Origin of the sequence: Flavobacterium aquiphilum (assembly GCF_027111335.1) — a bacterium.
Lineage (GTDB): Bacteria > Bacteroidota > Bacteroidia > Flavobacteriales > Flavobacteriaceae > Flavobacterium > Flavobacterium aquiphilum.
In genome coordinates this window covers 4,440,289-4,497,959 of the sequence record NZ_CP114288.1, presented here as the reverse complement: position 1 = coordinate 4,497,959, position 57,671 = coordinate 4,440,289, and the positions used below count along the sequence as shown (strand labels likewise).

Below are 57,671 nucleotides of genomic sequence, written 5' to 3'. Positions count from 1 at the left end.
GTTGGATTTCTTCGGAAAATTTTGCTTTCTTTAATTTGTCTAGAACAAAATGTCTCGCATCAGGATATTTTTCATCTTCCAGGCGGTATTCGTAAGTTAATTTTCCAATATCTAATTTTGCTGGAGGTAAATCCAAAGTAAGAATAACATTGGCTATTTCGACTGAGTCTGAAACCGAAATGGGTTTGCCTACAAATTTGCCTGCATAGTCATGTAAGTTGATAATTTCGCTTACGTTTCTATCGATTAATTGATTGCGGTATAAAACGAGTTCGATTGATTTGTCGTACCATAAATCACTAATGATTTTGATTAATTCTACTCCTGAACGTCTTCTGTCGGCTTGAAATGAAACCTCTTTTTCGTATAAATCTACATTATTCATTTTGAAAAGTTGCGTGTTAAATTAATGTGGTTTTTTATTAATTTTGTGCAAAAGTATTTATTTCAATCGATTTCGTAACTTTTTTTATAACTTTTTTCAAATAAAAAAAGCCGACTTGAATTTTCAAGTCGGCTTTAAATTTATGGTTTTAACTTTTTAGATAATGATTCTCATTATCTCTCCGTTTTTGTTTATCATTTCGATACGGATGCTTTGTTTTTCATCTTTATTATTCAAAATTTTAGAAACGGCTTCAATGTTGGTTGCTTTGACATTATCAATGCTCAAAATGATGTTTCCAACAAGCTCATCGCTATATTGAGCTAAGTTTTCATTATTTATGGATTTGATTTTCACACCATAATCCAATTTGAATTTCTTTTTGTCTGCGGCATTAATATTTTCAAGTTCGATTCCTTTGAATTCGGTATTGAAGTTTTCGTTTTTACTGAGTATTACTGGAACAATCATGTCTTTTCCGTCACGGATAATTGTTACTTGTACTTTGTCATTTGGTCTTTTGGTGTTTACATACCCAGAAAGATCGGCATAATTGTCAATTTCCTTATTGTCTATTCTTACAATAATATCACCTTTTTGCAATTTGGCTCTTTCGGCACCTGAATTTTTCGAAACTTCATCGATGTAAACGCCCTGGGTTTGTTTGATTCCCAATTCTTTGGAAAGGGTGCCGTTAAGTTCCTTAATTCCAACTCCGAGGATTCCTCTTTGTACATTTCCAAATTCCATGATGTCTTCGATAATTTTTCGGGCATTGTTGGAAGGAATTGCAAAAGAATAACCAACGTAGGAACCTGTCATTGATGTAATCATGGTGTTGATTCCGATCAATTCACCACGAGTATTTACAAGGGCACCTCCACTGTTGCCTGGGTTTACGGCTGCATCAGTTTGGATGAAAGACTGAATTCCTTTAGCATCAAGATTTCTGGCTTTGGCAGATACGATACCAGCCGTAACAGTTGATGTCAAGTTGTACGGATTACCTACGGCCAATACCCATTCACCTACTTTAACCGAATCGGAATTGGCAAAGGTAGAATAAGGTAATTTTTCATCGGCATTAATTTTTAGCAAAGCAATGTCCATTTTAGAATCGGTTCCAATAAGTTTTGCTTTGTACGTTTTGTTGTTGTTCAGGGTGATTTCAATGTCACTGGCATCTTTCACTACATGGTTGTTGGTTACAATATAACCGTCTTCAGAAATAATAACCCCAGATCCGGTTCCAACTTGTTCTTGTTGCTGTTGACCTCCATATCCGTAAAAATATTCCAAGATTGGATTTGTGACAGTTCTGACTGACACATTTTTTACGTGTACTACAGTATGTATGGTTTTCTCTGCAGCCACTGTAAAGTCAACATTTTCAGCACCCAAACTAGTTTGTTTTCCGTAGTATTCGGGAGCAAGTGTCGTAATCCCATTTTTATTGGAAGAAAAATAACCATTGTTGTCAAATAATAATTTGTATGCGCCAAGTGTTGTGGCGCCACTCAACAAGGATACCAAGAATAATTTTGAAATTTGTTTCATAATAAAAACATCTTTATTTAGTTATCTGAATACGAATTTAGCAGATTTTTTTTTTCGTTGGATATGGATTAACGCTCTTTAACAATGATTAACAATTCATTAATAGTTTGTACTTTTGTGTGATTAAAATGGAAATAAAAATGCAATTAGAATTTTATAAATACCAAGGTGCTGGAAACGATTTTGTTATGATTGACAATCGTTCCGGTTTTTTTCCAAAAGAGGATATTCAGTTGGTCGCCCGTTTATGTGACAGACGTTTTGGAATAGGAGCAGATGGACTGATTTTGCTAGAAAATGATTCGGATACCGATTTCAAAATGGTGTATTACAACTCAGATGGAAATCAAAGTTCAATGTGTGGTAATGGTGGACGTTGTTTGGTGGCTTTCGCCAAAGATATGCACGTGATTGATGATAAAACTACATTTATTGCAACAGATGGGTTGCATCATGCCTCATTTGAAGATAATGGATTGGTTTCTTTGCAAATGATTGATGTTCCTACGATAACCATTAAAAATGATCATTCATTCTTGAATACTGGTTCTCCTCATCATGTTCAGATGGTGGAAAATTTAGAACATTACAATATAAAAGAAGAAGGTGCAGCTATTCGTTATGGTGAATTGTATGGTGCAGCTGGAAGCAATGTTAATTTTGTAAAAAAAATAGATGATAGCACTTTTAGGCTTCGTACTTATGAGAGAGGTGTAGAAGATGAAACATTGGCCTGCGGTACCGGAGCCACAGCTGTTGCTATTGCAATGAATGCTACTGGTCAAACTGATGCTACTACAATTAATGTTAATGTAGAAGGAGGAAAATTGGTAGTTTCTTTTGACAAAAATGAAAATGGTTTTACAAATGTTTTTCTGAAAGGCCCTGCGGAATTTGTTTTTAAAGGAACGATTATTATTTAATTACGAATTACAAATTGTGAATTACGAATTAACAACTATAAATATTTATGAAGACTGACAATGTGGTTCAAAATAAAAGTTATGAATTTGCTTTAAAGATTGTTAGGGTTTATAAGTTTTTAAGTCAAGAGAAAAATGAGTTTGTTTTGTCTAAACAATTGTTAAGAAGTGGAACGTCTGTAGGAGCTAATATTGAAGAAGCTATCGGAGGTCAATCAAAAGCTGATTTTTTTGCAAAAATAACGATTGCTTATAAAGAAGCCAGAGAATCAAAGTATTGGATTAGACTTTTGAGGGATTCTGATTATCTTACTATAAAGCAATCCGATGATTTATTGATTGACATTGAAGAGCTTTTGAAAATAATTGGTTCTATTCAGAAATCAATTCGTAATTCGTAATTTCAAATTCATAATTGTTTTAAATGATAACACTTAAAGGCGATACTATTTACCTCCGAGCATTAGAACCTAATGATCTGGAGTTTATTTATGCCATAGAAAATGATCAGCTTATTTGGGAAGTCAGTAATACTCATACACCTTACAGCCGTTTTTTGGTGAAACAATATTTGGAAAATGCCCATCAGGATATTTATGAAGCCAAGCAATTACGATTGGCAATTTGTCAGGATAGAGATTTTCCTGCTTTGGGACTAATCGATTTGTTTGATTTTGATCCAAAAAACAATAGAGCGGGTATAGGTATTGTGATCCAAGGGGAAGAGAATAGGAATCAGAATATTGGTTCGGAAGCATTGGACTTGCTTATTCGATATTCCTTTTTTAATCTTAATTTACATCAATTATATGCAAATATTGGAACCGAAAATAAAGCAAGTATCGCTCTTTTTACTAAATTTGGTTTCCAAAAAATCGGCGTAAAGAAAGATTGGACTTTAATAAATGGAGTTTACAAAGACGAGGCGATTTTTCAATTAATTAATAATCAAACGGGTGACAGCGAACTGTTGCAATAATTTAAATTTTTTATTTTGAAGCAAAAAAAAATAATCTCATTAGTTGCTGTTGCATTAATATCGATACTAATCGTTGTCGGCTCATTTTTAATGTATCAGGTTTTTAGTGGCAACACTAAATTTAACGAAAAAGAAGTATATGTGTATGTGCCAACAGGATCCGATTATGAGCAAGTAAAGAAAATAATTGCTCCTTATGTTAAGAATTTAGACCGTTTTGAATTGGTTGCCAATAAAGCTAGCTATCCCGAAAATGTTAAGCCAGGACGTTTTTTGTTCAAAAAAGGAATGAGCAGTTATGATTTGGTAAGAGCAATGAGACATAACGATCCGGTAAGTTTGGCATTTAATAATCAGGAGCGATTGGAAGATTTGGCCGGACGAGTAGGTTCTCAATTAGAGCCGGATAGTTTGGCTTTATTGAATACGTTTAGGGATTCAATTTTTTTGAAAGAAAACGGATTTAACGAAGATAATATACTTGCTATGTTTATTCCTAATACTTATGAAGTTTATTGGAATACTTCGGCTGAGAAGTTTCGCGATAAAATGATAAAAGAATACAATAGATTCTGGAACAAAGAGCGTACAGCAAAAGCAGCAGCACAGAATTTAACTCCGATTCAGGCGACTATTTTGGCTTCGATTGTTCATAAAGAGTCGGTTATGAAAGATGAGCGACCTAGAATTGCGGGCGTTTATTTGAATAGACTAAGACTAGGAATGCCGTTGCAGGCTGATCCAACAGTGATTTTTGCAATGAAAAAGAAATCCAATGATTTTAAACAAGTCATTAAAAGGGTTTTTTATAATGATTTGATTATGAAGTCTCCTTATAATACTTATGTAAATACTGGACTTCCTCCAGGGCCAATTGCGATGCCGGATATTACTGCTTTAGAGGCAGTTTTGAATCCAGAGAAAAACAACTATGTGTATTTTTGCGCTAGTGTGGATCGTTTTGGATACCATGAATTCGCAGCAACTTTGGCTGAACATAATGTGAATGCTAAAAAATATTCGGATTGGATTAATAGTCAAGGGGTTCAACGTTAGAATCCAATGGATCGTTAATAATCTAAAAACTTCAAAATTGTGTAATAGCAGTTTTGAAGTTTTTTTTTATCCTAATTGTTTTTCAAATTTGATTTAGCCTGTAATACCATTTATACATATAAAATAGCCCAATCTACTCGTTCTTTTTCTCCAATACTTCTTCAAAAAATAATTTCGTAGCTAAGGCTATGCAATGATTTTTATCCTTGTCTTGAAGAAAAATAACTTCGCATCTTTAGACTACTTTGTATGTATAAGTGGTATAAATCTTCTACTGAAAGAATGATTGCATGAGGGATGGAAATGGCATCCCCAATTAGAAAAACAAGGCTTTTTTTAGCCATAGTTTTTCTAATTGGGAATATAATGGACAGCCCGACCTCGTTGTTTGAAAATGATGTCTGTAAATTTAAAACTTGTGCAACGAGGGCATGCCCAAAAAAGTATGTAAATAAATTCTATTATTTTCAATTCAATCGTTATCGTAAAATGTTGATTTTGTAATTATTTCACTGTTATTTTGATTTCTTTTAGACTTTTTTGGTTTTTTTAAACAGGAATAAACTTATGTTTAAGGTCCGATAATTTTATGTTTTTGCAATTATTTTAATTTTTTTTGCAAACTTGAACTCCCGCACTACTAGTAACTTAAGGGAAGGAAAATTCAAAAAGTTGATAAGTTTAAAGTGTTGATTTTCAGCTTTGTTTTTAAAGTCGTATCTTTGCGATGTAGAAATTTCAGAATGTGACAGGTTTTGAAGAAAACCCATATATGATAAAAAAATGGTATTATTACACAAGTTTAATTGTCGTAGTTGCTTTTTTAAGCTTAGGTTTTAAACCCTCCAAATTAGAATCTACCCCATGGTTTCTAATTAACGAAACTGATGATACATCCTACTTACTACCATCATTAAATGTGAGCGATTATACCAAATCTGAGATTCCATATACCGGAAACTTTTTTATTGGTTATAAGGAAGCTATCGGCTTCAAAGAGTCACAAGGAAAATACAGGAAAATTAATTCTCTCGGCTATTTAGGAAAATACCAATTTGGTATAGAAACTTTAAAAACTATTGGGATTCACAATAGCGAAGCGTTTTTAAACAGCCCCCGAATGCAGGAAAAAGCTTTTATTGCCCTCTTAGCCAAAAACAAATGGGAGTTAAGGGATGTAATTGAAAGGTATGACGGAACCATTTTGAACGGAATCCGTATTACGGAATCTGGTATTTTGGCTGCTGCTCACCTTGCAGGTGTGGGATCTGTTAAAAAGTTTTTCAGATATAAAGGGAAGCGTTTTATTAAAGACATTTACGGGACTTCATTGCGAAGTTATCTGAAAAAATTTGGAGGTTATGATACTTCCTTTATAGTTGCGGATAGTACCGCGAGAGTGATTTAGATTGTATTATCTAAGATTTTATAATAATTAAAGGTCGGTTTGGAAAGTAGTTTCAAACCGACCTTTAAGTTTTAATCAGCATTGGCAATAATTTCTCCTTTCGGATTAACTTTTAATTTTATTACTTCGTTTTCCTTTTTGAGTTTTAAATTGTATTCTTTTTTCTTAATATCACCATTTTCTTGTGAGTATAAGTATTTGTCATTTACAATTTGCCAACCTGGATAAGCTTTATAAACAGAATAGATTACGGGAATGGGGAGTTGAGTATTATTGTATTTTTCTACAACACTGGTAAGTTTTCCATTTGAGTCATAAGTGGCAGTCAAAATTCCTTTTTCTCCTTCTAAGATTACTAGAAAATTGTCATAACCTTCATAATCTTTGCCCAAATTGTAGGCAATAAAATCACTTTGGAGTTTTTTAACACTTGGGTCTGGATTTTTGTCGGGCAAATAATATGAAAAATCTTTTCCTGCATTTTTAATAACAATCTCAGGCAGTTCTACTGACTTCATTGTTTTTTCATCATTTCCTTCGCTTTGAGAAAACGAGCTAAGATGAATTCCAAAAATTAATACCATAATAAAAACTGTTTTCATAATATCCCATTTTAAATTAATATACTATTTTGAAATGCTGTTTTTGGGACAAATGTTAAGGTTTCTTTGTTGTTGCTTCCCCTTCTTGTTTTTATTTATTTTAAATAACTACAGGTAAAAGTAGGTTTATAGTAATTTGTAGTATGTTAATGATTTGTGTAATATTTGTTAATTTATGAGAAGGTTTTATTCAGATAGAATGTCATAAATTTTGATTAGTAAGTTGTTCAACCTAATTTTTGGTTAACTATAAAAATAGTAGGATTTTAGTTTTAAAATATTTAAGAAAGAAAATCTCTTTTGGAAGATTAAGGGTTTTGTTTTTTATTTTATTGATGAAAAAAGCTAGATTTTCATAGATTTATTTTGTTATAATAATATGTAAATCAGTTTGTTGTTGTTTTATTTACCAATAAAAAATCGGTACTTCAACAATTATTAAAGTACCGATAGTTTTAAAAAATGAATGCTGAAATTAAAATATAGTTTTCAAATTATGTTTGGTTAATCTATTAAAATTTCCAAAATCTGAATAGCAGCATCGCTTATTTTTGTGCCAGGACCAAAAATGGCTACCGCTCCGGCATCAAATAAAAATTGATAATCTTGAGGAGGAATAACTCCGCCAACAATAACCATAATATCTTCTCTACCGTATTTTTTGAGTTCTTCGATTACTTGCGGAACCAAAGTTTTATGACCGGCTGCAAGTGAAGATACTCCAAGAATGTGCACGTCGTTTTCTACAGCTTGTTTTGCTGCCTCTGCAGGAGTTTGAAACAATGGGCCTATATCAACATCAAAACCAACATCAGCGTAGCCTGTGGCAACAACTTTGGCACCACGGTCGTGTCCATCCTGACCCATTTTGGCAATCATGATTCTTGGTCGACGGCCTTCTTGTTTGGCAAAGGTATCTGCCAATTGTTTTGCTTTTTCAAAGCTTTTGTCGTCTTTCATTTCTTTGCTATACACTCCGCTAAAAGATTTAATTTGTGCTTTGTATCTCCCGAAAACTGTTTCTAACGCATCGCTAATTTCTCCTAATGTGCAACGATTTCTGGCTGCTTCAACTGCGAATTCCAATAAATTTCCTTCTCTTGTTTCGGCACAAATCTTTAGTTTTTGTAATGAAGCCTTAACTTCATTCGAATTCCGTGATGCTTTTATTCTGTTTAATTTTTCTAATTGTTGTTGTCGAACTTTTTGATTATCGACATCCAAAATTTGCAACGGATCTTCTTTTTCCAAACGGTATTTGTTAACACCGACAATAATATCTTGTCCGCTGTCAATCCGTGCTTGTTTACGTGCAGCGGCTTCTTCAATCCTAATTTTCGGAATTCCGGTTTCGATAGCTTTGGTCATTCCGCCCAGTTCTTCCACTTCTTCTATTAGTTTCCAAGCTTTTTCGACAATTTCGTTAGTAAGGCTTTCGACATAATAACTGCCTGCCCATGGATCTACTGTTTTGGTAATTTTGGTTTCTTCCTGTAAATAGATTTGGGTATTTCTCGCAATTCGTGCCGAAAAATCGGTAGGTAAGGCTATCGCTTCGTCTAAAGCATTGGTGTGTAAAGATTGTGTTCCTCCAAAAACTGCTGCTGCAGCCTCGATACAGGTACGCGCTACATTGTTGAAAGGGTCTTGCTCGGTTAAACTCCAGCCGGATGTTTGGCAATGGGTTCTTAGTGCCAATGATTTTTCATCTTTTGGGCTGAATTGTTTGATTAATTTGGCCCAAATCATTCGTCCTGCTCTCATTTTGGCAATTTCCATAAAATGGTTCATTCCGATTGCCCAGAAAAAAGAGAGGCGGGGTGCAAAATCATCAATTTTCATTCCGGTTGCTAATCCAGTCCGAATATATTCTAAACCGTCAGCCAAAGTGTATGCCAATTCAATATCGGCAGTAGCACCTGCTTCCTGCATATGATAGCCGGAAATAGAAATAGAGTTGAATTTCGGCATCTTTTTGCTGGTATATTCAAATATATCGGCTATGATTTTCATCGATGAAGCAGGAGGGTAGATATAAGTGTTACGTACCATAAACTCTTTCAGGATGTCATTTTGAATGGTACCTGAAAGTTGTTCAGGTTTTACGCCTTGTTCTTCGGCGGCGACAATATAAAAAGCCATGATTGGTAAAACGGCACCGTTCATAGTCATGGAAACCGACATTTCATTCAGCGGAATCTGGTCAAACAGAACTTTCATATCTTCAACTGAGTCTATTGCGACTCCAGCTTTTCCAACATCACCTACAACTCTTTCATGATCGGAGTCGTAACCTCTGTGTGTTGGCAAATCAAAAGCGATGGAAAGTCCTTTTTGGCCTGCGGCAAGGTTTCTTATGTAAAAAGCATTGCTGTCTTCGGCTGTTGAAAAACCTGCATATTGACGTATTGTCCATGGTTTTTGAACATACATTGTTGAGTAAGGTCCTCTTAAATTTGGCGCAAAACCAGCTCCAAAATCAAGATGCTCAAGAGGTTCAATGTCGTCTTCAGTATATGTTTTGTGCAGTTCAATTCCTTCGGCAGTAAGATAGCTATCTGCTTGATGATTGCCGTTTTCGTCCTGAAAATTATCTTTGAGGGTTATATGTTGAAGATCTTTTCTTTTCATTTTTTAAACCATATAAGGTATGTAAGTTTTTTGTTTTAAAATAAACTCTTAATACTTTTAAATCATCTCCTGTTTTTATTTTCAGCATTTAAGGGTTGTAAGGCCATTTAAGGTTTAATTTTAAACTGTCACCGATTATTCTTTCGAAAGTCGTTCCTGTTCCATTTTTTCTGCCAATCTTTTTTCGATTATTGGAGTAATCAATGTTTTTCTGGGTTTTATTTTTACAAAAGGAAATAATTCTAAATCTTCTTTCATTTTGTCGTTCGGATTGGGATATTTGTTGGTTCCCAAAAGTGTTTCTTTTCCGGAATCAAACAGGTTTTGTTCAGCATCGGCACTTTCTTGTATTTTTCTTTTGATGACACCTTCATTCAGTTGTTTTAGAAAACCTCCATTAGCTTCTATGTTTTTGAATAAAAGTAATGCTTTTTCTGCTAATTGCTGAGTCAAGCTTTCGATATAATAACTGCCGTCAGCAGGATTGTCTACTTTGTCAAAGTAACTTTCATTTTTAAGAACTAACAATTGATTGCGGGCAATTCTGTCTCCAAATTCGTTGTCTTTGTGATACAAGGCATCATAAGGTAAATTGGCTATTGCATCTGCTCCGCCGAGAATAGCTCCCATGCATTCAGTTGTAGTACGCAGCATATTTACATTATAATCGTAGATGGTTTTGTTGCGCTTAGTTGGGGTAACAAGAAAATGACAATCTAAATTGTGATTATATTCTTTAGCTATTGTCTTGAAAAGGATTCGAAAAGCACGCAGTTTTGCGATTTCGAAAAAATAATTGCTTCCTACCGATATCTGAAAAACGATTGGTTGGTTTATATCAGAAATTCGATTGAAATATTCATTGGCATGAGCCAGGCTATAAGCGATTTGCTGTACCATCGAGGCACCAGCATTTTGATATAATCCACTGTTGATGCTGATAAGCGAAAGAGATTGGGTTTCTTTGGTAAGTATATTTAAAGTATCAAAGTTGCTTTTTTCGGGAGTATTGTACCAGTTTCCTTCTTTGGCTAATTGCCCTATCGGATCTAATAGACAATAGATAGTCGCTTTTTTTTCTTTTGCAATAGCGTCAATTTTTTTAACGAAATCGATTGAAATAAAATTGAAATGAAAATAAACAGTAATCTTTTCTAAAGGAAGTTTTTCTAACAACTTTGCAATATCTACTGTTTTTTCAGGAATGTTAAAACGGATGCTTTCGGCACCACGATTAATCGAATCCAAAGCTTTTGTAATTGATTTTTCAAGATCAAAAACAAAGATGTTTTGGCAAATTCTGAATTGTGACGCTTTTGTGGTAACGGAAAGTTTTTTGGATAAATCCTCTTTATCATAAAACGGCTTTACTTTAATATCTTCGGGAGAGTTCCAAATTAAAGTTTCATTATAATCGGCACCTTTGAGTTCAAATTGAATTTTTTGTTTCCAAAGTTTTGCGGAAACCGGGCTGAAATCTTCGAATAAATTCTTGGCCATTTTTAATTGTAATTAGATTTGAAAAGAGAAAGGATTACTCTTCTTTTTTGATGGTATCCCCTTTAAACTCTATGATGTAAATGTCTTCACTATCTTTTTTCATAAAGTATTTTTCCCGGGCATATTTTTCAATTTGTAAAGGATTTTTCAGTTGCTTGATTTTTTCCTCATCCTTTTTTATTTCGTTTTGGTAATAGCTGGCATTTTCTTCAAGTTCGTCGATTTGCTTGTTTAAAAAACGATGTTCAAAATAAGAGTAGTTGTCCAGAAAAATCATCCAAGTCAAGAAAGATAGCGATACCCAAACGTATTTGTTGCTTAGGGTTTTGTACCAAGGTTTTTCTTTAAATGGATTTTTCATCGGGAATATTTTTTAATGCAGATCGATTTTGTTTGTGAATTTTTATTTTGTTCTAAAACAATAAAAATACTGTGATTTGAACAGGATAAAATTACAATAAAATTATAAAATACGCTGATTAATTACGGCTCGAACTACATCAATGGCAACAGTATTAAATTTGTCGTTTGGAATTATAATGTCTGCAAAAGCTTTTGAAGGTTCAATAAATTGCTCATGCATTGGTTTTAGCGTTGTTTGATAGCGATTTAACACTTCATACATGTCTCTTCCACGTTCGGCAATGTCTCTTTTCATGCGACGAATCAATCGTTCATCCGAATCGGCATGTACAAATATTTTGATATCGAAAAGATTTCTCAATTCGGGATTGGTCAGAATCAAAATCCCTTCTACAATCATTACTTTTCTGGGATGTGTGACTATGATATCGTCAGTTCTGTTGTGTTGTACAAACGAATAAACAGGCTGGTTAATAGTATTTCCTGCTTTTAATTCTTTGAGATGCGCTACCAATAATTCGAAATCAATAGCTCTTGGATGGTCAAAATTGATTTTTGACCGGTCTTCATAACTCAAATCGTGTGTTTCTTTGTAATAAGAGTCTTGAGCAATAATGCCAACTTCGGTTTCAGGCAATTCGTTCATGATTTGATGTACCACGGTTGTTTTTCCTGATCCTGTCCCGCCTGCGATTCCTATAATGAGCATAAAATATAGATATTGAGTTTGTGATACAAAAATAGAAATTTAACGATATTGAACTCTGTTTTTTAGATTAAAAATAAAATTATGATCCAATTTTAATTAATTTTTATTGAAATGGCATTTTTTGATAGTTGTAAGAGTGTCAATTTAGAGAAACTTTAAAAATTATTCAGTTTTCATGTCTTTCATTAAACTTGTTGTGAAATAGCCAATGGTAATAGCTCCAAATAGTATACAAATCCACATGAACCAGGCTTGTTGCCAAAAGGATTTGTTTGTTCCTGCATTTACGGGAAGGTTTGTTTTTTTTATTTCGTAAATAGAGGTTTCGGGTAAATTGCCAGAAATGCTATTCTTGAAATTTGAAAGGTCATAGTCAGGAGGATTTAGGTTTGGATTTCCTGTTTTGATAGTGTATTGTTCGTTGGCGTTCAAATCAGCAACAATTGAGAGAGGAACTTGCATGCATTTTACAGCGGTGATAACCAAAGGCTGATTATCCTGATTTTCTATTTTTATGAAAAACTCCTTCACAAATAATTCTGGAATATTGAAAGTGTTTTTTGTTTTCGAGTTTAATTCAAAATTCGCGATAGTAACCGGATAGATTTTTGTTTTATGCTTAATTTTTCGAACTTCGTTTTTGAAAACCGTCGTGTTTCGAGTGTAAAAATTGGGTTTCGAAATTTCAAAAATAAGCTGATTGATGATCTGCGGAGATTCAAAAGAAATGCGAATCATTGTTTCCTTTTTGGAAGGAAGTTGTGATACAGTAAATTCTTTTGGAACAATCTGAAGTAAAGAATTGTTTTGAGTATGACTTTTGAAATTTCCCGCTTTCACTACATTTATTGGTAATGTTTTCTTGTCGTTGAAGTCAATTTTTAAAAATTTATAGGAATTTAGCGGAAGCGAGATTGTCTTTACAACATACGTTTCGGTGTTAGAACTTAAATCATAAAGTTCTTGGTTATTAGAAAGCCCGAACCATTCTTTTTGGTCGTCACTTCCTGAGATAGAATATTGTTTTACGACATTGGAATTGGCTATAAAAAGTGAAATCTGACTGTAATTTTGTTTAGATGGATTTTTAATAATAACAGATGTGTTTTTCTTTGGTACAGTCGTTTTGGAAATTATTTCATATTCGTCAAAATTGTTAGTGATTGTTTCGTTGGCGTTTTGAATCAAAAAATAGGGTACTTCTTTTTCTTTTGAATCAAAAATTCTAAAATCACTCATTTCCTCATTTGAAAATGAACGAATATCTGGTGGCAGAACAATTTTATACAATCCGTTTTGCGCCACTGTTTTAATTTTGGCAGTGGTGTTTTGGGCAAATGAAAGATTTGCAACAAAAAGAAATACTATAAACTTATTGAATTTCATCTGTAGTAGTCGGTTTATTTTCATCTATGACAAGGACTTTAATTTTTTGGTAGACAAATGAGATAATCAAAATAAGAATTCCTAAAAGGATAAAAGATATTATTTTTCCGGTTTCGGAAATGTTACTTATATCGTAAACGAAAAGTTTTACGATAGTTAATCCTAGTAAAGATAACGCGATAACACGAATAGTTTTCATTTGTTTTTTTATTCCGAAAATTAGAAAAACAAACGCCAAAACGCCCCAAAGAATTGGAAAACTGGTTTTTATTATTTTCGTCCTTGCCAATTGGATGTTATCATCTGATATAATTTCTCTAATATAGGCAACTTGATTTTTAAAATCGTGATACAAATGATTTGATTGTATTTCCTCTGTCGTAATGGGAGAGTTAAGAATTTTCAAACCGTGAAGCATCACTTCGGAACTGGCGATGTAAACAATTAAAAAAGCAGTAATCCACGCAATATTTTTCTTGTTGAAAAAGCTGAAAATAATTTTTTCTTTATTTGACAAATACAATTGATATCCAAAATAACCCGTCAATGCCAGTGAAATATAATGTAAATAAAAAGCTATTGGTTTTCCGGTTCCATATCTTAGAATTTCGTGATGTTCTTTGAATGCAAAAGCAGAGAACCAAAAAGCGAACAATAAAATATTGATAATTGCTATAATTGTAACTTTTTTGTAAGCAGCTTCAGTTTTTTGTTTACTTATGAAAGTACTTAACACCGCAAAAAAGAATAAATGATAAATTACTTGAATCGAAAGTGCTGAGTAGGCATTCTGTATGAGGTTGTTGGATTGGTAAATTACTTCGAACAAACCAGTTAAATAGGAAAGGACAATAGCTAAATCAAAAGCATATTTGCCATATTGTTCTGGATTGAAGTCAAAACCGAATATAGGGGTTTCTTCTGTCTCTTTTTTCAACAAATGATTCACTAAAAACAAAGAAGCAATAGCAAAAAGTCCAGTGGTAAAAATTGGATTGATAGCTATATTCAAAACAGCATCTCCCATATAGTATTTGATCCAATCCATAATAAGGCTGACCAACATTAAAAAATGAACGATGATAGAACCAAATTTGTAGCCGGTGACTTGTGATTTTTGAGACAGCCATAATAGCAATACCGCTTCGGCAGCCCAAAATAGGGTGATATAATTACCCTTAAATTGAATCGGAATTGCAAGTGTGATAAATGTTAGGGTTAAGCCAATGAGTAAATACACTGCTTTTTTGTCCAATCCAAATTTTTTGTACAAAAACCAAGCGTAAATTAAATTCAACAATGCGAGTACTGTTGTGAATAATCCTTTGAATTCAGGATGGTAATGATTTAAAATTGCCATTCCGGCACCATAAAATAAAAAGGTGTTGCTCGCCAGGATTGTTAATTGCATTTTTGAGAATTCTCCTTTTGTTCGGACATTGTTGATGATGTTCATCAAAACAAAAATGAAATAAAAGACAAAAGCAAAGACTAAAGCTCCTGAATAATGGGGTTTGTCAGTATTGATGTCTTTAAATAACCATCCGCCATAGAGTGCAATTGTAAACAGATAAGAAAGCAGGTTTACCAAATTCCATTTTTTGTAATAAGCCAAGCTTAAGATTCCTATGTTCAGGATTGTAATATAAGTAAACAAAACTACGTAATTGCCTTCACCTGTGCTTATCATAAAAGGGACTGCAAATCCTCCAATTAAGGTAAGAACAGCGAGTTCTACCCTGTTATAAGATAGCGAAATAACCGCACTAAAAGCGGTAATGATAACCATTATTGCAAATGCAATAGTTTGATTGAATAAATGATAGTCATGGAAAGCGATTGCAATAGTAAAATAGAATATCGAAATGGCTCCGGCAACAAATACCGAACTGAAAGCAGCATAGTTTTTTCGTAATTTATGAGCAACTGTCATAACCAAAGCGCCACATAAGATTCCAATTCCCACGCGGGCTGGTTCGTTTATCCAGTCTTTGTCGATAGCATATTTTACAAAATAACTAATTCCTAAAACGAGAATCAGGATTCCAATTTTATTGATGAGGTTTTCACCAATAAATTTCTCTAAATCCGGATTTTTCTCTTTGAATTTTTCCCAAAAAGTTTTTTCAACTTCAAAAATTGGTGCAGGCTCTTGTTTCTGTTTCGGTTCTATAGGTTTTAGACCTGGATTTGTTTCCATCGCAAAATCTATTTTTTCTGTTTTTTCTTCGATAGTTTTTTCGACCGGAACAGAGGTGATTTCGGGTTTTATTTCCTTTTTAATAGGTATAGGAGGAGTTATTTTCTCAAAGGGTTTCTCGACAAATTTTTCTATTGTTTTCTCAATCGGTTTTTCGATTGGTTTTTGAAGTTCTATTTTTCGATTTAACGCTTGAATGTTGTCTTCAATTTTGTCAAATCGGTTTGTTATTGTGTTTAGAGTGTAGAAAAGTAGTGCTATTAAGCAAACTAAAAGAAATATTTCCATAATGAAAGCTAAAATATCGTGAATGGTAAATATAACAATATTTTTTGATCATTAAGGATTTTTCTGATGATTACAATTGTTGAAGAAATCCCAGATTGTCTTGGAATAACTTTCGAAAATAAAACAAAAAAAGCCGAACATTGCTGTTCGGCTTTTTGTCGGGGTGGCAGGATTCGAACCTGCGGCCTCCTGCTCCCAAAGCAGGCGCGATAACCGGGCTACGCTACACCCCGAAAAGCGAGTGCAAAGATAATGTTTAATTCTACTTTTCAAAACATTTTTGCAAAATAATTAAAATTTATTTCTGCATTAGTTTTTTGGATTTATTTTGGTAGCTCTTATTAGTAATAAAGTTTACATTTGTATTTCAAAAAAATAAAAATATGTCAGATACAATAGAAAAAATTAAATGTCTTATTATAGGTTCAGGACCAGCGGGTTATACAGCCGCAATTTATGCCGCCAGAGCTAACATGAATCCAGTATTGTACCAGGGAATGCAGCCGGGAGGTCAATTGACAACTACAAATGAAGTGGAAAACTTTCCAGGTTATGTTGACGGAGTTACCGGTCCTGAAATGATGGTACAATTGCAACAACAAGCGCAACGTTTTGGTGCTGATATACGTGATGGTTGGGCTACCAAAGTTGATTTTTCAGGTGATGTTCACAAAGTTTGGATCAATGATAAAATTGAATTGCATTGTGATACTGTAATTATTTCTACAGGAGCTTCTGCTAAATATTTAGGATTGGAATCTGAACAACATTATTTGAAAATGGGTGGAGGAGTTTCTGCTTGTGCGGTTTGTGATGGATTCTTCTACAGAAATCAGGAAGTTGTGATTGTAGGAGCTGGAGATTCAGCTTGTGAAGAAGCGCATTATTTGTCTAAATTATGTTCTAAAGTGACCATGTTGGTTCGTAGCGATAAATTCCGAGCTTCAAAAATCATGGAAGCCCGTGTTCGCAAAACAGAAAACATTTCTATTTTGATGAACCACGATACCGTTGAGATTTTAGGAGATGGTCAAGTAGTGAGTGGAGTAAAAGCAAAAAACAAAACAACTGGTGAAATTTTTGAGATACCGGCTACTGGTTTCTTTTCTGCTATCGGTCATAAACCAAATACTGATATTTTCAAAGATTATCTTACTCTTGACGAAACCGGTTATATTATAAATGTTCCCGGAACATCTAAAACGAATGTTGAAGGTGTATTCGTTGCCGGAGATGCTGCTGATCATGTGTACCGTCAGGCGATTACGGCCGCGGGAACAGGTTGTATGGCTGCTTTGGATGCTGAACGTTACTTAGCTGCTAAAGAATCAGAAGTGGAAGAAAAAGTAATCAGCTAATTTTAGGATTATAAATTACTTTTAGATAATAAAAAAAAGTCCCGCTTAGGGACTTTTTTTTATGGATATAAGGTTAGTTTTTACTTCGGCTTTTTGATTAATTGGGCTTCGCCTTGAAATTTTCTTACTTCTATTTTAGGTTTGCCAAGTAAGTAAATTTTTGATGTGTTATCAGCATCGATTATTATTGATGTTTCGGCCATTACGTTACAAATTGCACTTCCTTTTGTTGTAACATCGGCATTTTTTATGGTGAAATTATTTCCAGTAAAAAGAGAATTGTTGTCTTGTTTGATAAAACCATTGATAGCATCTCCTTCTATTGTTGCCTTGGTTTTTTGAGACAAATCTAAAGTTGCGTCAGTTGAAGCAATTAACGCTTTAATCTGGGCTTCTTTATCCAAATGAATTTTAGCTTTTTCGGATTTTAAATTCAACTCAACTTTTGTTTTGTCGTCAGATTTCAAATTGAAATTCTTGGAATTGACATTCAAATACAACCTTGAAAAATCTAATGAAGTAAAAGAAATACTATCTAGTTTTACAGATTCAAGGGCGTTTACTGTTGTCGCATTTTTGGCCACAACTGAATTAAATTCACTAGTGTATTTGATTTTAAGAACTAATTTTTTGAAGTTAATAATTTCTTTTGAAGTGTAAATACGGAGTGATTTGCCTTTGAGGTCAAAAGAAATATTGTCTTGGACATTGTCGTCTGCTTCAATTTTTACTTCATTTTTTTCTCCTTTTTCCAAGAAAACAGTCAGGTTATCTTCAATTTCCAAGGAATTAAATTCTCCAACTTCTTTTGTTTTTTCAACAACGTTTTTGGAACCTTTTATTCGTTCTTTATTTTGACCGATAGCTATTGTTGTAGTAAGAAGTAAAAATACAAACAGGTGTGAATATTTCATTTTATGGTATTTGGGTTGAGGTGCAAATATAAAAAAATCACCCATTTTGTGGGTGATTTTTAAAATTTTAACCCAGAATCCGCATTAGATTTCGTAGCGAAGCTGAATTGTTCAATAAAAGCAAGCACTCACGGACGATTTTTAAAAGAGCAATACTTTTGTATTTTGATTTTAAAAATAGGAGTAAGTACTTGGTTTTGAAGAAAAATACAGATGCAGTAGATTTCTAATGCAGATTCTGGGTTTAAGTTGGCAAACTTAATTTTGGTGAATACTTCCACCAGAACTTTCTTCTTTTTGAACCGTTTTTGGCGATCCGTTATAAGCAACGTTTCCACCGCTGGAAGCTTCTGCTTTTAATTTTACGATTGGATGAACTGTAATCGAACCACCACTGGAAGAACTTGCAACTACTTCATTTGCTAATAGATCAGTAGCATCGATAACACTTGCGCTGGAAGTTGTTGCTTCAATTTGCAATGCTTTTCCTTTTATGTTTTGATTGCTTGCGCTACTGCCATCTAGTTCAACCGTTTCGTATTCTACCGTGGCATGAATGGATGCAGCGCTAGATGATGCCAAAGATAGATTGGTTCCTTTTAGAGTTGTTGCTGAGTTAATTGTTGATGCGGAAGAAGCTTCCAATCCTTCAATAACAGGCATTTTTACTGTTACTTTTTTTGAGGAAACATTGATGAAGTTTCCTTTTTTGCAAGTAATAACCAATACTCCATTTTCAACTTTTGTAATGATTTCTTTTTGCAAATTATCATCGGCTTCTACAATGATCTCTGTTTTGTCCGATTGTTCAACTACAAGGTCGATTGCACTACTTACACTTACACTTTTAAAATCTCCCGAAACTTCTCTTTTTTCGGTTGTAACGTGTCCGCTTCCGGTTATGGAATTGATGTTTCCTATTTGATTACAGGACCCAAAAAGCAGGGCTACCAAAGTAACGACTATAAAATTCATGATTATTGTGATGACTTTTATCATGGCTATTCCGTTTTGATGATTATTCCGTCTTTGTTTATTTTCAATTCTTTAAATTCCTTTTTGGTTTTAACAACCGAATCACTTTCAATCGTAACTCCATTTTTGGTAATAGTTACATTGGTTTCATTGTCATTGTCTTCTATATCGTCGTGATCGTTTTCATCGGCTGGGCAATCCAAACATTTTACCTTAGATTCTTCCACTTTGTAAGTGTATTTGTCTGAGCTAAAGTGTAGGTTGAAAAAGTCGTCATCAGACCAGTCATAATCTTCAACACTGGAATCTGTTCTAAACAAGGTTCCTTCTGGTAAATAAAGGATGATTTCAACTTCTTGATCACGGAATTTGTTTTTTAAATCCGTAAGTAAATAATTATCCAAAATTAATTGGTTTCCGATAATTTTATAGTTGTAACGAATGGCTTCTGATCTTTTTTTGGCTTCTGTTAAATTTTTTCCTTTGGCTTCTTTGTCGATTTGAAGATAAGCATATTTTTCGTCCGATTTTTGGATTTTGATATGAACGTTATTGGAATAAATAATATCGTTGTCCGAAGAATCTTTTGTAATCATAAATTCATTTCGATCATTTATGTCTTTGGCATAATAATCATTGTGTTTGAATTTGATCAAAAGTGTATCAGTTGCTTTTAGCCCAATAGTTTCTTTTTGAATTGTTCTTCCGCTTACCGCAAATGCTGTCATTTGATTTATTCCAACTGAAGCAGCTAATGAAACAGCGATTAACCAAACAGCTAACAAAGTGTATTTTGCAATGTTACCAATCGAATTCATATTAGGAGCCAATAATTTAAATCCTAATAAAGTCAGGAAAAAGAACGGAATTCCAACAGCAAGGAACATTAATAGTCCAAATGCCCAAACAGGATAATCGGTCAAGTTTCCGGCTTCGACAAAACTCTGCCAAGGATAATGCATAGAAACACTGGTGCCTAATGTGAACACTCCGATTAAGAGTAAAACCAGTATGGTCAAGCCTCCCATTATTAAGAGTACACCCAAGAATTTTGCAAAAACTTTAAAAACTGTCATGATGAAATCACCTAAACCGCTGCCTATTTTTCCGGCTCCGGTTTTTACCTGATTACCAAATTTGTCGTAGTCAACATTTTTTAATTTGCCTGAAACATTGTCAAATTCTTCGCGAACTTTTTTTTCGATGTTTGAAATGGTTACCGGTTCTCCGGTCATTTCTAATTTTTCTGAAGTTGTAACTGCTTCAGGTGTTACAATCCAAAGGATGATATATACTAAAACTCCACTTCCGAAACCGGCAATAACAAATACAAGGAACAGAATTTTTAACCATACAGGATCAATTCCAAAATAGTGTCCCAAACCAGTAGCAACTCCACCAATCATTCCGTTTTCTTTGTCACGGTATAATTTTTTGGTAGTTCTAGGTGCTGAAAAATCTCTATTAGTTGTAGTTGGACCATCTTCTTCAATAATGTAGTCCTCAGGTTGTCCCATAACGGCAATAACTTCGTCTACTTCTCTCAGGGTTACAACGTGTTTTTCAGATTTTTGTTTTTCAGTCAATAATTCCGAAACTCTCATTTCAATGTCCTTGATAATTTCGTCTTGTCCTGATGATTTTGACAGTGAACGTTTTATAGCGTCAAAATATCGGGTTAATTTTTGGTATGCATCTTCATCAATATGGAAGAACATTCCACCTAAATTTATATTTACAGTTTTGTTCATGACTTTTATTTTTGGTTGGTTATTAAGTTTACGGCATCAGACAGTTCCGTCCACGTGCCATCCAATTCTTTGAGGAAGGTATGTCCAATTTCGGTTAGGCCATAGTATTTTCTAGGCGGTCCCGATGTGGATTCTTCCCAACGGTAGTTGAGTAATCCATCGTTTTTTAAACGGGTCAAGAGCGGATAAACGGTACCCTCTACGACCAACAATTTAGCGTTTTTCAAGGTGTCTAATATTTCTGAGGTATAAGCGTCTTTCTCTTTTAAAACCGATAAGATACAAAACTCAAGAACACCTTTACGCATCTGGGCTTTAGTGTTTTCAATGTTCATAATGCTGCAATTTGAGTTGATTTGTTGATTAAACTGTTCATTTTTTGATTTTTTCCGCTACGCTCCAAACAGTTCGGCTACGTCTCGGGTGATGATGATTGATTGATTGATTGTATTGATGATTGAAAATTTCTGTTTATTTTAAAAAAGGAATCGTAAACGGATAATTGTATTCTTCGCCATTTGATGCCTTTATTGATGCATAGATTACCAAAAAGAATTCGGCTACTTTGATACAGGCTATTATGAATAGTGCGACAACTGCAACTGTCAAAATCCCGATACTATTACTGAAGTCAAATTTTTGAAAAATAATCTCTTCATCAACGTGGTTTATAAAATCATTAAAAGAGATATTTTTTAAGACTGTGTATAAAAATATTGGAATGGCAATAATGGCCAAGACCAACGAGTAAATCAAAATACTAAGTTGAAAGTTCAACGCTTGTTTGCCGTTATGGTTTACAAATTCCGATTTGTCTTTTTTTGATGTCCAAAATATAATCGGGAAAATATAATTTCCAAAAGGAATAAAGTATTGGGTAAGAGTGCTCAAGTGAGTAAGAGCGGCTATGTTTCTTTCGTTTGAAGTTTCCATTGTTTTGATTTTTTTAATTACGTTTTTTGATTTTTTCCGCTGCGCTTCCAAACAGTTCGGCTACGCCTCGGGTGATGATTGATTACAGAAATTGAAAAAGTAACTTACCTAGTAATTTCTTATGCAAATATATGTTTAAAAGAGGGTATCTTGTATCGCATAGTAGTATATATTAACATTTCATTAACAAATAATGGTCAATTTGAATGAAAAAACCTGTTTAAATATATTGTTTACATAAAAGTAAAATTTTGAATTTAAGAAAGTTATCTGTTGTCTTTGTATGTACGCATAGTAATTTTTGTATTTTAGCAAAAAAAAGTATGGAGATATCAGTGTCCAAATTAAACCGTTTTCTATTTTTCAAATTACCTTCGGCTTTTATATGTGGGGTAAGAGTGAAATCTATTGATAAAGAAAAATGTGTGGTAACGGTAAAGCACCGTTGGATCAATCAGAATCCTTTCAATTCAATGTATTTTGCTGTACAGGCAATGGCCGCTGAATTGACAACTGGTGCTATGGTGATGGGAAAAATAGCGAAAAGCGGAAAAAAAATATCGATGTTGGTGGCAAATAATAAGTCAAATTTTTCTAAAAAGGCAACAGGTCGCATTACTTTTGTCTGTCAAGACGGCAATTTGATTGACGATGCAATTCAAAAGACTATTGCCGATGGCGAAGGACAAACTTTTTGGATGAAATCTATAGGGACTAATGAAGAAGGGCTACAGGTCTCCGAAATGGATTTTGAATGGAGCATTCGGTTGAAATAAACTGACTTTTTGAAATAAAAAAAGCTTCGTTTACTGTTAAACGAAGCTTTTTTTGATATAAGGCAATAGTGAATTAATAATTATATAGAAAACAACCTTATTTTCAATGATTTGAGAGTTGTATTCTTAGGGGATTGAATAAAAATCTGTTTCCAAAAATAGAAAAAACTATAGAATTTCAATCTTAAAAATATATTAAATTTTTTCGATTGACAGAAAGTTAATTGTTTTGATAAAATTTTATTTTTAAAAAAAGATGACAATTTGACATTTTATAAGTTTTGGCAGTACTTTTGCAATCAAAATAAAGGATAAAACTATGTTTAAAAATATTTTTAAAAATAAAAGTAATATGACTACAGAAAATACAGAATTCGATCAAGAATTAGATGACGCGACATTAGAGAATAATGCAAATGGAGAGCAACTTATTATTGAAGAATTAAGTGTTGAAGAGCAATTAACTCAAGACTTGGCTAGAGAAAAAGATAAGTTTTTGAGATTATTCGCTGAATTTGAAAATTACAAAAGACGTACTGCAAAGGAAAGAATAGAATTATTCAAAACTGCCAATCAGGAAGTATTGCTTGCCATGTTGCCAATATTGGACGATTTTGACAGAGCTATAGTTGAAATCAGTAAATCAGAAGATGAATCTTTAGCTAAAGGTGTTGAATTGATTCACGAAAAACTAAAAGGAACATTGGTTGCTAAAGGTTTAGAACAAGTTGACGTTAAAGCGGGAGATGCATTCAATGCTGATTTTGCTGAAGCAATTACCCAAATTCCAGCTCCATCAGAGAAGATGAAAGGAAAAGTTGTGGATGTTCTTGAAAAAGGATATAAACTGGGCGATAAAATTATTCGTTTTCCAAAAGTGGTAATTGGTAACTAAAAAAATAAAATCCTAAAAATAAAAATTACAAATTTCAATTCATAAAACTAAGGGCTTTTTAATGAAAAAGCTCAGTTTTCTAAGTTGGAATTTGCAATTTGAAAATCTTGGAATTTACTTTAAAATATTATGAAAAAAGATTTTTACGAAATATTAGGCATTTCAAAAGGTGCAGATGCAGCCGAAATTAAAAAGGCATACAGAAAAAGTGCATTGAAATACCATCCTGACAAAAATCCTGGCGACAAAGAGGCAGAAGAAAATTTTAAATTGGCTGCCGAAGCTTATGAAGTGTTGAGTGATCCTGCCAAAAAAGCAAAATATGATCAATACGGACATCAGGCATTTGACGGTTCCGGAGGATTTGGCGGAGGTCATGGCGGAATGAACATGGATGATATTTTCAGTCAATTTGGAGATATCTTCGGTGGTGGATTCGGTGGATTTGGCGGTGGAGGCGGTGGCCCTCGTCGTGCAAAAGGAAGCAATTTGCGTATTAAAGTAAAATTGAATCTGGAAGAAATTGCCAATGGTGTTGAGAAAAAAGTAAAAGTAAAACGTAAAGTTCAGGCTCCGGGCGTAACTTACAAAACTTGTTCGACTTGTAATGGTCAAGGTCAGGTGATGCGAGTTACCAATACTATTTTGGGTAGAATGCAATCGGCTTCGACTTGTCCTACTTGTGGAGGTTCTGGTCAAATTTTGGACAAAAAACCAAACAATGCCGATTCTCAAGGAATGATTGTGGAAGACGAGACCGTTTCTATCAAAATTCCAGCAGGTGTTGTGGATGGTATGCAATTGAAAGTTTCCAGTAAAGGAAATGATGCTCCGGGCAACAGTGTTCCGGGAGATTTGATTGTAGTTATTGAAGAAATAGAACACGAATTCCTAAAACGTGAAGGCGAAAACCTGCACTACGATTTATACATCAGTTTTGCCGAAGCAGTTCTTGGAATTTCAAAAGATATTGATGCCGTAAACGGAAAAGTAAGGATTAAACTGGAAGAAGGTATTCAATCTGGTAAGATCTTAAGATTAAAAGGGAAAGGTATTCCTAGTATCAACGGTTATGGAAGCGGGGATTTATTGGTACATGTAAATGTTTGGACGCCAAAAACGTTGAACAAAGAACAAAAACAGTTTTTTGAAAAAGCATTGACGGATGACAACTTTACACCAAATCCTGAAAAATCAGAAAAATCATTTTTTGAAAAAGTTAAAGACATGTTTTCTTAATTTTTTTAAATAAAAAAATACAAACCCATCCTTTATTCGTTTAGGATGGGTTTTTTAATGGATAATTAAGAGAGTTTAGGCTCGAAATTATTTACTTTTACGCCAATTAAAAAAATAGCATGAGTACTATTCTTGAAGTAAATAAAGTAGTTAAGCAATATGGTGATTATGTTGCGCTTAACGAAGTGTCATTGACTGTTCCCAAAGGAAGTATCTACGGGCTTTTGGGTCCAAATGGAGCAGGGAAAACTTCACTAATTCGAATTATCAATCAAATTACGATGCCCGATAGCGGCAAAATCATTCTTGATGGCGAACTGCTTCAGCCAAAACACGTACAATATATTGGATATCTTCCCGAAGAACGTGGCTTATACAGCAGTATGAAAGTGGGTGAGCAGTGTTTGTATTTGGCACAAATGAAAGGACTGTCTAAAGCCGAGGCCAAAAAACAATTGGAATATTGGTTTGATCGTCTGGATATCAAAGGCTGGTGGAACAAAAAAATACAGGAGTTGTCTAAAGGAATGGCACAGAAAATACAATTTGTAGTTTGCGTTTTGCACAAACCTAAATTGTTGATTTTTGACGAACCTTTTTCCGGATTTGACCCTGTAAATGCGAATGTCATCAAAGATGAAATTTTGGCATTGAAAGAAGAGGGCGCCACCATTATTTTTTCTACCCACAGAATGGAAAGCGTGGAGGAGTTGTGTGATGACATTGCACTTATTCATAAATCAAACAAATTGATTGAAGGAAAGTTAATCGATGTAAAAAGAAAACACAAGACGAATCGTTTCGAAGTTGGAATCCTATCGGATAATGTGGAAGGTTTGATGTATGATGTAACACAAAAATTTAAGGTGGGTGAAGCCAATTTTAAATCCTTGAATGATGAAATAAAATTAGAAATTCAATTGGGAAATGCTACTCCGAACGAATTGTTACATGTCTTGTCACAACGCGGTCAGGTGATGCATTTTGTCGAAAAAATCCCGAGTGTGAATGATATTTTTATCCAAACAGTGACATCTCAGGTTTAAGTAAATCCTAAATCTGAAGTCTAAAATCGAAAAATTTAAAATGAGTATAATTTCATTAATCATAAAAAGAGAGTTTGTTGCCAAGGTTCGCAATAAGTCATTTATTGTCATGACCTTTTTAAGTCCGTTGTTGTTTGTCGCCATTGCCGGGTTTGTCGCGTATTTGAGTTCTATGAAACCGGATACTAAGCTTGTAGCTATTCATGACGAATCGGGTTTGTTTGTCAATGAATTTATGGCTTTAAACAATAAAAACAGTGATTATAAATACCTTGATTATTCAAGGGTTAATCTACAGGTTCTCAAAGACAGTATTACAAAGGAAAATTATGAAGCCCTGCTTTATGTTCCTAAAATAACTGCCAATAAAGATTTGGAAACTAAGATACAATTGGTTTCAAATGATAGTCCAAGTATTGTTTTTATCGAAAAAGTGCAAAGAATTATTGCCGATAAATTGACGAAAGACAATTTGGAACATGCGCATTTGGATACTTTGGCAATAAAAAAAGCCCAAGCCAATGTGGTTTTGAATTTAACAAAGGCTTCTGGCGAAGAGAGTATTAAAGGGCTTAACGAAATAAAAATTGGCATAGGAGCCGCCTTTGGCTACCTTATCATGATGTTCATCATCATTTATGGGAATATGGTAATGCGAAGCGTAATCGAAGAAAAAACCAATCGAATTGTAGAGATTATCATTTCTTCGGTGAAACCTTTCCAATTGATGATGGGGAAAATCATCGGAACATCACTGGCAGGTTTGTTGCAATTTTTGATTTGGACTTTTATCGGTTTGTCATTGATGTTTGCTGCTTCGGCCTTTTTTGGAGTGAATATTGGGGCTACCGCCAAAGTTTCTCCTGAAATGATGCATGTGGCACAACAAGAATTTTCAGGGACAGCCCAAATGTATCTTAAAGAAATATGGAATTTGCCAATCGCCGGTATTCTGATTAGTTTTATTGTTTATTTTATTGGAGGTTACTTTTTATACAGTTCTTTTTATGCTGCAATTGGAGCTGCGGTTGATAATCAAACCGACTCGCAACAATTTCTTTTGCCAATCATAATGCCATTGATGCTTAGTGTTTACATAGGCTTTTTTACGGTTATCAATGATCCTCATGGGACAATTGCTGTGGTTTTCTCGATGATACCTTTGACCTCTCCAATTGTTATGTTAATGCGTATTCCTTTCGGTGTTCCATGGTGGCAAATTGCAATTTCCGTATCTTTGTTATTTTCAACGTTTTTGGGTGTCGTTTGGTTTGCTGCCAAAATTTACCGTGTTGGAATTTTGATGTATGGAAAAAAACCGAGTTGGAAAGAATTATATAAGTGGTTGAAATATTAAAAGTCTTTAACGAGCTGAATTGCTAATTTTTATGAGCACTCGGAATTTTATGAACTTAGTTTATCAAAAGCTTAAAAAAAACTCAGAATCTTAGTAACTTAGATTCTCAGACTCTTAAAATATAAATATGAGTAAAATTCTAATTATCGAAGACGAAGAAGCTATCAGAAGAGTGCTAGCCAAAATACTTTGCGAAGAAAATGAATCTTATGAAGTTGATGTTGCCGAAGATGGTGTCGCAGGTCTTGGAAAAATAAAAGAAAACGACTATGATTTGGTCTTATGTGACATAAAGATGCCAAAAATGGATGGCGTTGAATTGTTGGAGGCCGTAAAAAAAATAGATACTGAAATTCCTATTGTCATGATATCTGGTCATGGAGATATGGAAACGGCGATTAATACGATGCGTTTAGGAGCATTTGATTATATTTCAAAACCACCAGATTTGAACCGATTGTTAAATACGGTTCGAAACGCGTTAGACAGAAAAAAACTGGCTGTTGAGAACAAAATCCTTAAAAAGAAAGTCAGTAAAAAATATGATATAGTAGGAGATAGCGAAGCAATCAACCTAGTGAAAGTCATGATTGATAAAGTTGCTACAACCGATGCCAGAGTTTTGATTACCGGACCAAATGGAACCGGAAAAGAATTAGTTGCGCATCAATTACATGACAAAAGCGATCGTTCGAGTGCTCCTATGGTCGAAGTGAATTGTGCTGCCATACCTGGCGAATTGATAGAGAGTGAGTTGTTTGGTCATATAAAAGGCGCTTTTACATCGGCGGTGAAAGACCGTGCCGGAAAATTTGAAGTGGCCAATAAAGGAACCATTTTTCTTGATGAAATTGGGGATATGAGTTTATCGGCGCAAGCCAAAGTTTTGAGAGCTTTACAAGAAGGAATCATTACCAGAGTTGGAGCAGATAATGATATAAAAGTGGACGTTCGTGTGATTGCTGCGACTAATAAAGACTTAAAAAGTGAAATTGAAGCTGGTCGTTTCAGAGAGGATTTATACCATCGTTTGGCAGTTATTTTGATAAAAGTTCCTGCCTTAAATGACAGAAGGGAAGATATTCCTTTATTGATTAAACATTTTGCTTCCAAAATAGCAAGTGAACAGGGGAATGCGGTTAAACATTTTTCTGATGAAGCGATTAATTTATTGAAAGAATACGATTGGACAGGAAATATCAGAGAATTGCGAAATGTAGTGGAACGTTTGATTATCCTTGGAGGAAATGAAATCTCTGAAAGTGATGTCAAAGCTTTTGCTAGTAAATAAAATAAATAGGAATCAAAAGGATATAAAAAAGGAAAGAATCTAAAATATGAATACAAAGTTAAAAAGAGATGATTTTGAACAGATCAGAAGTGTCCTCTTTTTAATTTTTTAGATTTTTTCAAATTTTCTCTTTTTTAAATTAAATAAATGAAGCTTAAAAAAATAAACCAAGTATTGCAGGAAGCCTTAATTGATTGCGGATTGACGGAAGCTAATGAGATGCAAAAAGAAACTTTTTCGACCATAAAAAGTGGAGCAGATGCAATTATCGTTTCCCCAAAGAATTCTGGAAAAACAACAACTATTGTGATTAATGTAATTCAGCAATTGGTTTGCGAAGGTGAGGAATCGCCCCGTGCTTTAATATTTGTGGAAGACAAAACCAAGATTCTTGAAATGGAGGAACTTTTCGAAAAGTTTGGAAAATTCACCAATTTGAGGGTTTATGGGGTTCACGAAAAGGGTGACATGGATTATGATAAAAATTTTATTTCGGCTGGGATTGATGTCCTTATTGGGACGCCAACTAAATTAAATGATATGTTTAGTACGGCTGGATTTAATGTGAATAGATTGCGAATGTTTATTGTTGATGATGCCGATTCGATTTTGAAATTGCGTCATGAGCCAAGAATCATGAGAATTTCAAACAGTATAACCAAAACACAACGTATTATTTTTACGGATCAATTGACAGAACGAATTGAAATCTTGGCTGAAAAAATGCTAGTTGATCCTTATGTTTTTGATTTTGAAGAAGAGTATGAAGACGAGTATGACGAAGATGAGGAAGATTTAGATGAAGAAGAATCAGTAAATCAGGATATAGATGATTTTGAAGAGGAAGAAGAAATTGATGATGAGGAAGAAGAATAGAATTTTGAAATAAATCAGAAGACAGGAAGCTGGATTAGTAACGGAAAAATTTCATGCTTTTTAGTTTTATGATTGGAGATAAACAATAATTTAAAATAAAAAGTATCATGGGATTAATGAAAGTTTTTTCAGGAAGTGAAATTTTGGCATTGGCTTTGCAGGAAAAAATAGAAGCTGCCGGTGTAGAGACTTTAGTGAAAAATAATATCCAATCGGCTAGAATGTCTGGTTTTCCAAATTCAGATTCAGCTGTTGAGGTATTTATTGAAGAAAAGGATTTTGCAAAAGCAAATCCGGTTATTGAAGAATTTAGGTTGAGTATCTAATTAAATTAAATGATTTTAATTTTTGAAAAACCTTGAGGCTTAAAGTATCAAGGTTTTTTTATTGAAAAAAATAGATGAAAGAAGTAGAATACAAAATGATTGTTTTGGATATGGATGATACGTTGTTGACTGACGATCATACGATATCAGATGAGAATAAGGAAATGATTTTTAAAGCCCAGGAAAAAGGGGTTAAGGTAGTTTTGGCTTCTGGAAGGCCAACTTCGGCAATGACTGAATATGCCAAAGAACTGAAAATGGATTTTTATAATTCGTTTATGCTTTCTTATAATGGCGCTGTAATTACCGATTTGAAAGAGGATAAAGTGCTGTTTGAACAAACTTTGAGCAAAGAGCAGATTCATGAATTGTATGATTATAGTCAAAAAAACAACACACATATCATTACCTATGTAAATGAGGAAATCGTTAGTGAAACCGATTCGGAATTTATTGATATTGAAAAAAATATTACTGGTATGGCTCATAATAAGGTAACAAATTTTAAAGAAGCCGTTCAAACAAATGCAGTGAAATGTATTTTGTTAGAAGAGCCATCTTATCTAAAAAAAGTAGAAAGTGATTTGAAAGCGGCCATGCCTCATTTGAGTGTGTCAATGTCGAAACCTTTTTTCCTTGAAGTAGCCCAACAAGGAATTGACAAAGCGTATAGTTTGAAAAAATTAGCAAAGAAATTAGATATTGATCAAAGTGAAATTATTGCTGTCGGAAACGCAGGAAATGATTTGACAATGATTGAGTATGCCGGTCTGGGTGTTTGGGTGGACAATGTAACTCCAGAATTGAGAGACAAAGCCGATTTAATAGTAGCTTCGAATAATGACCACGGTGTTGCCGAAGTAATTAGACGTTTTATTTTGAATTAATAAACCATAAAAAAAACCGTCAAATAGACGGTTTTTTCGTACATCCTGTAGAGACGGACTGCAGTGGGTCTCTACACCGTGCATCTCAAGAATGTTTGTTTTTTATTTTTTTGCAACCGAAATAAAATAATTGTTCCCGTCACCCATTGTTAGTTTTACCCTTTCGTCGCAAACGTCGATTACAAATTTACCATTGTCATAACATGTGCAAGTAGTTTTCTTGTCTTTAGACATTTCGTTGTCGCATTTTCCGGTTTTATAGCCTGCCAATTGTGGAGTATAAAAAGAGACCAAATCGGTTGAAGCGGTAACTAACGAAATAATACTCGCCGTATTGTCAGTTGTGATTCTGTAAACAATTCTGTCAGTATAATTTACGTTGTCAACCAAAACTTTTCGGATGTAAGTGTAAGCTGTTGAAGCGGGTTCAATTGATTTTTCTTCAAATTTGAATCCTAGGGCTCTAATATCCAGATTGAATTTTTCCTGAGAATTGTAACTCGCCCAAGCTGTCAGAGTGCTTATTGTAGGAAAAGGGTTTTTGGTTGCTATCGTTGCTGGAGCCGGGGTTTGGGCCTGAGCAAAAAAAGCGATGAATAGTAGGGAGATTTGGAGGCAGAATGATTTCATTTTTTTGTTATTAATTATTTATTTGACCTACTCTTTATGGTTTTCGGTAATCCCATTTATTGTTGTTAAAGAATGATTTTCGAAAATTATCGAGACATTTCTGAATTAGAATTCCAATGACTTTATCAGTTCATTATACAACTGATAAAATCATTTATTATTTCGTTTGAAAGAAAATTTTTTTGAAATAATTGATTTTCGAAATTTAGACACAGAACAATAGTGCTTTAGCTTGCTAAAAGCTAAAAATAGTACTGTTTTAAGTTGTTTTTGGAGTTGTGAAAGTAATATTTATATGAATAGAAACAAAGCCTAGGCACGAAAAATAAAGTTTTTTTAAAACAGCGTTCAATTATTTTTTTGGAGCAGAAACATTTGGCTTTTTTAGGAAGCATTGTTCCCGCTCTCCGTTGCAATCTTGTAAACTGAACCCCAGTTTACAAGGATTTTCACTGCGATCGGGGCTAAAGAGAATGATTGGGCTTTTTTGCCATCATTTTATTTTTTTTGAATTTGCCATAAACCGTAAACAATTTTATATGGTTTAAATCGTTAAAAAAATCTTCATGTCAAAATAAATTAAGTCTTTGTCTTCATATAAATTAATATCAATTTTACAGTGTAGATTTTTGTTTGTAAATTTGCGCACTTAAATTTTTTGACAACGATTTCATTAATTTAAGGTAATTATGGAAAGAAAAAAAGTTGCCTTTTACACGCTTGGGTGTAAACTGAATTTTTCAGAAACATCGACCATTGCCCGCAATTTGGAAGATGAAGGATTTGATCGTGTCGATTTTGAGGAAGTCGCCGATATGTATGTAATCAATACCTGCTCGGTTACAGAGAATGCCGATAAACAATTCAAACAAGTAGTTCGCAAGGCGATGAAACTGAACGACAAAGCATTTGTTGCTGCTGTTGGTTGTTATGCGCAATTGAAACCTGAAGAATTGGTCAATGTTGACGGAGTGGATCTCGTTCTTGGAGCCACCGAGAAATTCAAACTCAGCGACTATATCAATGATTTATCGAAGAATGATTTTGGCGAAGTGCATTCATGCGAGATAGCTGAAGCCGATTTTTATGTTGGCAGTTATTCGATTGGGGACAGAACCCGTGCTTTCTTGAAAGTGCAGGATGGCTGCGATTATAAATGTACCTATTGTACGATTCCGCTTGCCCGTGGAATTTCCAGAAGCGACGCATTGGAAAATGTGTTGAAAAACGCTTACGAAATTTCGAAGCAAAACATTAAAGAAATCGTTTTGACTGGAGTTAATATTGGGGATTATGGAAAAGGGGAGTTTGGAAATAAAAAACACGAACATACTTTCTTAGAATTGGTTCAGGCCTTAGATGAAGTTGAGAGAATTGAAAGATTGCGTATTTCGTCTATTGAACCTAATTTATTGAAAAACGAAATCATAGATTTTGTTTCAAAAAGCAGAACTTTTGTGCCGCATTTCCATATTCCATTGCAGTCGGGAAGTAATGACATTTTGAAATTAATGAAGCGCCGTTATTTACGTGAAGTATATACAGAACGAGTGAATAAGATTCGGGAAGTGATGCCTGATGCTTGCATTGGTGTCGATGTGATTGTTGGTTTTCCTGGTGAAACAGATGAACATTTCCTTGAAACCTATCATTTCTTAAACGAATTGAACATTTCGTATTTACATGTTTTCACTTATTCGGAACGCGACAATACCGAAGCTGTCGAAATGGGAGCTGTTGTTCCAAATAATGTTCGAGCAAAAAGAAGCAAAATGCTAAGAGGTTTGTCGGTTAAAAAACGTCGTGCTTTTTACGAAAGTCAGTTGGGAACTACAAGAACCGTTCTTTTTGAAGGTGAAAATAAAGAGGGTTATATTCACGGATTTACTGAGAATTATGTAAAAGTAAAAACACCTTGGAATCCAGAATTGGTAAACACTTTGCACGAAATCAATTTGACAAAAATTGATGAAGACGGAAGTGTAAGAATGGAATTTTTAAATGTTGGGGTTTAAAACGCGAAGAGCAAATTCATAGTTCAGTCAGGAACAATTAAAAAATTAAAATGTTTTTTAAACCATTAAGAGATTAAGGAAATTAAGGGAAAATCTTAATAAAACTTAATCTCTTAATGGTTTTGTTTTTTTAAGGATTAGTTGACCAAACATTGCTGTTCTTGATAAATACGCGTCGGTTTAATTTTAGTTGGGCAATGATTAATTCGGCGATATCTTCAGATTGCATTACTTTTTCTGGATTACCATCGGTAAGGTTTAGCTCTTTTGCCATATCGGTTGCAACAGTACTTGGAGTTAAGGCCGTCACACGAATATTGTGTTTGCGAACTTCCTGCATCAAAGAATCCGTTAGTCCCAAAACAGCAAATTTGGAGGCACTGTAAGCGCTAGTTAACGCATTTCCATTTAATCCGGCTGTTGAAGAAATATTGATAATGTCACCTGTTTGTCTTTCAATCATATTTGGCAAAACGGCTCGTGTCACATAATACGTTCCCATTAGGTTCACCTGAATGATACGTTCCCAAGCGGTTGGTTCCAATTCCATGAATTTACCGAAAGCTGCAATTCCGGCGTTATTGATTAAAATGTCAATTGTTTTGAATTCGGTTAAGGCTTTTTCTACGGCCATATTTACCGAGTTGATATCGGCTACATCGGCTGTTATTGCTAGAGCTTTTACTCTTAATGAGCGTGCTTTTGCAGCCACATTGTCGATTTCATCTTGTGTTCGTGCCAATAAAATTACATTTACACCTTCTTTGGCTAATGCAAGGGCTATGGCTTTTCCAATTCCTTTTCCAGCACCCGTAATAAGAGCATTTTTATTTTTTAAGTCGTTCATTTTTTTATTTGCTAATTCCGAAAAATACGGACGTTGTTAATAAAATAAAGATACCCAATTCAAAGTAATTCTTTAATAGATTGGTTTCAAACTAGGCTGCAATGGTCTTTATTTCTCTTTCAATACCATGTCAATACACATAACCGCAGCCATAATTAGTTGTCTATCGGTATTGTTTTCTGTTACGGTTTCTTTAATTTGAAGTACATAATTATCAGCGCTTGTAAAAAATTCTTTGCCTATTCCTGCCCATTTTTTGCTCACTTGTGCCAATTCGGTAGTGTCTTTCGTGAATTTAAAATCCCATCCTGTCCATTCTCCTTGTAGTAAACAAACTGGTTTTAGGTTTTTGTCCACTACTTCAAATTTACCTCCTAAAGACCAAAGTTTCTGTTTAAAAAAACCAATTAATTGTTCTTTTCCGTTGTAAACTTCAACATCCGAACGGAAAAATGTTACCCCACGCCTTACACTCAAAACTTTTTCGCCGGAGGTTGTACTTACCTCTACATTAAAAGGGGTCATAGTTTTGTATTTTGTAAATCGGATTATTTTTGTAAAAAAACCGAGATTATTCTCTCTGCAATTCAGAATTAATTGGTTGTTTTCGGGGTCATAAATGTCATAATTATTGGCGGCTTTGAACATCCCAACATGCTCCTTAATTAGAAAAAGATTTTTGTTTAAAATTGGATTCATTTTTTTATAATTTAATAATGTGTTGATAATTTTAATTTGTAGATATTCGATTTTAATTCTGCAGTGTCATTATCCTCGCAAAGTAAGAATTCAATTGCTTCTGCTGATTTTTTGTAAACAGTCAAGCCTTCAAACTTGTGAGTATCACTGATTTTTTCTGTAAAAGTGATTTTCATTGTTTTCTTGTCGATGCATCCGATAAAGCTTCCCAAGATTTCGCCATCATTATAAGTAGAATCAGTGTCTTCGGCAGTAGCGAGGAAATAAATCTTGTCATCGAGTATAACAGCATCGGTGAAACTGCTCCGTACTCCCTTTATTTTTGGTAATTTGTAATTGTTGGAAAGTATCTTGAATTCGTTAGTCAGGTTTTTTCCTTGAATTGTAAAGAGTATATTTTTGGCCGATTTTCCGTTGCCGCGATTGAGTAAATACCATTCTTCCCCAGTATAAACAGCACCTTCTATATTGAAATCTTCGGGTTTTATTTCGCCAAAACTTTGCATAACCGAATACAAATCTGTGAGATCGTTGGTTCTTATTTCTTTTGCGACTGTGTTGATTTCGATCATTTTATTCCTTTTTTCAGTCGATCCCGAACCAAAAACATAGAGTGTGTCATCATGTTGAGTGATGGCTTCAAAATCGGGTTTGTCAATTTTTGCAATGTTATCGGTGGTGTTTTCTATGATTTCATGGCGTTGGAGGTTTTTGGATTCGATGTTGTATTCGTATAGAAATCCGCTGTTGTCGCCGATGATGAATAAATTGTTGTCCTTGAAGATGAGTCCGGAGGCAGAACCTATTCCGATAATATGAAAAAGCAGTTCAAGAGTGAATTTTTCCATGAAAAGTTGTATTGAAAATAAATGCCCTAGCCCTGATAGAAACGGCATCCTTTTATGGTTTCGTTCCAAAACGAGACCATAAAAGATATAGTGGATAGCAGGATAAAGCTCCCCCAAAAGTAATCTTTTTTGTGGTAAAATGGAATTGAAAGTTTATTTTGAATCAGTTTAAATTTTGTGTTCTTAGGTTTTTTGCGGGTTAGCTAAGTTTTATTGATGTTTTGTTTATGTAGGATACTTTTTATTGAAGTTTTGTTAATATTGATTTTATTTTTAGTTAAAAATATAAAAGTTTCTTTGCGTTGAATTTAAAACAAAAACTACCAACATGAAAAAACTTATTCTATCAATGCTTGCCGTTGCATCTTTAGTGTCGTGTAACGATGATAAAAATGCAGAAGGAAATCCGGTGAATTCAACAGTTTTGTTGAAAGACCAATCAGTAACTCCTGTTTTATTGAAAAAACAAACCGGTTTCGAGAAATTGGAATTGTTTTCAGTTATCAGTTCAGATGATGTTCTGCCAGAGAGCCCAAATTATGTTTTCGGAGGTTCCGCGGATGGCTCAGGATTATTGAAAAATGAAGATGGAACTTTTACATTTTTAGTGAACCAAGAAGATAATTTCTCTGTTTCGAGAATCACATTAGATAAAACTTTCAAACCGGTGAAAGGAGAATATTTATTGAATTCAAAAGGAGGAACTTGGAGATTGTGCGGTGCTACAATGGCTACTCCTGCAGAACACGGTTTTGGTCCAATTTACCTGACTTGTGGTGAATCAGGAGAAGAGTCTCGCACGCATGCTGTGAATCCTTATGGAGATGCAGGGAATGCTGGTGTAACCAAGGAATTGCCAGGTTTTGGACGTTTAAGTGCCGAAAATGCTTTGCCTTTGAGAAAATCGGCCTATGCTGGTAAAACGGTTGTTGTTATTGGTGATGATGATTCAGGAACTTACGGAGGTCAGGTATTTATGTATGTTTCAAATACCGTTGGCGATCTTGCAAATGGTACTTTGTACATGATGAAAAGAAACGATGGTAACCAAAGAGAGAAAGATATGGTAACCGGGAAAGATTATCCTGTTACTTTCGTGAAAATCGACAACCATACTACTTTGACTGGTGCTCAAATTAATGCTGCGGTAAATACTTTGTCGGCTGTTAAATTTGGTAGAGTAGAGGATCTTGATTACAGAAAAGGTGGCGGAGATGCCGATCGCGAAATTTATTTTAACGCTACAGGTCAAAATACAACAGGAACAAATGCTGATGCTTCCAGAACAAAATATGGAAGAGTTTATAAATTGAATTTGGATGCTTCAAATCCTTTGACAGGTAATTTGCAAGTGTTGCTTGACGGAGATGACCGTACTGGAATTGCTGGTAAATTTCAAAATCCTGATAACATTTGTGTGACTAAAAACTACGTTTACGTTCAGGAAGATGCGAATGGATATGGTGATGAAACACACGATGCTTATATTTATCAATACAATATCGCCGCAAAAACACTTAAGCCGGTTGTTGAATTAGACCATCGTCGTACAGCTGCTGATGCTGCAAAGTATAATGTTGGTGGACTTTCTAAATTTGGAGATTGGGAATATGGAGCTTTGATTGACGTATCTGAGCAATTAGGAGTTGATGATACTTTTATGTTAAGCGTTCAACCTCATACTTGGACTGGAGATAAATATAAAAATGTTGATGGTGGAGGTGGCCGTCCAAATGAAAACCAAGCTAGCCAAATTGTGTTAATCAAAGGATTGCCAAGATAATTTGTGCTTTTTTTTCTGAGTGCCACGGTTTCTTTTAGTGACCGTGGTTTCTTTTTTTATTATTAAATACTTTTTATGAAGAAAATTGTTTTCCTTTTTGTTGCTTTTTTGCTGTTTTCCTGCTCAGATTCTAAACCCAAAGCGGAGCAAATTAATGATTTGTATCAATCGGATTTGCTTGTTTTAAAAGATGATGTTACCCAATTACAACATTTGGTCGAAGAAGGAGCGCCCCAAAAACAATTGCAAAAGCAATTTCTAAAAGCACACGAAAGTTATAAAAGAGTCGAGTCTATTTGTGAATATTACTTTCCGTCAGTTTCCAAAGCAATAAACGGTCCTGCAATTGATGAATACGAATACGATGACGGAATTACGGTTCCGCCTGCGGGGCTTCAGGTGATTGAGGAATATATTTTTCCGAATTATGATACCAATTCCAAAAAGGAGCTTCTGAAAGAGATTGGGATTTTGAATGCGAATTTGGTTCGGTTGGAATCGATTTCCAAAACCAATGAACTGACCGATGCGGCTGTTTTTGATGCGATGCGTTTGGAAGTTTTCAGAATCATTACTTTGGGAATTACAGGATTTGATTCTCCAATAGCCTTGAATTCTTTGCCCGAAGCCAAAATTTCATTGGAAACTATCGGAAAACAGTTGGCTGTTTATGGAGAAAGTGAACAGAATGCTTCGACTTTAAAAATAATCAAAGAAGGTGCAACCTATTTGGATATGCATTCGAAGTTCAATGAATTTGATCGGGCATATTTCATTAAAAACTATCTGAATCCGTTGAGTAAAGCGATTTATAAAACACAGTTAGCACTAAAAATCCCTTTGTTTAAGGAAAGCCGTGGATTGAAAGTTGCCACTCAAACTTTATTTGACAAAAATGCTTTTGACACTGAAGCTTTTTCGGGATTCCCGGATTATAAAACCACAAAAGAGAAAATAGAATTGGGGCAACTGTTGTTTAACGATCCTATTTTGTCGGGCAATAATATACGCTCATGTTCGTCATGTCATCATGCGGACAAAGCTTTTACCGATGGTTTGGAAACTGCTGCTACATTGGACGGAAAGAAAATGCTAAAAAGGAATACTCCAACACTTTCCAATATTGCTTATCAAAGAAACTTTTTTTACGATTCGAGAGTGAATTATCTCGAAGACCAAGCAGTTGCCGTAATTACAAATGAAAATGAAATGCACGGTTCTTTGGAAAAATCAGCTTTGGATTTAAAGAAAAACAAAAAGTATGCTGACTATTTTGCGAAAGCATTTCCAGGAAAAGAAATAACTGCTTTCACAATCAAAAATGCTTTGGCTTCCTACATTCGGTCATTGAGTAATTATGATTCCAAATTTGACGGTTTTATGAGGGGTGAAGAAAAATTTAATCGTGATGAAGTTGCCGGTTTTAACCTTTTTGCAGGCAAAGCCAAATGCTCCACTTGTCATTTTATTCCTTTGACCAATGGAACTGTTCCTCCAAATTTTGACCGATCGGAAAGTGAAGTTTTGGGTGTTCCCGGAAAAGATAAAAAGATAGATAAGGATTTGGGTAAATTTGATTTGACGAAAGCAGATGTGAATCGGTATTCATTCAAAACCCCAACGATTCGAAATATTGCTTTAACGGCTCCTTATATGCACAATGGTGTTTTCAAAAGTTTGGAAGAAGTGGTTGATTTTTACAATAACGGAGGAGGAAGTGGTTTGGGGTTTAATTTACCCAATCAAACTTTGCCTGGCGATAAATTAAATTTAAGTCCATTGGAAAAGAAACAATTAATTGCTTTTATGAAGACTTTGACTGATGAAAAGCAATATTAAAAAAGTGTGCTTAAACGATAGCACACTTTTTTATTTTTTATGACTGTCCGCTAAGCGAACCAAAGAGAGTAATATATTTTTCACCATTAAGATATTAAGAAAATTAAGTTTTTAGACTTAATGAAACTTAATATTAATGGTTCTTAAGAGAAAAAACTTTTGTTTTTTAATAAACCGACAAAATTTCGGGTTGGTATTATTAACGGATAGTCATATTATTTTTTATAAATCAAAACCATAGGCAACACGAAGGCCTACTTGGCCAACACCTTTGCTTGTGCTTCCGTCGTTATTCAAATGTTCAAAATCATTATATTGCTCATATCGAATGGAAATATCAATGTATTTTGTGGCATAACCGATACTTGGAGCCAAAAGGAATGACGTTTTGTGATAATGATCGTCGGCTGCAAAAGCGGCTCCGGCTTCACCCATTAAATAAAATTTATCATTCCAAATGAAAGCTTTAAAACCTCCTTTTGCTGGAATAAATCCTAGATCATCTCCGTCTGCTTTGCTTACAAAAAGACGACTATAGCCTGTTGTTAGTGTAAAAGAATATCTTTTGGATAAGTCATATTGCAACCTGGCATCAGCGCCTAAGGCTAGTTTATACGGGTCATTGAGTGTATATCCACCTGTCAAGCCGAATCCAAGGCGAAAGCCCTTGTCGTAATTTGTCACTTCTTGTGCTTTTATGTTATTAGCAAAAAATATAGTGATTCCTAATGCCATAACGAGTTTAATTTTTTTAATAGCTTTCATAATTTTAAAATTTGGGGTTAATAAAAAATATTTAAAGATCTCTATCTGTAAGAGTAAGTAGTCAGTTATAACGGCGGCTTTTTTAGTATTAGTATTGGATTATTTTGATTTTCACAAAACTTTAAGATCTACCATATAGTTTTTTCATAATTGAAATAATAGTGATAGAATCAGTTTGTTCTAATTATCTTTGCCGACTCAATTATTATAAAATGAATTTTTCTCAATACACAAAAGAGTTTACTTACAATGTTAAATTGGCTTACCCCGTAATTCTAGGAATGCTAGGGCATACTTTGATTGGTATTGTGGACAATTATATGGTTGGTAATTTAGGTTCAACAGAGTTGGCTGCGGTTTCTTTAGGGAACAGTTTTATCTTCTTGGCTTTGTCAATTGGGATTGGTTTTTCTACAGCGATAACTCCTTTGACTGCCGAGGCGAATGCAGAGGAAAATCAAAAGAAAATCAGGACAACGTTTCATCATGGTTTGTTGTTATGTACTATTCTTGGGGTGTCGTTATGTTTGGTAACGATGTTGTCCAAGCAATTAATGTATTTTATGGATCAGCCTCAAGAGGTAGTTGTGTTGGCAGCGCCCTATATTGATTGGGTTGCTTTTTCACTGATTCCGGTAGTGATATACCAGGGGTATAAACAGTTTGCAGACGGATTGTCTTTGACTAAATATTCGATGTATGCGATTATTTTGGCCAATGTAGTACACGTGTTTTTTAATTACGTATTAATTTACGGATTTTGGATTTTTCCAAAATTAGGAGTTGTTGGAGCCGCTTTGGGAACGGTTATCTCCAGAATTATGATGGTGGTTTTCATGCATTTTCTGATGAAACATAATGCCATTATGAAAGCTTATTTCAAAAATTTTACTTTCAAGGAAATAAAGAAATCAATTGTAAAAAAAATAGTTGCGTTGGGTATTCCTTCGGCTATGCAAATGCTGTTCGAAGTGACTTTGTTTACGGCAGCGATTTGGCTTTCTGGAACATTAGGGAAAAACAGTCAGGCGGCGAATCAAATTGCGCTGATACTAGCTTCGTCAACATTTATGGTGGCAATGGGTTTGAGTGTAACGGCGATGATTCGAGTGGGTAATTCCAGAGGTTTGGCAGATTATAAGAACCTAATTATTGTAGCTCGCTCCATCTTTTTATTGGCTGTAATGGTTGAAACTTTTTTTGCTTTAGTTTTTCTTTTACTGCATAACTTTTTACCGCATTTGTTCTTGAATATGAACGATCCTGCTCAGGTTTTGGATAATCAGGAAATTATTTTAATTACTTCCAAGTTATTGATTATTGCAGCTATTTTTCAAATTTCGGATGGTGTTCAAGTGGTTGTCTTGGGGGCGCTAAGAGGCCTACAGGACGTGAAAATCCCGATGTATATTACGTTTGTAGCTTATTGGATCGTAGGTTTTCCGATTTCTTTTTATTTGGGAAAATATACCGACTTGAAAGCGGTCGGGGTTTGGATCGGTCTTTTGGCGGGATTGACTGCGGCAGCTTTGTTTTTGTACATTCGTTTTGCACGTTTGACAAGAAAATTGGTTTTGGAGCATTCGGAAAAATAAAACAATTGTATTTTTGTCCAATTAAATAAAGCTTGAGAAAAATAATCAGTTAATCGTTTAGTCGGTTAATCGATTCAACATAGTAACGATTAAACAAACAAACATGGAATTACCAAAATTTTTACTGGGGGACAATACTGATTTTCCAGATGATATTTTTATCATTCACTTGGATTACCCAAGATTTATCATCAACCTGAAAGACGATGAGGTTGAGTTTTTAGAAGAAGCGGAAGATCTTGACGAAGCCGAATTGAACGCCGAAATGGAAGGGCTTATAGTTCTTGCAAATGAGTTTTACGATAGAGAAATAACTCGTTACGAAGAGTAATACCGTTTACACATATAAAATAGTCCAATCTACTCGTTCTTTTTCTCCAATACTTCCTCAAAAAATAATTCCGTAGCTTAGGCTATGCAATGATTTTTATTGTTGTCTTGAAAAAAAATAACTTCGCATCTTTGGACTATTTATATGTACAAATGGTATAAATTATTTCTTCGTAACGATATAATAAATTCGGGTTAGTCGATCGTTGTGTTTTTTAGAATCTGTTGGAACATGATTCAAATCGATATGTGAAACAGGTTTGAAATTATAATTTTGGAATTCTTTTTTTGAAGAAATACTGTCTGTTTCCAAAGCCAATAAACCAAATTTACTTTCAGAGGGTAAGTTTAGTTTGTTGGTTTTTTCATTTAATAAAACAGGTATACTTTTTCCATAATCCCAAACAATTTCAGGTGTAAAGGCATTTAATTCATAAGTTTTGACACCGAAAGTTTTCTCTTCTTTTTGCAAGCCTTTTGCGCTGGCGTAATCCGGATTTTTTAAAATGAGTTCCGTAAATGGTATGCCAAAAGCTACTACAGCAACTTGAACGGCAATTACCGCATAGAATACTTTTTCGAAGTTTTTGTTTCTAAGGTTTTTAAACAAGAAATAGCCAGTTGTAAATAAAGATAATGTTAAGGCAATCAACCAAAATTCAAATCCCGCGATATCATTTTTTGTTTTGATAAAAATCCCGACAGGAATTGCAAAACAAATGATTCCGACAAGTCCAAAGGCGAAATTGACAATGCCATTTTCCTTTTTTAGACTAATATTTTTGAAATTGTTTATCAGATATTCGATGTAGAAACCTGTGTTCAAAGCCATCGGAATTAAAACCGGCAATAGGTATCTTGATTTTTTTTCGGGAACTATCGAAAGCAGGACCACAGAGGCCAACGTCCAGAGTAACGTAAATTGATAGGCTTTTAAATTACTGACTCTGGTTTTTAAATATGGGTAGATTAACGCCACAAAAGCCGGAACTGTCCAAATACCGCTTTGGGTAAAAAAGCTCCAGTAATAATAAAATGGTCGGGTATTGTAATTTCCCCATCGGCTGCTTTCTATTTTGGTCACTTTCAGATAGGTTCCTGGGTCTGCCCATTTTACATATAGTGGCCATGACAAACCAATTATCAAGCCTAAAGCTAGAACCAAAAAGAGGTAGAATTTTTTGTCTTTTAACTGGAACTTATAAGTGAATCCATAAGCAATTAAAAAAGGCAATAATAATGCGTAAACCGAAATTGGACCTTTGCTTAAAAATGAAAAACCGAAAAACAATCCCGCCATTAAGGCATTAAAAAGAGGTTTTTTGGAACCATTCAATAAATCCCATAAAAACAATATACAAATCACCATGAAACTATGGGTGTACATATCCCATTGGTTGTCTCTTCCGGCGAAATAAATATAGAATGAGGTAATTAAAATCAGTCCGTTGTGGAAGCTTTGCTTTTTGGATAAACCTAATTTTTCAGAAAGTCGATAGAATCCAAATACCAGCAATAATGTGATTAAGACAACAGTAACCCGCATTCCGTAAAAGCTGTCAAATCCAAAAATAATTCCGGCAACCGCAGTTATCCAAGTTGGCAACGGTGGTTTTTCATAGCGTGGCAAATCATTCAGGGTGGTCAAAATCCAATGATTGTGGGTTACCATTTCTCTCGCAGTGATGAAATTTCGGGATTCCATGATGTTGGTTTCAATAACATCGAGATGAGGGAATAGCATCAAACAGGCGATTACTAAAAGCCAAAAAGTATAATTATGCGTTAATTTTGACATCTTTTTTTAGAATTATTATGTTTCTGGAGTAAACGACTAAACCGATGACGTGACCAGCCAATAATACCGGGTCTTTTCGGATGATAGCATAAATAAATATGATAAGCGATCCTGTCAAACTAATAATCCAAAAGCCCATAGGTAAAACAGAATCTTTTTTCTTTTCGGAATAAATCCATTGGTAAACAAAACGTAATGTGAACAATACCTGTCCTGTGATTCCTGTCCAAAGCAGCCATTGTGGAATTGCTTCATTTCGTAACAAATTGTCTAAATCATAGATGTTATTGTTGTAACCATACCAAACGATGAAAGCAGGAAATAAAAGGATGAACCATCGGAGTGCCACATGGATTTTCTTCCAGTCATTCTGAAGTTGAATGTTTCTGATATAGATGTAATAGGTAATTGTTTGACCGAGCATGATGGAAAAATCATGTCTGAAATAACCATAAACAAACAATAAAAAAGAAGCAAATAAACTGATCTCCCAAAATAGAACTGGGGTTAGTACTTTTTTGTTTTTTTCAGAAATAATCCATTGTAAAATCATTCTGCTCGAAAACAAAATTTGGGCAATAAACCCAATTGAATAAATGATGATATTATTCATTACCCTTGTTTTGCTACGCTATAGTTGATGTATTTTTTCTTCATCCACAAATAAGCAAAACAATCCTGTAACGGTCCCAATAATCGGTTCCAAAGATTGAATTTTGATACTCCCGCGACTCTAGGAAAATGTCTAACTGGGGTTTGTTTGATTTTACCGTTTTGTAACAAAATCATGGCCGGTAAAAAACGATGCAATCCGTTGAACATTGGGATTTTTTTTGCCATATCAGTACGGATTATTTTTAAGGGACAACCAGTGTCATCCATACCGTCATTTGTAAAAGCTCTTCGGATGCCGTTGGCAATAGTCGAAGACATATTTTTGGTGAAGGAATCTTTTCTGTTGGAACGAACTCCGGTAACCAAATCAAATTCGCCTGTAAATTCCATTAGAATGTTAAAATCTTCGGGTGAAGTTTGTAAATCGGCATCGATATAACCCACCCAAGGAGTATCGGCATAATCGAAACCTGCTTTGATTGCGGCACTTAAACCCGCATTTTTTCCGAAAGAAATAAAAGTGAATTCTTCAGTGTCTTTGCAAATTTTTTCGATTAGCGCCTGACTGTTGTCTTTCGAGCCATCATTGACAAACAGGATTTTTGTCTTCTTTTTTGAAATGGATAAAAATTGTTTCATTTCTTGATGTACACGATCGAGATTATCCTCTTCGTTATATACAGGAATGATGATTGTTAGTTCAAAGTTCATATTTGGGAAAGTTTCGACAAAAGTATTTCATTTTTAGTTAAAATGATTGATTTCTAAGAATGAATTAAACTGAAGATCGAATAATTTTTTGCTTAAAATGGTTAAAATCGATGAGTTTAAATGTACTTGAATATTTTTATTGCAAAAAATTATCCTGATACCATTTTACTTGCGCTTTCAATCCCTCATACAAACTTGTTTTAGGATTGTATCCCAATAATTTTCGGGCTTTGTCAATTACGGCTTTGGTTCTTAGTTGGTCGCCGGTTCTAGCTTCGACAATCTGCAGGTCTATTTTTTTATTTAATATTTGCTCGACGATTTCAATTCCCTGTTGGGTTGTATTTTCTTCTTCAGTTCCTAAATTGATGATTTCATTATTAACGATATCTTCTTTTCCAATGACACTTACTACGCCGTCAACAATATCCTGAACATAGGTAAAACTTCTTAAGTGGCTTTCACTGCCTTTGTACAATGGGAACGGAATGTTGTTGAAAGCATTGGCAATCAATTTGGTGTACAGTTTCTCCGGTCTTTCACGAGGCCCATAAACGGAATACAAGCGCAAAGAGCAAGCTTTCAATTGCCCAAGTCTGCTGCTTGCCAAAACTAATTGCTCTGCGGCCAATTTGGTCACACCATAAAAAGAAGCCGGTTTTGGAGGTTCGGTTTCATCAAATGTGGCTTGGATTCCATAAATCGATGAGGTGGCAATATTTACAAAAAGAGCTAAGTTTTTATTTTTTAAGGCAAAATCCAATAAGTTTTTGGTTCCGATTACATTGTTGTCCAAATAATCCTCAAAACTGGAAGTTGCTGAAATACCTGGCTGTGCCGCATAATGAAAAATATAGTCAAAATCGGTTGGCAATGATTGAAGCTGCTCGGCAAAACGCAAATCAATTTTTTCGATTCCAATTCCTTTTGCAGACAAGGCATTTGCATTAAGCTGTTTCAATGACACATCGTAATAATCTGAGAAGTTATCCAGGCCTACCACTTCGTGTCCCAATGTTTGCAGGTGTTCGGCAGTATGCGAAGCAATATATCCAGCGGCACCCGTAACTAATATTTTCATATGTTGCTATTTATTGTTTTTTATCTGTTATATGTAATTGTTTCACCTGTCTCTTTCGCTCGAGTCGCATATTATTATTGGTGTTTATAACCAAATTTGTAGTCATGCTCATTTCATACCTTGTATTTTAATGATTTTTATTGGTAGTTTTTAAGGCCAATTCCTTAGAGATAAAACCTTGTATGTCCATAAACAGAAGGACAAAAATAAGAAAAATAGACAAATACTATTTATGGTTATTCTTTATTCTTAAAATAATTGTCCAATAAAATTTTCGCTGCCGCAAAAGGGGAGATGGCATTATCCTGAACCTCATTTTTTGTGGATTCTAATAATTCAATAATTTTCGGTTGATTGTAGAAATGCTTTTTTAATTGTTCATCAATGGTTTCCATCATCCAAAAAAGATTTTGTTCTTTTCTTTTTTCTTCGAAATAATGATTAGAATGCACCAATTCGACATAATCCGAAATAGTTTGCCATACAGAATCGATACCTTCTTTATTCAAAGAGCTGCAGGTTGAGGCAGTTGGAATCCATCCCGATTTTTTTTTCGGAAAAAGATGTAAAGCCCGGTCGAATTCCATTTTGGCTAAATTGGCTTTTTTGATGTTATCGCCATCCGCTTTATTGATGACAACGGCATCGGCCATTTCCATAATACCGCGTTTGATGCCTTGGAGTTCATCTCCGGCACCGGCAATTTTTAACAGCAAAAAGAAATCAACCATACTGTGAACGGCTGTTTCGCTTTGCCCGACGCCAACAGTTTCGATTAAGATGATGTCAAATCCGCAAGCTTCACAAAGGGTAATTGTCTCTCTGGTTTTTCTTGCTACACCGCCCAAAGTTTCCCCTGATGCCGATGGCCTAATGAATGCATTTGAATCTTTTACCAATTCTTCCATGCGTGTTTTGTCCCCGAGAATACTTCCGTGCGAAATGGTACTGCTTGGGTCAACGGCAAGAACAGCTACTTTTTTGCCTAAACTCGTCAAATGTTTTCCGAAAGCTTCGATAAAAGTACTTTTGCCAACACCCGGAACTCCTGTGATTCCTATCCGAATCGATTGATTGGCATGAGGTAAACAGCCGTTGATGACTTCGTTTGCTTTTTCCTGATGGTCAGTATTCGTGCTTTCAATTAAAGTGATGGCCCGGCTAAGCGCAATAGTATTTCCATTCAAAATTCCATCAATCAATTCTTTTGCGGAAGGTTGTTTTTTTCTGGATTTCTTAATTTGTTCAATAGCATCAAGATTGGTTATTTCGGGTTGCGAAATACCTGCTTTTTCGTTTAGGCTGCTAGATACGGTTTTTTGGATCGACAAAATGGTTGTTTTTTTCTAAAATGTAAAATTAGTCAAAACAAAAACAGTTTCAAAAGACGAATCTTTGAAACCGTTTTTTTGAAACTTATTTAATGGAAAAAGTTAGTAAGCTGCGGTAAAGCGAACCTGATGGTGTTTTGGATTTTCTACTTCATCGGCGATGACAACTGCTAAATCCTCTCCTGATAAGACGCTCCTTTGTTCTTCATTGAAAACCGGATTTTCTAATCCCAAACGATATTTTCCTGTTCTTCCGGTTGTGATTCCTTGGTGCATTTCGATAGCCGGACTGAAAAATGCCCAATCAAGATCTTTTTCTTGTTTGATAACTTCCAAATACTCTCTTGCTGCGTTTGCTCCGTCAAATATTTCTTTTGGAAATTCTGGAGTGTCAATCAATTGTAGGTTTGGTGCAATATATAAACTTCCTGCACCGCCAATTGTAATGAAACGTTTTACCCCCGATTTTTTTACCGCTTCCTGAATTGATTTTGAACCGGTAACAGAATCATTATAGATGTTTGGATTTGCCCATCCAGGATTGTAGGCGCTTATGACCACATCATGTCCTTTAAGAATTTCAGCCAAAGCATCAATGTCAAAAATATCCGCCGAAACCCAATTGGCAGTTGTTTCATTTTTTGGATTTCTTGCAATGGCAGTAATCTGGTGGTTTCTGTTTGATAATTCATTTAAAATGTTGGACCCAACAAATCCGGTTGCTCCGATGAGTGCGATTTTCATAATGTATATATTTAAAAGTAATAAAAAAAGTTACAGTTTTATTTAAAAAAATAGTTCTAAAATTGATTGGAAAAATCTTCCAAAGTAATTTCGCTTAATTGCATGTTGATTGTTTTATTGATATCACTATATAAGTTATCCAAATTTTTGTTTATTTGTTTGCCAACAGGACAGTTAGGGTTTGGATCGTTTTTTGAAAAGCCTAATGTTGCCGTTTCAAAAGTCATTTTGAATATGTCGTCCAGAGTGATTTTTGAAGATGATTTCAAAAGGCGGGTGCCTCCATTTTTCCCTTCTTTGCTTTCCACAATATGATTTTTTTTCAGGTTTGAAATTTCTTTTCTGACCAAAACAGGATGCACGTTCATACTACCAGCAATAAAATCGGATGACAGATATTCATCCGGAAATTTTGAAAGCAATGTTAGTATATGTATTGTGATGGCAAATTTACCCGAAATCATACTGTAATAAAATTTATTGCAAATATAAAATTTATCGTTGAATTGTATCATTTATTTGTGTTAAATAAAAATAAATTTCAAAGGCTTTAAATTACTTATCTGTTTTGCTTAGCGAATTTTTAGTGGTATTTTTGCACTCAATTTGGCGCTATGTATAACATTATTATAATTTTCGTTTGTTTATTGCTTGGACTCATTTTGCAAAAAGTGAAGCGGTTTCCAACCAATGCTTACAAACTGTTTAATCATATTGTTATTTATTATTGCCTTCCTTCGTTGGCCTTATTTTACATTCCGAAGATTAAGTTAGACACTCATTTATTGTATCCGATAGGTGTGACGTGGATCGGTTTTACAACCTCAATCTTAGTTTTTAGTCTTTTGGGAGCAAAATTAAAATGGTCTAGAAAACTGACAGGTTGCTTGATTATGACTGCTGGTTTTAGCAATACATCTTTTTTGGGTTTTCCCATTGTGCAAGCTTTGTACGGTGAAGAAGGGTTGAAAATGGCAATTTTAGTCGATCAACCTGGTACATTTGTAGTGCTTTCTACTTTAGGAGTTCTTGTTGCCACTGTTTATTCTACAGGTAGGCCGAATGGATTGGAGATTTTAAAGAAAATATTGTTTTTTCCACCGTTTATTGCTTTTCTGTTAGCCTGTTTTATGAATGTGTTTCATTATGATTTTTACCAATATATTCAGTTTGGTTTGCAAAAAGTGGGCAGTGTAATGACTCCATTAGCTATGCTTTCAGTAGGCTTGCAATTGCAATTCGATAAAAAAAGCAAGCATTTTAAATTCCTCAGACTTGGACTTTTTTACAAATTGATTTTTACGCCTGCCTTGATTTATTTGTTGTATGTTGTTATTTTGGGACAACAAGGAAAAATGATTCAGGTTTCGGTTATGGAAGCCGCTATGGCTCCAATGATTTCGTCCAGTATAATTGCTTCTTCTTATGGTTTAAAGCCAAGACTATGCAGTATGATGATTGGTTTTGGAATTCCAATTTCATTCATCACCTTGGTATTTTGGTGGTTTATTATGCGTTTTGTCTAAGGAATACTCTGTACTTCCAAACTTTAAACTTTGTATTCTATTTCTTAGTTGATTTTGTAACTAATTTAATTTTAGGTTCTTGTGTTTGAAAATGAAGTTTTTTATTTAATTTTATTAGGCTAAACTAAATATATAGAACTATGGGAACATTACGTTTGGGAGACACGGCTCCAGATTTTAAGGCAGAAACCTCAATGGGGACTATTCAATTTCATGAATGGCTAGGCGATTCATGGGGAGTGTTGTTTTCGCATCCAGCCGATTTTACGCCAGTTTGTACTACAGAGTTGGGCACTGTGGCAAATTATTATCCTGAATTTGCAAAAAGAAACGTAAAAGTAATTGCCTTAAGCGTTGATGGATTGGAATCGCATTTAGAATGGATAAAAGACATAAATGAAACTCAAAATACAACGGTTAATTTTCCTATTATAGCCGATGAAAACAGGGAGGTGGCGATGCTTTATGACATGATTCACCCAAATGCAAGCGAGAAATTTACGGTGCGTTCGGTATTTGTTATCGGGAGTGACAAGAAAATTAAATTGACGTTGACTTATCCCGCATCCACAGGAAGAAATTTTGAAGAATTGCTAAGAGTTATCGATAGTCTGCAATTAACGGCAAATTACAGTGTGGCAACACCTGCAAATTGGAAGCATGGCGAGGATGTTGTAATCGCTCCTGCTATTCCTGATAGTGAAATTCCAAGCAAATTCCCTAAAGGACATACGCCTATAAAACCGTATTTAAGAATGACTCCTCAACCGAATTTGTAGTTTTCGGATAGTTTTATAAGTTAGTCCTATACAGGTTTTTGAAAACTGTTAGGACTTTTTTATTAAACTAAATTATGGATTTTTGCATATTGCAGTAATATGATGGTTTTGGCATCGCGTATTTCTCCTGATGCAATCATGTCGTAAGCTTGGTCAAAAGGCATTTCGATTACCTCGATTTCTTCTTGTTCGTGCTCCAATCCGCCGCCTGAACCCACTTTCATGTTATCATCATATTCTCCTATGAAGTAATGCAGAATTTCGGTTACTGCTCCCGGAGACATATAGGCTTCAAAAACTTTCTTGACCGAATGAAGACGGTATCCTGTTTCTTCTTCGGACTCGCGGATAATGCAGGCTTCGGGATTGTCTTTGTCTAATAATCCAGCGCAAACTTCTATCAATAATCCACTTTCATTATCATTCAAATAACTTGGAAGTCTGAACTGTCGGGTTAGAATAACGGTTCCTTTGGTTTTGTTGTACAGCAAAATTGCGGCACCGTTACCTCGGTCATAGACTTCCCGAATTTGCGTGTCCCAAGAACCATCCCTTTTTTGATAGTCAACTGTAACTTTATTTAAAAGGTACCAGTTGTCGGACAGTAGTTCTGTTTTTTGAATTTTATATTTAGGATTCGACATAGTATTGGTGGATTTTTGTTAAAAAAAACGTCCCGATTTGCGGGACGTTTAATTGGATTATTTTGTTATAGTTTGTTTTCTGTCTGGTCCAACCGAAACAATTTTGATCGGAACTTCGACTTCTTTTTCTATAAATTCGATATATTCTTTCAATTCAACAGGCAATTGGTCATAAGTGCTCATTCCTGTTAAGTCTTGGTGCCATCCTTTGAATTCCTTGAAAACCGGAGTTACGTTTTCCGGCTCGATGTTGTATGGAAAGTGTGAAATGTTTTTTCCTTTGTAGTTGTACTCAGTACAAACTTTTAAAGTTTCAAAACCTGAAAGAACATCGCCTTTCATCATCATTAATTGCGTTACTCCGTTGATTTGAACAGCATATTTTAATGCCACTAAATCCAACCATCCACAACGTCTTTGTCTTCCTGTAACAGATCCAAATTCGTTTCCAACTCTTGCCATTGTAGCACCGTCTTCGTCAAAAAGTTCAGTTGGGAAAGGTCCGCTTCCTACTCGTGTAGTGTAAGCTTTGAAAATTCCGTAAACTTCTTTGATTTTGTTTGGTGCAATTCCTAAACCTGTACAAGCACCAGCAGCAGTAGTGTTTGATGAGGTTACAAATGGATAAGTTCCGAAATCAACATCAAGCAATGAGCCTTGAGCTCCTTCGCAAAGGATTGATTTTCCTGCTTTTTGAGCTTGCGCTAAATATTCTTCACTGTCAATAAAATCTAATGTTTTTAAAACTTCAATAGATTCGAAGAATTCTTTTTCCATTTCAGCCAAATTGTACTGAATGTTAACATCGTAGAATTTAATCATTTCCTCGTGTTTGTCAGCCAAAGCTCTGTAGCGCTCTTTGAAATCTTCCAATTCAGTATCTCCTACACGTAACCCGTTTCTTCCGGTTTTGTCCATGTAAGTTGGTCCAATTCCTTTAAGAGTAGAACCGATTTTTGCTTTCCCTTTTGATGCTTCAGAAGCGGCATCTAGTAAGCGGTGTGTAGGTAAAATTAAATGTGCTTTTCTTGAAATGATTAATTTGGATTTGATATCCATATTAAATTTAGCTAAACCTTCGATTTCTTTTTGAAAAACTACAGGGTCAATAACCACTCCGTTTCCGATAATGTTTACAGCTGTTTTGTGGAAAATTCCTGAAGGAATGGTTCTAAGAACGTGTTTTATTCCGTCAAACTCTAAAGTGTGTCCTGCGTTTGGACCTCCTTGAAAGCGAGCGATTATATCATAATTTGATGTAAGAACGTCAACAATTTTTCCTTTTCCTTCATCTCCCCATTGTAATCCTAATAATAAATCTACAGTCATTCTAAGTTTTTATTTGCAGTTAATTTTCTATTGTATTTTCTTCCTCTGTGTTTGTTTTTTTCTTGTTTCCGTACAAGTATAGGGAATGATTTGTGATTTCGATATCAAAAATTTCTTCGATTGTCTTTTTGATAGTCTGAATTCGTGGGTCACAAAATTCAATCACTTCTCCGGTATCAGTCATGATGATGTGATCATGTTGTTTGTCGAAATAGGACTTCTCATAATGAGCCTGATTTTGTCCAAACTGGTGTTTGCGAACCAAGGCGCAGTCCAATAATAATTCGATAGTATTGTAAAGGGTTGCTCTACTGACACGGTAGTTTTTGTTTTTCATTTTGAGATAGAGGTTCTCAATGTCAAAATGCTCTTCACTGTCGTATATTTCTTGGAGGATAGCATACCGTTCAGGAGTTTTTCGGTGCCCTTTGTTTTCAAGATACATTGTAAAAACATTTTTTACAATCTCTTGGTTTTTGTTGTTATCTGTTGAAATGAGTGTCATATTTTGCAAAGATAAATTTTTATTTTAAAAGTATAAAAAAATAGGGTTTTTAATTCTAAAATCAGCACTTCATTTTTTAGGTTAAATGATGGTTGGCAAATGTTCTTTTTTATTGGAAACTAGATTGTTTTGACACTGCGTGAGGGATAGGAATAGGCTACCAAAGTAGCATGGATAGCCCGACAGCATCCCGATAAAAGGGCGTATACCCGCAAAAGAGAATGGCCCTTTTTATCGGGATGGTGGCACGCCCAAATAAATTTTACAATTATTGTTTTTTGTCTTTTAGTTGTGATTATCACAATTTTGACTCTTAAAGTTTATTTTGTATATTTTAGTTTTTGTACACTCGTGTCACTTTGTCAATTCCGTCAATTTTTTTGATGTTGTCCATCAGTTTTTTCAAAATGGTGATGTTGGGCACAATCACGGATACTTGTCCTTTGAAAATACCTGCTTCACCGTTGAGCGAAATGCTTTGGATGTTTACGTTCATGTTGTTTGAAATGACTTTTGTCAATTCGTTTGTAAGTCCCAAAGAGTCCATTCCCATAATGTTGATTACGGCTTTGAAGTCTTGCTGGGTCGAGTCGATCCATTTGGCCTGAATGATGCGATAGGCATAATTGGATTGTAACGAAATGGCATTTGGACAGTCTTTTTTATGGATTTTGATTCCTTCATTTATGGTCACAAAACCGAAAACTTCGTCACCAGGAATCGGGTTACAGCAACTGGATAGTTTGTAATCGAGTTTGTCGTGTGTTTTTCCAAAAACGAGCATGTCGTAATTGCTGCTGATGACTTGTTTGTGAATGTCCTCGTCGGCAGTGTTGTGGGAACGCTTGATTTTGCTTTTGAAGAAATTGATCAGCGTATTGCTTTTTTGCGCTGCAAAATCTTTTAATTGTTGGTTGTCAATAGATCCAACGCCAACTCGGTAAAACAAATCCAAACTTGTTCTTAACCTGAAAAAGTTGACTAACTCGTTAGTTGTTTGCTCGTTTAAGGTAACTTTTAGATGTTTTAATTTACGGGTAAGTAATTCTTTTCCGTCTTCGGCAATTTTCTTGATGTCTTCGTTGAGGACATTTCGGATTTTATTTTTTGCTCTCGAAGTGGTTACATAATCCAACCAGTTGATTGTTGGTTTTTGGTGGGGAGAGGTAATGATTTCGACCTGATCCCCGCTTTTTAGTTCGTAATTTAAAGGGACTAATTTTCCGTTAACTCTGGTTCCTCTGGTTTTTATTCCTAATTCGGAGTGGATACTAAAGGCAAAGTCAAGTGACGTGGCGCCTTTGGGTAAACTTTTGATTTCCCCTTTTGGTGTAAATACATAAATCTCTTTGGAGTACAGGTTCATTTTGAAATCTTCCACAAAATCTACTGCACTTGTTTCGGAGTTTTCGAGGGCTTCTTTCAAAAGGTTCAGCCAAACATCGAGACCATTTTCTTCGGTAGCTCCATTTTTGTATTTGTAGTGGGCGGCATATCCTTTTTCGGCAATTTCGTCCATGCGTTCGCTTCGCACCTGCACTTCGACCCAACGGCCTTTTGGTCCCATAACGGTAATGTGCAAGGCTTCGTAACCAGTTGATTTTGGTGACGAAATCCAGTCGCGCAAGCGGCTTGGGCTGGGTCTGTAATGATCGGTTACAATGGAGTAGATTTTCCACGCCAGGAATTTTTCGTCGTGCGGATTGGATTTGTAAACAATACGCAAGGCAAATTTGTCGTAAACTTCGTCGAAGCTCACGTTTTGCGCCAACATTTTTCGGTTAATCGAATAAATGGATTTTGGTCGGCCTTTGATGATGTAATCGATATTTTCTTCATCTAGTGCTTTTTGGAGTACTTCGGAAATATCTTTGATGTATAAATCCTGTTCTTCTTTGGTTTCCCTTATTTTGCTGACAATGGAATTGTATCTTTCTGGTTCGGTGTATTTTAATCCTAAATCTTCAAGTTTGTTTTTGATTTTATAAAGTCCCAAACGATGCGCCAATGGTGCGTAGATGTACAAGGTTTCGGATGCCAGCTTGATCTGTTTATAATCTACCATGGAATCCATAGTGAGCATATTGTGCAATCGGTCGGCAATTTTTATGAGGATTACCCTAACGTCATCATTCAGGGTTAGTAGCATTTTGCGGAAATTCTCGGCTTGCATCGATACGTTTAAATCTTTTTGTACCAATGATATTTTGGTTAATCCTTCAACCAACTGGGCGATTTTAGGATTAAACATTTTTTCAATGTCTTTTACTGTGATTGGCGTATCTTCGACAACATCGTGCAATAAAGCGGCTGCGATGGACGTTGCTCCCAAACCAATATCGGAAGCGACAATTTTTGCCACAGCAATAGGATGGAAGATATATGCTTCTCCCGATTTGCGGCGTTGATCCTTGTGAGCATCTACAGCGACGTCAAAAGCCTTGCGAATCAGTTTTTTATCCTCTGTGGTTAAGGTTTGGTAACTGATACGAAGTAATTCTTTGTATTCTTGAGCAATTGCTTTGTTTTCTTTTTCTATATCGATTTCTATCATAACGGCATGGTTCAATTCCTAAAAATAAGAATTTTTAAGGAGATTTGCAAGGGAGAGGATTGCAGATTTAAGATTTTTGATTTTAGAATTATGATTTGATTTTCATCGCTCAAAATACTTTTCTAAAATCTAAATCTTGAAAATCGTAACTGAAGTCGGTTAACTCCGAAATAGGTTTCATTTTGATGCCAGAGGCTTTTCCGTTGCTGTCAAATTCAAAAAACAAATGAGCATCGGCCTCGAAATAAGGGTTGTTCCATTTTACAACCAAATTTTTGTCTTTGTAAAGAAATAATTCTCCCGATAGTCGCGGAGAACGTTTGGATGCAAAAAACAATTTTCCTTTATTTTCGCTGATTACAATTTCGCCAAACCAATTGTCTTTGTAGGTTCCAATGTAATTTTTGAAATCAATTTTGATATTGTCTTTTTTGTTTTTGGTTACCAAAGCCCAAACTTCCTCTGTTTTTTTATCTGACGATTCCTGAGTGGCTTTTGCTCTATTACTATAAGCGGCAACATAGTCTTCTGGTTTTATACCCAAATAACTGTCTTTTATAGTGTTGGTAATAGAATTAAATGCAGCTCCTGATTGCTGATTGGTCAAAACTATAATTCCTAAATTCAGTTCAGGCAATAAGGTTACTTGGGTCACTATTCCTTCCAAACCTCCGGTGTGAGTTGCCTGCTTGTATCCTTTGACATCACTCAAAAACCAACCCAATCCATACGAACTGAAATGGGTGTTGTAAGGAGGCCTTGTTGTGGCAGGGATTATAGTTTGAGGCGTCCACATTTCATTGTGTTCTTTCTCGGAGAATAACTGTTTGTTTTCGGGACCGTATTTTCCATTATTTAATTGCATAATTACCCATTTACTCATGTCGTTTACACTTGAGTAAATTCCGCCCGCAGCATCCAATATGTGATTTTTATATCTCGAAATTATTTTTAGTTTTCCGTTAAGCGGAACATGGGGTGCAATAACATTGCTGGTGTCTTTTAAACGAACAAACGAGGCGGCACTGTTATTCATTTCCAAAGGTTTCATGATTCGGCTTTCAACAAAATCGCACCAGCTCATTCCGCTTACTTTGTGAACCACTTCGCCGGCAACGATGTACAATAAATTGTCATAATCATATTTTGTTCTGAAAGCTGAAATAGGTTTTAAATACTGTAGATTTTGTATGATATCCTGTGCCGTAAAATTGCTTCCGTCAGGCCAAATCATCAAATCTCCTGCGCCAAGACCCAATCCGCTTCTGTGTGTCAACAAATCTCGAATTGTAAATTCATTGGTCACATAATCATTGTACATTTTGAAATTTGGGAGATAATTAATGACTTTGTCATCCCATTTTAACTTGCCTTCGTCTATCAAAATGGCTAAAGCAGCAGTCGTAAAAGCTTTGCTATTGGATGCAATCCCGAAAAGTGTATTGGCATCTACTTTTTCATTGGTCAGGATCGATTTTACGCCATAGCCTTTAGATAGCACTACTTTTCCGTCTTTAACTACCGCAACCGCAATTCCTGGGACATTAAAAGTTGTTAAAGCACGATTGACAACATTATCAACTTCCAGTTCTGTGATTTGGGCAAAAGAAAATTGAGTGAGTAATAAAAGAATCCCCACCCCAGCCCTCCCCAAAGGGAAGGGAGACGAGAACGTTGATAGTTTATTAATGAATGTTTTTATGTTTTTGATTTTCATCTTTTCTCTATTTTACCCCACCCCAACCCTCCCCAAAGGGGAGGGAGACTAGATGGATATACTTTGTGTCAAATTTTAACTTCTATTTTTTGCTTTCTGACTTCTGCTTTCTACTTTCTAACCTCTAAAATCCTCTCTGTCTTTTGGCCTCAAATATTAAAATCGCTGCGGCAACCGATACATTCATACTGTCAATTTCGCCTTGCATAGGGATAATAATGTTTTGTGTAGCTGCATCACGCCATTCTTGTGTGAGTCCGGTTGCTTCGGTTCCAACAACCAAAGCCGTAGGCGAAGTGTAGTCTTGGGTATGGTAGGAAGTCGAATTTTGCAGCGTAGCGCAATAAAAATTGATGTTCTTCTCTTTCAGAAAAG

Annotated in this window: 53 protein-coding genes, 1 tRNA gene and 1 pseudogene (2 of these 55 only partly in view); 22 read left to right on the top strand and 33 right to left on the bottom strand. The window is 34.9% G+C overall.

The window, feature by feature from the left end; translation table 11 throughout:
• Both OZP12_RS18205 and OZP12_RS18200 read right to left on the bottom strand, forming a co-directional pair.
• A protein-coding gene (locus OZP12_RS18205) for a glyceraldehyde-3-phosphate dehydrogenase (protein ID WP_281226506.1) crosses the window boundary here: on the bottom strand, nucleotides 1-385 show its 5' end (the start). The gene continues 1,064 nt to the left of window position 1, outside the view; the window shows 385 of its 1,449 coding nt (coding positions 1-385); the start codon lies at nucleotides 383-385; its stop codon lies off the left edge, out of view.
• Nucleotides 386-541: 156 nt separating this feature from the next.
• A complete protein-coding gene (locus tag OZP12_RS18200; RefSeq protein ID WP_281226505.1) occupies nucleotides 542-1,942 on the bottom strand; it encodes a trypsin-like peptidase domain-containing protein in 1,401 nt (466 codons plus the stop codon).
• A gap of 140 nt (nucleotides 1,943-2,082) precedes the next feature.
• Here OZP12_RS18200 and dapF point away from each other — a divergent pair, with 140 nt between their 5' ends.
• From dapF to OZP12_RS18175, 5 genes are all read left to right on the top strand, one after another.
• Nucleotides 2,083-2,865, top strand: coding sequence for a diaminopimelate epimerase (gene dapF / locus OZP12_RS18195; RefSeq protein ID WP_281226504.1), 783 nt, complete (start codon nucleotides 2,083-2,085; stop codon nucleotides 2,863-2,865).
• 47 nt (nucleotides 2,866-2,912) lie between these two features.
• Nucleotides 2,913-3,266: a four helix bundle protein gene (locus OZP12_RS18190; RefSeq protein ID WP_281226503.1), complete on the top strand. Its 354-nt coding sequence runs from the start codon at nucleotides 2,913-2,915 to the stop codon at nucleotides 3,264-3,266.
• A 23-nt stretch (nucleotides 3,267-3,289) separates the two neighbouring features.
• Nucleotides 3,290-3,844, top strand: coding sequence for a GNAT family N-acetyltransferase (locus tag OZP12_RS18185; protein ID WP_281226502.1), 555 nt, complete (start codon nucleotides 3,290-3,292; stop codon nucleotides 3,842-3,844).
• 15 nt (nucleotides 3,845-3,859) lie between these two features.
• Nucleotides 3,860-4,900, top strand: a complete 1,041-nt coding sequence (gene mltG, locus OZP12_RS18180) for an endolytic transglycosylase MltG (RefSeq protein ID WP_281226501.1) — start codon at nucleotides 3,860-3,862, stop codon at nucleotides 4,898-4,900.
• 772 nt (nucleotides 4,901-5,672) lie between these two features.
• Complete coding sequence (locus OZP12_RS18175; protein WP_281226500.1) at nucleotides 5,673-6,308, top strand: peptidoglycan-binding protein LysM; 636 nt, start codon at nucleotides 5,673-5,675, stop codon at nucleotides 6,306-6,308.
• A 71-nt stretch (nucleotides 6,309-6,379) separates the two neighbouring features.
• On the opposite strand, the gene OZP12_RS18170 is transcribed toward OZP12_RS18175, so the two are convergent.
• The 8 genes from OZP12_RS18170 to OZP12_RS18135 all read right to left on the bottom strand — a co-directional run bounded on the left by OZP12_RS18170 (nucleotide 6,380) and on the right by OZP12_RS18135 (nucleotide 16,220).
• Nucleotides 6,380-6,910 carry a hypothetical protein gene (locus tag OZP12_RS18170; RefSeq protein ID WP_281226499.1) on the bottom strand — a complete coding sequence of 177 codons (531 nt, stop codon included), beginning with the start codon at nucleotides 6,908-6,910 and terminating at the stop codon, nucleotides 6,380-6,382.
• A 504-nt stretch (nucleotides 6,911-7,414) separates the two neighbouring features.
• On the bottom strand, nucleotides 7,415-9,541 hold the full coding sequence (gene scpA / locus OZP12_RS18165; RefSeq protein WP_281226498.1) for a methylmalonyl-CoA mutase: 2,127 nt from the start codon (nucleotides 9,539-9,541) through the stop codon (nucleotides 7,415-7,417).
• A 135-nt stretch (nucleotides 9,542-9,676) separates the two neighbouring features.
• Nucleotides 9,677-11,041, bottom strand: a complete 1,365-nt coding sequence (locus OZP12_RS18160; protein WP_281226497.1) for a methylmalonyl-CoA mutase subunit beta — start codon at nucleotides 11,039-11,041, stop codon at nucleotides 9,677-9,679.
• Nucleotides 11,042-11,075: 34 nt separating this feature from the next.
• Entirely contained in the window at nucleotides 11,076-11,402 is a 327-nt protein-coding gene (locus tag OZP12_RS18155) for an FtsB family cell division protein (RefSeq protein ID WP_281226496.1), read from the bottom strand.
• Between the two features lie 102 nt (nucleotides 11,403-11,504).
• Nucleotides 11,505-12,113: a uridine kinase gene (gene udk, locus OZP12_RS18150; RefSeq protein WP_281226495.1), complete on the bottom strand. Its 609-nt coding sequence runs from the start codon at nucleotides 12,111-12,113 to the stop codon at nucleotides 11,505-11,507.
• 162 nt (nucleotides 12,114-12,275) lie between these two features.
• Nucleotides 12,276-13,499: a DUF3999 family protein gene (locus OZP12_RS18145; RefSeq protein ID WP_281226494.1), complete on the bottom strand. Its 1,224-nt coding sequence runs from the start codon at nucleotides 13,497-13,499 to the stop codon at nucleotides 12,276-12,278.
• Nucleotides 13,486-15,987 carry a DUF2339 domain-containing protein gene (locus tag OZP12_RS18140; protein WP_281226493.1) on the bottom strand — a complete coding sequence of 834 codons (2,502 nt, stop codon included), beginning with the start codon at nucleotides 15,985-15,987 and terminating at the stop codon, nucleotides 13,486-13,488. The genes OZP12_RS18145 and OZP12_RS18140 overlap by 14 nt, the downstream gene beginning before the upstream one ends.
• A gap of 158 nt (nucleotides 15,988-16,145) precedes the next feature.
• Nucleotides 16,146-16,220 (bottom strand) — tRNA-Pro (locus OZP12_RS18135).
• 150 nt (nucleotides 16,221-16,370) lie between these two features.
• Between OZP12_RS18135 and trxB the strand changes: the two genes are divergently transcribed.
• A complete protein-coding gene (gene trxB / locus OZP12_RS18130; RefSeq protein WP_281226492.1) occupies nucleotides 16,371-17,345 on the top strand; it encodes a thioredoxin-disulfide reductase in 975 nt (324 codons plus the stop codon).
• Nucleotides 17,346-17,425: 80 nt separating this feature from the next.
• Here the strand turns inward: trxB and OZP12_RS18125 are convergent, their stop codons facing one another.
• From OZP12_RS18125 to OZP12_RS18105, 5 genes are all read right to left on the bottom strand, one after another.
• Nucleotides 17,426-18,259, bottom strand: coding sequence for a GIN domain-containing protein (locus OZP12_RS18125; protein ID WP_281226491.1), 834 nt, complete (start codon nucleotides 18,257-18,259; stop codon nucleotides 17,426-17,428).
• A gap of 258 nt (nucleotides 18,260-18,517) precedes the next feature.
• Nucleotides 18,518-19,258 (bottom strand): head GIN domain-containing protein, encoded by a 741-nt coding sequence (locus tag OZP12_RS18120; RefSeq protein WP_281226490.1) that lies wholly within the window; start codon nucleotides 19,256-19,258, stop codon nucleotides 18,518-18,520.
• A 2-nt stretch (nucleotides 19,259-19,260) separates the two neighbouring features.
• The gene (locus tag OZP12_RS18115; protein ID WP_281226489.1) at nucleotides 19,261-20,985 is read right to left on the bottom strand and encodes a PspC domain-containing protein; all 1,725 of its coding nucleotides are present in this window, start codon (nucleotides 20,983-20,985) and stop codon (nucleotides 19,261-19,263) included.
• Nucleotides 20,986-20,990: 5 nt separating this feature from the next.
• Nucleotides 20,991-21,320 carry a PadR family transcriptional regulator gene (locus tag OZP12_RS18110; protein ID WP_268849245.1) on the bottom strand — a complete coding sequence of 110 codons (330 nt, stop codon included), beginning with the start codon at nucleotides 21,318-21,320 and terminating at the stop codon, nucleotides 20,991-20,993.
• A gap of 136 nt (nucleotides 21,321-21,456) precedes the next feature.
• Nucleotides 21,457-21,918 carry a DUF4870 domain-containing protein gene (locus OZP12_RS18105; RefSeq protein ID WP_281226488.1) on the bottom strand — a complete coding sequence of 154 codons (462 nt, stop codon included), beginning with the start codon at nucleotides 21,916-21,918 and terminating at the stop codon, nucleotides 21,457-21,459.
• 323 nt (nucleotides 21,919-22,241) lie between these two features.
• On the opposite strand from OZP12_RS18105, the gene OZP12_RS18100 reads away from it, so the two are divergent.
• The 9 genes from OZP12_RS18100 to OZP12_RS18060 all read left to right on the top strand — a co-directional run bounded on the left by OZP12_RS18100 (nucleotide 22,242) and on the right by OZP12_RS18060 (nucleotide 30,611).
• Entirely contained in the window at nucleotides 22,242-22,694 is a 453-nt protein-coding gene (locus OZP12_RS18100) for a DUF4442 domain-containing protein (protein WP_281226487.1), read from the top strand.
• Between the two features lie 319 nt (nucleotides 22,695-23,013).
• Nucleotides 23,014-23,589 carry a nucleotide exchange factor GrpE gene (locus OZP12_RS18095; RefSeq protein ID WP_281226486.1) on the top strand — a complete coding sequence of 192 codons (576 nt, stop codon included), beginning with the start codon at nucleotides 23,014-23,016 and terminating at the stop codon, nucleotides 23,587-23,589.
• A gap of 129 nt (nucleotides 23,590-23,718) precedes the next feature.
• Nucleotides 23,719-24,828, top strand: a complete 1,110-nt coding sequence (dnaJ, locus tag OZP12_RS18090; protein WP_281226485.1) for a molecular chaperone DnaJ — start codon at nucleotides 23,719-23,721, stop codon at nucleotides 24,826-24,828.
• A gap of 119 nt (nucleotides 24,829-24,947) precedes the next feature.
• On the top strand, nucleotides 24,948-25,874 hold the full coding sequence (locus OZP12_RS18085; protein ID WP_281226484.1) for an ABC transporter ATP-binding protein: 927 nt from the start codon (nucleotides 24,948-24,950) through the stop codon (nucleotides 25,872-25,874).
• Between the two features lie 40 nt (nucleotides 25,875-25,914).
• Complete coding sequence (locus OZP12_RS18080; RefSeq protein ID WP_281226483.1) at nucleotides 25,915-27,231, top strand: ABC transporter permease; 1,317 nt, start codon at nucleotides 25,915-25,917, stop codon at nucleotides 27,229-27,231.
• A 127-nt stretch (nucleotides 27,232-27,358) separates the two neighbouring features.
• Complete coding sequence (locus OZP12_RS18075) at nucleotides 27,359-28,522, top strand: sigma-54-dependent transcriptional regulator (RefSeq protein WP_281226482.1); 1,164 nt, start codon at nucleotides 27,359-27,361, stop codon at nucleotides 28,520-28,522.
• A 147-nt stretch (nucleotides 28,523-28,669) separates the two neighbouring features.
• The gene (locus OZP12_RS18070) at nucleotides 28,670-29,398 is read left to right on the top strand and encodes a DEAD/DEAH box helicase (RefSeq protein ID WP_281226481.1); all 729 of its coding nucleotides are present in this window, start codon (nucleotides 28,670-28,672) and stop codon (nucleotides 29,396-29,398) included.
• Between the two features lie 107 nt (nucleotides 29,399-29,505).
• Nucleotides 29,506-29,724, top strand: a complete 219-nt coding sequence (locus OZP12_RS18065; RefSeq protein ID WP_035637937.1) for a putative signal transducing protein — start codon at nucleotides 29,506-29,508, stop codon at nucleotides 29,722-29,724.
• A 74-nt stretch (nucleotides 29,725-29,798) separates the two neighbouring features.
• On the top strand, nucleotides 29,799-30,611 hold the full coding sequence (locus tag OZP12_RS18060) for a Cof-type HAD-IIB family hydrolase (RefSeq protein ID WP_281226480.1): 813 nt from the start codon (nucleotides 29,799-29,801) through the stop codon (nucleotides 30,609-30,611).
• Nucleotides 30,612-30,713: 102 nt separating this feature from the next.
• Here OZP12_RS18060 and OZP12_RS18055 read toward each other — a convergent pair whose 3' ends face one another.
• A complete protein-coding gene (locus OZP12_RS18055) occupies nucleotides 30,714-31,241 on the bottom strand; it encodes a hypothetical protein (protein WP_281226479.1) in 528 nt (175 codons plus the stop codon).
• A 686-nt stretch (nucleotides 31,242-31,927) separates the two neighbouring features.
• Between OZP12_RS18055 and mtaB the strand changes: the two genes are divergently transcribed.
• Nucleotides 31,928-33,256, top strand: coding sequence for a tRNA (N(6)-L-threonylcarbamoyladenosine(37)-C(2))-methylthiotransferase MtaB (gene mtaB, locus OZP12_RS18050; protein WP_281229086.1), 1,329 nt, complete (start codon nucleotides 31,928-31,930; stop codon nucleotides 33,254-33,256).
• 130 nt (nucleotides 33,257-33,386) lie between these two features.
• Here mtaB and OZP12_RS18045 read toward each other — a convergent pair.
• From OZP12_RS18045 to OZP12_RS18035, 3 genes and pseudogenes are all read right to left on the bottom strand, one after another.
• Nucleotides 33,387-34,109, bottom strand: a pseudogene (locus OZP12_RS18045) (3-ketoacyl-ACP reductase); the annotation flags it as partial.
• A gap of 102 nt (nucleotides 34,110-34,211) precedes the next feature.
• Nucleotides 34,212-34,802 (bottom strand): LURP-one-related family protein, encoded by a 591-nt coding sequence (locus OZP12_RS18040; protein ID WP_281226478.1) that lies wholly within the window; start codon nucleotides 34,800-34,802, stop codon nucleotides 34,212-34,214.
• Between the two features lie 11 nt (nucleotides 34,803-34,813).
• Nucleotides 34,814-35,650 carry a DUF6929 family protein gene (locus OZP12_RS18035; protein ID WP_281226477.1) on the bottom strand — a complete coding sequence of 279 codons (837 nt, stop codon included), beginning with the start codon at nucleotides 35,648-35,650 and terminating at the stop codon, nucleotides 34,814-34,816.
• A 328-nt stretch (nucleotides 35,651-35,978) separates the two neighbouring features.
• Here OZP12_RS18035 and OZP12_RS18030 point away from each other — a divergent pair, with 328 nt between their 5' ends.
• Together OZP12_RS18030 and OZP12_RS18025 are read left to right on the top strand one after the other, a co-directional pair.
• Nucleotides 35,979-37,433, top strand: a complete 1,455-nt coding sequence (locus tag OZP12_RS18030; RefSeq protein ID WP_281226476.1) for a PhoX family protein — start codon at nucleotides 35,979-35,981, stop codon at nucleotides 37,431-37,433.
• A gap of 75 nt (nucleotides 37,434-37,508) precedes the next feature.
• Complete coding sequence (locus OZP12_RS18025; protein ID WP_281226475.1) at nucleotides 37,509-39,272, top strand: cytochrome-c peroxidase; 1,764 nt, start codon at nucleotides 37,509-37,511, stop codon at nucleotides 39,270-39,272.
• 222 nt (nucleotides 39,273-39,494) lie between these two features.
• On the opposite strand, the gene OZP12_RS18020 is transcribed toward OZP12_RS18025, so the two are convergent.
• Complete coding sequence (locus OZP12_RS18020; RefSeq protein ID WP_281226474.1) at nucleotides 39,495-40,037, bottom strand: hypothetical protein; 543 nt, start codon at nucleotides 40,035-40,037, stop codon at nucleotides 39,495-39,497.
• Nucleotides 40,038-40,249: 212 nt separating this feature from the next.
• On the opposite strand from OZP12_RS18020, the gene OZP12_RS18015 reads away from it, so the two are divergent.
• Both OZP12_RS18015 and OZP12_RS18010 read left to right on the top strand, forming a co-directional pair.
• Complete coding sequence (locus tag OZP12_RS18015) at nucleotides 40,250-41,632, top strand: MATE family efflux transporter (protein ID WP_281226473.1); 1,383 nt, start codon at nucleotides 40,250-40,252, stop codon at nucleotides 41,630-41,632.
• Nucleotides 41,633-41,735: 103 nt separating this feature from the next.
• A complete protein-coding gene (locus OZP12_RS18010; protein ID WP_268849271.1) occupies nucleotides 41,736-41,963 on the top strand; it encodes a DUF8828 family protein in 228 nt (75 codons plus the stop codon).
• Between the two features lie 162 nt (nucleotides 41,964-42,125).
• On the opposite strand, the gene OZP12_RS18005 is transcribed toward OZP12_RS18010, so the two are convergent.
• The 7 genes from OZP12_RS18005 to OZP12_RS17975 all read right to left on the bottom strand — a co-directional run bounded on the left by OZP12_RS18005 (nucleotide 42,126) and on the right by OZP12_RS17975 (nucleotide 48,757).
• Nucleotides 42,126-43,760: an ArnT family glycosyltransferase gene (locus OZP12_RS18005; RefSeq protein ID WP_281226472.1), complete on the bottom strand. Its 1,635-nt coding sequence runs from the start codon at nucleotides 43,758-43,760 to the stop codon at nucleotides 42,126-42,128.
• The gene (locus OZP12_RS18000) at nucleotides 43,741-44,373 is read right to left on the bottom strand and encodes a lipid-A-disaccharide synthase N-terminal domain-containing protein (protein ID WP_281226471.1); all 633 of its coding nucleotides are present in this window, start codon (nucleotides 44,371-44,373) and stop codon (nucleotides 43,741-43,743) included. Before OZP12_RS18000 ends, OZP12_RS18005 begins: the two co-directional genes overlap by 20 nt.
• Nucleotides 44,373-45,086: a glycosyltransferase family 2 protein gene (locus OZP12_RS17995; protein WP_281226470.1), complete on the bottom strand. Its 714-nt coding sequence runs from the start codon at nucleotides 45,084-45,086 to the stop codon at nucleotides 44,373-44,375. The genes OZP12_RS18000 and OZP12_RS17995 overlap by 1 nt, the downstream gene beginning before the upstream one ends.
• A 136-nt stretch (nucleotides 45,087-45,222) precedes the next feature.
• A complete protein-coding gene (locus OZP12_RS17990) occupies nucleotides 45,223-46,167 on the bottom strand; it encodes an NAD-dependent epimerase/dehydratase family protein (protein WP_281226469.1) in 945 nt (314 codons plus the stop codon).
• 236 nt (nucleotides 46,168-46,403) lie between these two features.
• Nucleotides 46,404-47,498 carry a methylmalonyl Co-A mutase-associated GTPase MeaB gene (meaB, locus tag OZP12_RS17985; RefSeq protein ID WP_281226468.1) on the bottom strand — a complete coding sequence of 365 codons (1,095 nt, stop codon included), beginning with the start codon at nucleotides 47,496-47,498 and terminating at the stop codon, nucleotides 46,404-46,406.
• 102 nt (nucleotides 47,499-47,600) lie between these two features.
• Nucleotides 47,601-48,242 (bottom strand): NAD(P)-dependent oxidoreductase, encoded by a 642-nt coding sequence (locus tag OZP12_RS17980; RefSeq protein ID WP_281226467.1) that lies wholly within the window; start codon nucleotides 48,240-48,242, stop codon nucleotides 47,601-47,603.
• A gap of 56 nt (nucleotides 48,243-48,298) precedes the next feature.
• Entirely contained in the window at nucleotides 48,299-48,757 is a 459-nt protein-coding gene (locus OZP12_RS17975) for an RrF2 family transcriptional regulator (protein WP_281226466.1), read from the bottom strand.
• A 99-nt stretch (nucleotides 48,758-48,856) separates the two neighbouring features.
• Between OZP12_RS17975 and OZP12_RS17970 the strand changes: the two genes are divergently transcribed.
• Together OZP12_RS17970 and OZP12_RS17965 are read left to right on the top strand one after the other, a co-directional pair.
• Nucleotides 48,857-49,768: an AEC family transporter gene (locus OZP12_RS17970; protein ID WP_281226465.1), complete on the top strand. Its 912-nt coding sequence runs from the start codon at nucleotides 48,857-48,859 to the stop codon at nucleotides 49,766-49,768.
• Between the two features lie 140 nt (nucleotides 49,769-49,908).
• Entirely contained in the window at nucleotides 49,909-50,547 is a 639-nt protein-coding gene (locus tag OZP12_RS17965; RefSeq protein ID WP_281226464.1) for a peroxiredoxin, read from the top strand.
• Nucleotides 50,548-50,609: 62 nt separating this feature from the next.
• Here the strand turns inward: OZP12_RS17965 and nudK are convergent, their stop codons facing one another.
• The 6 genes from nudK to OZP12_RS17935 all read right to left on the bottom strand — a co-directional run.
• Nucleotides 50,610-51,191, bottom strand: a complete 582-nt coding sequence (gene nudK / locus OZP12_RS17960; RefSeq protein WP_281226463.1) for a GDP-mannose pyrophosphatase NudK — start codon at nucleotides 51,189-51,191, stop codon at nucleotides 50,610-50,612.
• A 57-nt stretch (nucleotides 51,192-51,248) separates the two neighbouring features.
• The gene (locus OZP12_RS17955; protein WP_281226462.1) at nucleotides 51,249-52,520 is read right to left on the bottom strand and encodes an adenylosuccinate synthase; all 1,272 of its coding nucleotides are present in this window, start codon (nucleotides 52,518-52,520) and stop codon (nucleotides 51,249-51,251) included.
• Between the two features lie 19 nt (nucleotides 52,521-52,539).
• Complete coding sequence (locus OZP12_RS17950) at nucleotides 52,540-53,025, bottom strand: Fur family transcriptional regulator (RefSeq protein WP_281226461.1); 486 nt, start codon at nucleotides 53,023-53,025, stop codon at nucleotides 52,540-52,542.
• A 334-nt stretch (nucleotides 53,026-53,359) separates the two neighbouring features.
• Nucleotides 53,360-55,579: a RelA/SpoT family protein gene (locus tag OZP12_RS17945; RefSeq protein WP_281226460.1), complete on the bottom strand. Its 2,220-nt coding sequence runs from the start codon at nucleotides 55,577-55,579 to the stop codon at nucleotides 53,360-53,362.
• 109 nt (nucleotides 55,580-55,688) lie between these two features.
• A complete protein-coding gene (locus OZP12_RS17940) occupies nucleotides 55,689-57,296 on the bottom strand; it encodes a serine hydrolase (protein ID WP_281226459.1) in 1,608 nt (535 codons plus the stop codon).
• A gap of 124 nt (nucleotides 57,297-57,420) precedes the next feature.
• Nucleotides 57,421-57,671, bottom strand: the final stretch of a protein-coding gene (locus OZP12_RS17935) for a TrmH family RNA methyltransferase (RefSeq protein ID WP_281226458.1). The gene runs 535 nt beyond the window's last position; 251 of the gene's 786 nt are visible here — the last part of the coding sequence; the start codon falls outside the window, past its right edge; its stop codon occupies nucleotides 57,421-57,423.

What these genes read in the sequence shown, in the direction of transcription:
- OZP12_RS17965 (WP_281226464.1), top strand. Translation starts at nt 49,909, where the DNA reads ATGGGAACATTACGTTTGGGAGACACGGCTCCAGATTTTAAGGCAGAA.
- udk (WP_281226495.1), bottom strand. Translation starts at nt 12,113, where the DNA reads ATGCTCATTATAGGAATCGCAGGCGGGACAGGATCAGGAAAAACAACC.
- OZP12_RS18065 (WP_035637937.1), top strand. Translation starts at nt 29,506, where the DNA reads ATGGGATTAATGAAAGTTTTTTCAGGAAGTGAAATTTTGGCATTGGCT.
- OZP12_RS18020 (WP_281226474.1), bottom strand. Translation starts at nt 40,037, where the DNA reads ATGAAAGCTATTAAAAAAATTAAACTCGTTATGGCATTAGGAATCACT.
- OZP12_RS17980 (WP_281226467.1), bottom strand. Translation starts at nt 48,242, where the DNA reads ATGAAAATCGCACTCATCGGAGCAACCGGATTTGTTGGGTCCAACATT.
- OZP12_RS18190 (WP_281226503.1), top strand. Translation starts at nt 2,913, where the DNA reads ATGAAGACTGACAATGTGGTTCAAAATAAAAGTTATGAATTTGCTTTA.
- OZP12_RS18140 (WP_281226493.1), bottom strand. Translation starts at nt 15,987, where the DNA reads ATGGAAATATTTCTTTTAGTTTGCTTAATAGCACTACTTTTCTACACT.
- trxB (WP_281226492.1), top strand. Translation starts at nt 16,371, where the DNA reads ATGTCAGATACAATAGAAAAAATTAAATGTCTTATTATAGGTTCAGGA.
- OZP12_RS18095 (WP_281226486.1), top strand. Translation starts at nt 23,014, where the DNA reads ATGTTTAAAAATATTTTTAAAAATAAAAGTAATATGACTACAGAAAAT.
- OZP12_RS17945 (WP_281226460.1), bottom strand. Translation starts at nt 55,579, where the DNA reads ATGATAGAAATCGATATAGAAAAAGAAAACAAAGCAATTGCTCAAGAA.
- OZP12_RS18085 (WP_281226484.1), top strand. Translation starts at nt 24,948, where the DNA reads ATGAGTACTATTCTTGAAGTAAATAAAGTAGTTAAGCAATATGGTGAT.
- OZP12_RS17940 (WP_281226459.1), bottom strand. Translation starts at nt 57,296, where the DNA reads ATGAAAATCAAAAACATAAAAACATTCATTAATAAACTATCAACGTTC.
- OZP12_RS18070 (WP_281226481.1), top strand. Translation starts at nt 28,670, where the DNA reads ATGAAGCTTAAAAAAATAAACCAAGTATTGCAGGAAGCCTTAATTGAT.
- OZP12_RS17995 (WP_281226470.1), bottom strand. Translation starts at nt 45,086, where the DNA reads ATGAACTTTGAACTAACAATCATCATTCCTGTATATAACGAAGAGGAT.
- OZP12_RS18015 (WP_281226473.1), top strand. Translation starts at nt 40,250, where the DNA reads ATGAATTTTTCTCAATACACAAAAGAGTTTACTTACAATGTTAAATTG.
- OZP12_RS17950 (WP_281226461.1), bottom strand. Translation starts at nt 53,025, where the DNA reads ATGACACTCATTTCAACAGATAACAACAAAAACCAAGAGATTGTAAAA.
- OZP12_RS17975 (WP_281226466.1), bottom strand. Translation starts at nt 48,757, where the DNA reads ATGATACAATTCAACGATAAATTTTATATTTGCAATAAATTTTATTAC.
- OZP12_RS18000 (WP_281226471.1), bottom strand. Translation starts at nt 44,373, where the DNA reads ATGAATAATATCATCATTTATTCAATTGGGTTTATTGCCCAAATTTTG.
- OZP12_RS18055 (WP_281226479.1), bottom strand. Translation starts at nt 31,241, where the DNA reads ATGAAATCATTCTGCCTCCAAATCTCCCTACTATTCATCGCTTTTTTT.
- OZP12_RS18080 (WP_281226483.1), top strand. Translation starts at nt 25,915, where the DNA reads ATGAGTATAATTTCATTAATCATAAAAAGAGAGTTTGTTGCCAAGGTT.
- OZP12_RS18005 (WP_281226472.1), bottom strand. Translation starts at nt 43,760, where the DNA reads ATGTCAAAATTAACGCATAATTATACTTTTTGGCTTTTAGTAATCGCC.
- OZP12_RS18060 (WP_281226480.1), top strand. Translation starts at nt 29,799, where the DNA reads ATGAAAGAAGTAGAATACAAAATGATTGTTTTGGATATGGATGATACG.
- OZP12_RS18120 (WP_281226490.1), bottom strand. Translation starts at nt 19,258, where the DNA reads ATGATAAAAGTCATCACAATAATCATGAATTTTATAGTCGTTACTTTG.
- OZP12_RS18075 (WP_281226482.1), top strand. Translation starts at nt 27,359, where the DNA reads ATGAGTAAAATTCTAATTATCGAAGACGAAGAAGCTATCAGAAGAGTG.
- OZP12_RS18035 (WP_281226477.1), bottom strand. Translation starts at nt 35,650, where the DNA reads ATGGAAAAATTCACTCTTGAACTGCTTTTTCATATTATCGGAATAGGT.
- OZP12_RS18105 (WP_281226488.1), bottom strand. Translation starts at nt 21,918, where the DNA reads ATGGAAACTTCAAACGAAAGAAACATAGCCGCTCTTACTCACTTGAGC.
- OZP12_RS18100 (WP_281226487.1), top strand. Translation starts at nt 22,242, where the DNA reads ATGGAGATATCAGTGTCCAAATTAAACCGTTTTCTATTTTTCAAATTA.
- OZP12_RS18160 (WP_281226497.1), bottom strand. Translation starts at nt 11,041, where the DNA reads ATGGCCAAGAATTTATTCGAAGATTTCAGCCCGGTTTCCGCAAAACTT.
- OZP12_RS18110 (WP_268849245.1), bottom strand. Translation starts at nt 21,320, where the DNA reads ATGAACATTGAAAACACTAAAGCCCAGATGCGTAAAGGTGTTCTTGAG.
- OZP12_RS18175 (WP_281226500.1), top strand. Translation starts at nt 5,673, where the DNA reads ATGATAAAAAAATGGTATTATTACACAAGTTTAATTGTCGTAGTTGCT.
- OZP12_RS18030 (WP_281226476.1), top strand. Translation starts at nt 35,979, where the DNA reads ATGAAAAAACTTATTCTATCAATGCTTGCCGTTGCATCTTTAGTGTCG.
- OZP12_RS18170 (WP_281226499.1), bottom strand. Translation starts at nt 6,910, where the DNA reads ATGAAAACAGTTTTTATTATGGTATTAATTTTTGGAATTCATCTTAGC.
- OZP12_RS17990 (WP_281226469.1), bottom strand. Translation starts at nt 46,167, where the DNA reads ATGAAAATATTAGTTACGGGTGCCGCTGGATATATTGCTTCGCATACT.
- OZP12_RS18115 (WP_281226489.1), bottom strand. Translation starts at nt 20,985, where the DNA reads ATGAACAAAACTGTAAATATAAATTTAGGTGGAATGTTCTTCCATATT.
- OZP12_RS18185 (WP_281226502.1), top strand. Translation starts at nt 3,290, where the DNA reads ATGATAACACTTAAAGGCGATACTATTTACCTCCGAGCATTAGAACCT.
- OZP12_RS18010 (WP_268849271.1), top strand. Translation starts at nt 41,736, where the DNA reads ATGGAATTACCAAAATTTTTACTGGGGGACAATACTGATTTTCCAGAT.
- OZP12_RS18145 (WP_281226494.1), bottom strand. Translation starts at nt 13,499, where the DNA reads ATGAAATTCAATAAGTTTATAGTATTTCTTTTTGTTGCAAATCTTTCA.
- OZP12_RS18155 (WP_281226496.1), bottom strand. Translation starts at nt 11,402, where the DNA reads ATGAAAAATCCATTTAAAGAAAAACCTTGGTACAAAACCCTAAGCAAC.
- OZP12_RS17970 (WP_281226465.1), top strand. Translation starts at nt 48,857, where the DNA reads ATGTATAACATTATTATAATTTTCGTTTGTTTATTGCTTGGACTCATT.
- dapF (WP_281226504.1), top strand. Translation starts at nt 2,083, where the DNA reads ATGCAATTAGAATTTTATAAATACCAAGGTGCTGGAAACGATTTTGTT.
- OZP12_RS18200 (WP_281226505.1), bottom strand. Translation starts at nt 1,942, where the DNA reads ATGAAACAAATTTCAAAATTATTCTTGGTATCCTTGTTGAGTGGCGCC.
- nudK (WP_281226463.1), bottom strand. Translation starts at nt 51,191, where the DNA reads ATGTCGAATCCTAAATATAAAATTCAAAAAACAGAACTACTGTCCGAC.
- OZP12_RS18025 (WP_281226475.1), top strand. Translation starts at nt 37,509, where the DNA reads ATGAAGAAAATTGTTTTCCTTTTTGTTGCTTTTTTGCTGTTTTCCTGC.
- dnaJ (WP_281226485.1), top strand. Translation starts at nt 23,719, where the DNA reads ATGAAAAAAGATTTTTACGAAATATTAGGCATTTCAAAAGGTGCAGAT.
- OZP12_RS18040 (WP_281226478.1), bottom strand. Translation starts at nt 34,802, where the DNA reads ATGAATCCAATTTTAAACAAAAATCTTTTTCTAATTAAGGAGCATGTT.
- OZP12_RS18125 (WP_281226491.1), bottom strand. Translation starts at nt 18,259, where the DNA reads ATGAAATATTCACACCTGTTTGTATTTTTACTTCTTACTACAACAATA.
- scpA (WP_281226498.1), bottom strand. Translation starts at nt 9,541, where the DNA reads ATGAAAAGAAAAGATCTTCAACATATAACCCTCAAAGATAATTTTCAG.
- OZP12_RS17955 (WP_281226462.1), bottom strand. Translation starts at nt 52,520, where the DNA reads ATGACTGTAGATTTATTATTAGGATTACAATGGGGAGATGAAGGAAAA.